The 57671-nt window shown below is 64.8% G+C and carries 57 protein-coding genes and 1 pseudogene (1 of these 58 only partly in view); 40 read left to right on the top strand and 18 right to left on the bottom strand.

The window, feature by feature from the left end; translation table 11 throughout:
- The 3 genes from J1M87_RS12310 to J1M87_RS12320 all read left to right on the top strand — a co-directional run.
- Positions 1-1552 (top strand): Mu transposase C-terminal domain-containing protein (locus tag J1M87_RS12310; RefSeq protein ID WP_206489806.1); only part of this gene is annotated, 1552 nt, incomplete at its 5' end.
- Positions 1553-1556: 4 nt separating this feature from the next.
- A complete protein-coding gene (locus tag J1M87_RS12315) occupies positions 1557-2495 on the top strand; it encodes a TniB family NTP-binding protein (RefSeq protein ID WP_206489807.1) in 939 nt (312 codons plus the stop codon).
- Positions 2492-3724 (top strand): TniQ family protein, encoded by a 1233-nt coding sequence (locus J1M87_RS12320; protein WP_206489808.1) that lies wholly within the window; start codon positions 2492-2494, stop codon positions 3722-3724. Before J1M87_RS12315 ends, J1M87_RS12320 begins: the two co-directional genes overlap by 4 nt.
- 120 nt (positions 3725-3844) lie before the next feature.
- Here the strand turns inward: J1M87_RS12320 and J1M87_RS12325 are convergent.
- Positions 3845-4123: pseudogene (locus J1M87_RS12325) on the bottom strand (carboxyl transferase domain-containing protein); the annotation flags it as partial.
- 95 nt (positions 4124-4218) lie between these two features.
- On the opposite strand from J1M87_RS12325, the gene J1M87_RS12330 reads away from it, so the two are divergent.
- From J1M87_RS12330 to J1M87_RS12345, 4 genes are read left to right on the top strand one after another with little or no spacing between them, the layout of a single operon-like run.
- Positions 4219-5055 (top strand): biotin--[acetyl-CoA-carboxylase] ligase, encoded by an 837-nt coding sequence (locus J1M87_RS12330; RefSeq protein WP_206489810.1) that lies wholly within the window; start codon positions 4219-4221, stop codon positions 5053-5055.
- 45 nt (positions 5056-5100) lie between these two features.
- Positions 5101-5700, top strand: a complete 600-nt coding sequence (locus J1M87_RS12335) for a PH domain-containing protein (RefSeq protein WP_206489811.1) — start codon at positions 5101-5103, stop codon at positions 5698-5700.
- A 39-nt stretch (positions 5701-5739) separates the two neighbouring features.
- Entirely contained in the window at positions 5740-6420 is a 681-nt protein-coding gene (locus tag J1M87_RS12340) for a response regulator transcription factor (protein ID WP_206489812.1), read from the top strand.
- A 6-nt stretch (positions 6421-6426) separates the two neighbouring features.
- Complete coding sequence (locus J1M87_RS12345) at positions 6427-7746, top strand: HAMP domain-containing sensor histidine kinase (RefSeq protein WP_206489813.1); 1320 nt, start codon at positions 6427-6429, stop codon at positions 7744-7746.
- 4 nt (positions 7747-7750) lie between these two features.
- Here the strand turns inward: J1M87_RS12345 and J1M87_RS12350 are convergent, their stop codons facing one another.
- On the bottom strand, positions 7751-8302 hold the full coding sequence (locus J1M87_RS12350) for a GtrA family protein (RefSeq protein WP_206489814.1): 552 nt from the start codon (positions 8300-8302) through the stop codon (positions 7751-7753).
- 146 nt (positions 8303-8448) lie between these two features.
- Between J1M87_RS12350 and J1M87_RS12355 the strand changes: the two genes are divergently transcribed.
- The 3 genes from J1M87_RS12355 (at position 8449) to J1M87_RS12365 (ending at position 10695) form a co-directional block, all read left to right on the top strand.
- Positions 8449-9702 carry a 5-(carboxyamino)imidazole ribonucleotide synthase gene (locus J1M87_RS12355; RefSeq protein WP_206489815.1) on the top strand — a complete coding sequence of 418 codons (1254 nt, stop codon included), beginning with the start codon at positions 8449-8451 and terminating at the stop codon, positions 9700-9702.
- A 133-nt stretch (positions 9703-9835) separates the two neighbouring features.
- Positions 9836-10309 (top strand): 5-(carboxyamino)imidazole ribonucleotide mutase, encoded by a 474-nt coding sequence (gene purE, locus J1M87_RS12360; protein ID WP_206489929.1) that lies wholly within the window; start codon positions 9836-9838, stop codon positions 10307-10309.
- Positions 10306-10695, top strand: coding sequence for a hypothetical protein (locus J1M87_RS12365; protein ID WP_206489816.1), 390 nt, complete (start codon positions 10306-10308; stop codon positions 10693-10695). Before purE ends, J1M87_RS12365 begins: the two co-directional genes overlap by 4 nt.
- A 10-nt stretch (positions 10696-10705) precedes the next feature.
- Here the strand turns inward: J1M87_RS12365 and J1M87_RS12370 are convergent, their stop codons facing one another.
- The 3 genes from J1M87_RS12370 to J1M87_RS12380 form a co-directional block, all read right to left on the bottom strand.
- Entirely contained in the window at positions 10706-11422 is a 717-nt protein-coding gene (locus J1M87_RS12370) for a TIGR03089 family protein (RefSeq protein ID WP_206489817.1), read from the bottom strand.
- Positions 11423-11493: 71 nt separating this feature from the next.
- Positions 11494-12894, bottom strand: coding sequence for an LCP family protein (locus J1M87_RS12375; protein ID WP_307830796.1), 1401 nt, complete (start codon positions 12892-12894; stop codon positions 11494-11496).
- Entirely contained in the window at positions 12891-13214 is a 324-nt protein-coding gene (locus J1M87_RS12380; protein WP_206489949.1) for a hypothetical protein, read from the bottom strand. The genes J1M87_RS12375 and J1M87_RS12380 overlap by 4 nt, the downstream gene beginning before the upstream one ends.
- Before the next feature lie 159 nt (positions 13215-13373).
- Here J1M87_RS12380 and rfbD point away from each other — a divergent pair, with 159 nt between their 5' ends.
- From rfbD to J1M87_RS12395, 3 genes are read left to right on the top strand one after another with little or no spacing between them, the layout of a single operon-like run.
- The gene (rfbD, locus tag J1M87_RS12385) at positions 13374-14228 is read left to right on the top strand and encodes a dTDP-4-dehydrorhamnose reductase (RefSeq protein ID WP_206489819.1); all 855 of its coding nucleotides are present in this window, start codon (positions 13374-13376) and stop codon (positions 14226-14228) included.
- Between the two features lie 34 nt (positions 14229-14262).
- On the top strand, positions 14263-15174 hold the full coding sequence (locus J1M87_RS12390) for a glycosyltransferase family 2 protein (RefSeq protein WP_206489820.1): 912 nt from the start codon (positions 14263-14265) through the stop codon (positions 15172-15174).
- The gene (locus tag J1M87_RS12395; RefSeq protein WP_206489821.1) at positions 15164-16258 is read left to right on the top strand and encodes a sugar phosphate nucleotidyltransferase; all 1095 of its coding nucleotides are present in this window, start codon (positions 15164-15166) and stop codon (positions 16256-16258) included. The genes J1M87_RS12390 and J1M87_RS12395 overlap by 11 nt, the downstream gene beginning before the upstream one ends.
- A 52-nt stretch (positions 16259-16310) precedes the next feature.
- On the opposite strand, the gene J1M87_RS12400 is transcribed toward J1M87_RS12395, so the two are convergent.
- The 3 genes from J1M87_RS12400 to cofD are packed head-to-tail and all read right to left on the bottom strand — an operon-like array spanning position 16311 to position 19247.
- Positions 16311-16862 carry an NUDIX hydrolase gene (locus tag J1M87_RS12400; protein ID WP_206489822.1) on the bottom strand — a complete coding sequence of 184 codons (552 nt, stop codon included), beginning with the start codon at positions 16860-16862 and terminating at the stop codon, positions 16311-16313.
- 4 nt (positions 16863-16866) lie between these two features.
- A complete protein-coding gene (locus J1M87_RS12405; protein ID WP_206489930.1) occupies positions 16867-18234 on the bottom strand; it encodes a coenzyme F420-0:L-glutamate ligase in 1368 nt (455 codons plus the stop codon).
- Positions 18235-18257: 23 nt separating this feature from the next.
- The gene (cofD, locus tag J1M87_RS12410; protein WP_206489823.1) at positions 18258-19247 is read right to left on the bottom strand and encodes a 2-phospho-L-lactate transferase; all 990 of its coding nucleotides are present in this window, start codon (positions 19245-19247) and stop codon (positions 18258-18260) included.
- Positions 19248-19961: 714 nt separating this feature from the next.
- Here cofD and J1M87_RS12415 point away from each other — a divergent pair.
- Complete coding sequence (locus tag J1M87_RS12415) at positions 19962-20195, top strand: WhiB family transcriptional regulator (RefSeq protein WP_027496498.1); 234 nt, start codon at positions 19962-19964, stop codon at positions 20193-20195.
- Positions 20196-20237: 42 nt separating this feature from the next.
- Here J1M87_RS12415 and J1M87_RS12420 read toward each other — a convergent pair whose 3' ends face one another.
- Positions 20238-20723, bottom strand: coding sequence for a metallopeptidase family protein (locus J1M87_RS12420; RefSeq protein WP_206489824.1), 486 nt, complete (start codon positions 20721-20723; stop codon positions 20238-20240).
- A gap of 72 nt (positions 20724-20795) precedes the next feature.
- Between J1M87_RS12420 and J1M87_RS12425 the strand changes: the two genes are divergently transcribed.
- The 14 genes from J1M87_RS12425 to secA all read left to right on the top strand — a co-directional run bounded on the left by J1M87_RS12425 (position 20796) and on the right by secA (position 39496).
- A complete protein-coding gene (locus tag J1M87_RS12425; protein WP_206489825.1) occupies positions 20796-21206 on the top strand; it encodes a DUF3499 domain-containing protein in 411 nt (136 codons plus the stop codon).
- 183 nt (positions 21207-21389) lie between these two features.
- A complete protein-coding gene (locus J1M87_RS12430) occupies positions 21390-22772 on the top strand; it encodes a phosphomannomutase/phosphoglucomutase (RefSeq protein WP_206489826.1) in 1383 nt (460 codons plus the stop codon).
- A 70-nt stretch (positions 22773-22842) separates the two neighbouring features.
- Positions 22843-23985 (top strand): tobH protein, encoded by a 1143-nt coding sequence (locus J1M87_RS12435; protein ID WP_206489827.1) that lies wholly within the window; start codon positions 22843-22845, stop codon positions 23983-23985.
- Positions 23985-25214 carry a mannose-6-phosphate isomerase, class I gene (manA, locus tag J1M87_RS12440; RefSeq protein ID WP_206489828.1) on the top strand — a complete coding sequence of 410 codons (1230 nt, stop codon included), beginning with the start codon at positions 23985-23987 and terminating at the stop codon, positions 25212-25214. Before J1M87_RS12435 ends, manA begins: the two co-directional genes overlap by 1 nt.
- Before the next feature lie 143 nt (positions 25215-25357).
- Entirely contained in the window at positions 25358-26875 is a 1518-nt protein-coding gene (locus J1M87_RS12445; protein ID WP_206489829.1) for an amino acid permease, read from the top strand.
- A gap of 250 nt (positions 26876-27125) precedes the next feature.
- Positions 27126-28229 carry an alkane 1-monooxygenase gene (locus tag J1M87_RS12450; protein ID WP_241256813.1) on the top strand — a complete coding sequence of 368 codons (1104 nt, stop codon included), beginning with the start codon at positions 27126-27128 and terminating at the stop codon, positions 28227-28229.
- Between the two features lie 88 nt (positions 28230-28317).
- A complete protein-coding gene (gene ahcY, locus J1M87_RS12455) occupies positions 28318-29802 on the top strand; it encodes an adenosylhomocysteinase (RefSeq protein ID WP_206489831.1) in 1485 nt (494 codons plus the stop codon).
- Between the two features lie 17 nt (positions 29803-29819).
- Complete coding sequence (locus J1M87_RS12460; protein WP_206489832.1) at positions 29820-30485, top strand: dTMP kinase; 666 nt, start codon at positions 29820-29822, stop codon at positions 30483-30485.
- 4 nt (positions 30486-30489) lie between these two features.
- Positions 30490-31167 carry an MtrAB system response regulator MtrA gene (mtrA, locus tag J1M87_RS12465; protein ID WP_008717777.1) on the top strand — a complete coding sequence of 226 codons (678 nt, stop codon included), beginning with the start codon at positions 30490-30492 and terminating at the stop codon, positions 31165-31167.
- Positions 31164-32879 (top strand): MtrAB system histidine kinase MtrB, encoded by a 1716-nt coding sequence (gene mtrB, locus J1M87_RS12470; protein ID WP_307830797.1) that lies wholly within the window; start codon positions 31164-31166, stop codon positions 32877-32879. Before mtrA ends, mtrB begins: the two co-directional genes overlap by 4 nt.
- Positions 32876-34657 carry an MtrAB system accessory lipoprotein LpqB gene (gene lpqB, locus J1M87_RS12475; RefSeq protein ID WP_307830798.1) on the top strand — a complete coding sequence of 594 codons (1782 nt, stop codon included), beginning with the start codon at positions 32876-32878 and terminating at the stop codon, positions 34655-34657. The genes mtrB and lpqB overlap by 4 nt, the downstream gene beginning before the upstream one ends.
- Before the next feature lie 45 nt (positions 34658-34702).
- Complete coding sequence (locus J1M87_RS12480; protein WP_206489833.1) at positions 34703-35386, top strand: ComF family protein; 684 nt, start codon at positions 34703-34705, stop codon at positions 35384-35386.
- A 202-nt stretch (positions 35387-35588) separates the two neighbouring features.
- The gene (hpf, locus tag J1M87_RS12485) at positions 35589-36257 is read left to right on the top strand and encodes a ribosome hibernation-promoting factor, HPF/YfiA family (protein ID WP_206489834.1); all 669 of its coding nucleotides are present in this window, start codon (positions 35589-35591) and stop codon (positions 36255-36257) included.
- A gap of 344 nt (positions 36258-36601) precedes the next feature.
- Positions 36602-39496 (top strand): preprotein translocase subunit SecA, encoded by a 2895-nt coding sequence (gene secA / locus J1M87_RS12490; RefSeq protein ID WP_206489835.1) that lies wholly within the window; start codon positions 36602-36604, stop codon positions 39494-39496.
- Between the two features lie 34 nt (positions 39497-39530).
- On the opposite strand, the gene J1M87_RS12495 is transcribed toward secA, so the two are convergent.
- Positions 39531-40109 (bottom strand): Rv3235 family protein, encoded by a 579-nt coding sequence (locus J1M87_RS12495; RefSeq protein WP_206489836.1) that lies wholly within the window; start codon positions 40107-40109, stop codon positions 39531-39533.
- A 187-nt stretch (positions 40110-40296) separates the two neighbouring features.
- Here J1M87_RS12495 and J1M87_RS12500 point away from each other — a divergent pair, with 187 nt between their 5' ends.
- The 5 genes from J1M87_RS12500 to J1M87_RS12520 all read left to right on the top strand — a co-directional run bounded on the left by J1M87_RS12500 (position 40297) and on the right by J1M87_RS12520 (position 46328).
- Positions 40297-41772, top strand: a complete 1476-nt coding sequence (locus tag J1M87_RS12500; RefSeq protein ID WP_206489837.1) for a wax ester/triacylglycerol synthase family O-acyltransferase — start codon at positions 40297-40299, stop codon at positions 41770-41772.
- 10 nt (positions 41773-41782) lie between these two features.
- The gene (locus J1M87_RS12505; RefSeq protein ID WP_206489838.1) at positions 41783-42307 is read left to right on the top strand and encodes a hypothetical protein; all 525 of its coding nucleotides are present in this window, start codon (positions 41783-41785) and stop codon (positions 42305-42307) included.
- A gap of 120 nt (positions 42308-42427) precedes the next feature.
- Entirely contained in the window at positions 42428-43543 is a 1116-nt protein-coding gene (locus J1M87_RS12510) for a ferredoxin reductase (RefSeq protein WP_206489839.1), read from the top strand.
- 109 nt (positions 43544-43652) lie between these two features.
- The gene (locus tag J1M87_RS12515; protein ID WP_206489840.1) at positions 43653-44954 is read left to right on the top strand and encodes a fatty acid desaturase; all 1302 of its coding nucleotides are present in this window, start codon (positions 43653-43655) and stop codon (positions 44952-44954) included.
- Positions 44955-45077: 123 nt separating this feature from the next.
- On the top strand, positions 45078-46328 hold the full coding sequence (locus J1M87_RS12520) for a fatty acid desaturase (protein WP_206489841.1): 1251 nt from the start codon (positions 45078-45080) through the stop codon (positions 46326-46328).
- A gap of 53 nt (positions 46329-46381) precedes the next feature.
- On the opposite strand, the gene rsgA is transcribed toward J1M87_RS12520, so the two are convergent.
- The 3 genes from rsgA to ybaK are packed head-to-tail and all read right to left on the bottom strand — an operon-like array spanning position 46382 to position 49185.
- Positions 46382-47416 (bottom strand): ribosome small subunit-dependent GTPase A, encoded by a 1035-nt coding sequence (gene rsgA / locus J1M87_RS12525; RefSeq protein WP_206489842.1) that lies wholly within the window; start codon positions 47414-47416, stop codon positions 46382-46384.
- Positions 47368-48684, bottom strand: coding sequence for a 3-phosphoshikimate 1-carboxyvinyltransferase (aroA, locus tag J1M87_RS12530; protein WP_206489843.1), 1317 nt, complete (start codon positions 48682-48684; stop codon positions 47368-47370). Before aroA ends, rsgA begins: the two co-directional genes overlap by 49 nt.
- A gap of 6 nt (positions 48685-48690) precedes the next feature.
- A complete protein-coding gene (gene ybaK, locus J1M87_RS12535; RefSeq protein WP_374222382.1) occupies positions 48691-49185 on the bottom strand; it encodes a Cys-tRNA(Pro) deacylase in 495 nt (164 codons plus the stop codon).
- An 87-nt stretch (positions 49186-49272) separates the two neighbouring features.
- Here ybaK and J1M87_RS12540 point away from each other — a divergent pair, with 87 nt between their 5' ends.
- Together J1M87_RS12540 and rsrA are read left to right on the top strand one after the other, a co-directional pair.
- Positions 49273-50064 (top strand): sigma-70 family RNA polymerase sigma factor, encoded by a 792-nt coding sequence (locus tag J1M87_RS12540; RefSeq protein WP_241256815.1) that lies wholly within the window; start codon positions 49273-49275, stop codon positions 50062-50064.
- Positions 50061-50357 (top strand): mycothiol system anti-sigma-R factor, encoded by a 297-nt coding sequence (gene rsrA / locus J1M87_RS12545; protein WP_206489845.1) that lies wholly within the window; start codon positions 50061-50063, stop codon positions 50355-50357. Before J1M87_RS12540 ends, rsrA begins: the two co-directional genes overlap by 4 nt.
- A 92-nt stretch (positions 50358-50449) precedes the next feature.
- Here rsrA and J1M87_RS29430 read toward each other — a convergent pair whose 3' ends face one another.
- The gene (locus tag J1M87_RS29430; RefSeq protein WP_370878772.1) at positions 50450-50524 is read right to left on the bottom strand and encodes a 50S ribosomal protein bL37; all 75 of its coding nucleotides are present in this window, start codon (positions 50522-50524) and stop codon (positions 50450-50452) included.
- Positions 50525-50642: 118 nt separating this feature from the next.
- Between J1M87_RS29430 and J1M87_RS12550 the strand changes: the two genes are divergently transcribed.
- Together J1M87_RS12550 and J1M87_RS12555 are read left to right on the top strand one after the other, a co-directional pair.
- Complete coding sequence (locus J1M87_RS12550) at positions 50643-50858, top strand: biotin/lipoyl-binding carrier protein (protein ID WP_206489846.1); 216 nt, start codon at positions 50643-50645, stop codon at positions 50856-50858.
- A gap of 21 nt (positions 50859-50879) precedes the next feature.
- The gene (locus J1M87_RS12555) at positions 50880-52358 is read left to right on the top strand and encodes a sensor histidine kinase (protein ID WP_206489847.1); all 1479 of its coding nucleotides are present in this window, start codon (positions 50880-50882) and stop codon (positions 52356-52358) included.
- 137 nt (positions 52359-52495) lie between these two features.
- Here the strand turns inward: J1M87_RS12555 and J1M87_RS12560 are convergent, their stop codons facing one another.
- The gene (locus J1M87_RS12560) at positions 52496-52750 is read right to left on the bottom strand and encodes a WhiB family transcriptional regulator (RefSeq protein WP_008717730.1); all 255 of its coding nucleotides are present in this window, start codon (positions 52748-52750) and stop codon (positions 52496-52498) included.
- 260 nt (positions 52751-53010) lie between these two features.
- Entirely contained in the window at positions 53011-53964 is a 954-nt protein-coding gene (locus J1M87_RS12565) for a diacylglycerol kinase family protein (RefSeq protein ID WP_206489933.1), read from the bottom strand.
- A gap of 60 nt (positions 53965-54024) precedes the next feature.
- Between J1M87_RS12565 and J1M87_RS12570 the strand changes: the two genes are divergently transcribed.
- Entirely contained in the window at positions 54025-54453 is a 429-nt protein-coding gene (locus tag J1M87_RS12570) for a hypothetical protein (protein ID WP_206489848.1), read from the top strand.
- A 10-nt stretch (positions 54454-54463) separates the two neighbouring features.
- On the opposite strand, the gene J1M87_RS12575 is transcribed toward J1M87_RS12570, so the two are convergent.
- Both J1M87_RS12575 and J1M87_RS12580 read right to left on the bottom strand, forming a co-directional pair.
- Positions 54464-54940, bottom strand: a complete 477-nt coding sequence (locus J1M87_RS12575) for a GNAT family N-acetyltransferase (protein ID WP_206489849.1) — start codon at positions 54938-54940, stop codon at positions 54464-54466.
- Positions 54937-55578 carry an acid phosphatase gene (locus tag J1M87_RS12580; protein ID WP_241256816.1) on the bottom strand — a complete coding sequence of 214 codons (642 nt, stop codon included), beginning with the start codon at positions 55576-55578 and terminating at the stop codon, positions 54937-54939. Before J1M87_RS12580 ends, J1M87_RS12575 begins: the two co-directional genes overlap by 4 nt.
- Positions 55579-55777: 199 nt before the next feature.
- On the opposite strand from J1M87_RS12580, the gene J1M87_RS12585 reads away from it, so the two are divergent.
- On the top strand, positions 55778-57244 hold the full coding sequence (locus J1M87_RS12585) for a DHA2 family efflux MFS transporter permease subunit (protein WP_206489851.1): 1467 nt from the start codon (positions 55778-55780) through the stop codon (positions 57242-57244).
- 59 nt (positions 57245-57303) lie between these two features.
- On the top strand, positions 57304-57671 hold the beginning of the coding sequence (locus J1M87_RS12590; RefSeq protein ID WP_206489852.1) for a ParA family protein. It continues 427 nt past the right edge of the window; the window shows 368 of its 795 coding nt (coding positions 1-368); its start codon is at positions 57304-57306; the stop codon falls past the right edge of the window.

Consider the following 57671-nt stretch of genomic DNA (forward strand, 5'->3'; position numbering starts at 1 on the left):
AGCGGTCGATGATGCGGCCGAACGACTGGGGTTGTCGCGCCGTCGGGTCTATGCGTTGCTTGGCAAACTCAGGGACGGGACAGGTACGGTCACCGATCTTCTGACGAAGGTCTCGCCGGGTGGGCGTGGCCGCAGCCGAGTAGCGGCTGAGGTCGAAGAGGTGATCGGCGATCATCTCACCCGATATTTTCTTCACCGCCAGAAGCTGAGTGTCGCTGCGCTGCATCGACGTATCGCGTTGACTTGTCACCGCGCGGGTCTGCCAGTGCCGGCCAGAAACACCGTCACCGCACGAATCGCCGCGCTCCATCCGGCATCGGTGGCCAGGTCACGCGGAGGACCCGATGCCGCCCGCCCACGTCAGTCCGCCGGCGACGATCCACCGACGGTTTCGGGGATTCTCGATCAGGTCCAGATCGACCACACCGTCGTCGATCTGATGGTCGTCGACGAGTACGAGCGGCAACCGATCGGCCGCCCCTACCTGACGATCGCCATCGATGTCCTCAGCCGTTCCGTACTCGGGTTCGTCGTCACTCTGGAGCCGCCGTCGTCGATATCGGTCGGGTTGTGCCTGGGCCGCGTGTGCTGCGAGAAGCAGACATGGCTGGAGGCATGCGAGCTCGCGGAACAGGTGCAGTGGCCAATGGCAGGGAAACCGAAACAGTTGTACCTCGACAACGCCTCCGAGTTCAAAAGCGAAGCGCTGCGCCGCGGATGCGCCCAGCACGCCATCACACTCGAATACCGTCCTCCGGGCCGACCGCACTACGGCGGGATCGTCGAACGCATCATCGGAACGGCGATGACGGCGGTGCACGAGCTGCCTGGGACCACCTTCTCGAACCCAGCGGACCGAGGAAGTTACGACTCGGACAAGCACGCGGCGTTGACATTGCGTGAGTTGGAACGCTGGCTGGTCCTGGCCATAGCCTCGTATCACGCGAGCGTTCACACAGGGATCGGGAACACTCCGGCCGCGGTGTGGGCCGGCGAGGTCGCCGCAGTTGGTCACGCCCCTCGTGTGGTGCTCGGCGAAACCGCTTTCCTGGTGGACTTTCTTCCCGTCATCCGGCGACGTCTGACGCGCACGGGCTTCGTCCTCGATCACGTGCACTACTTCTCGAACGCGCTCAAACCGTGGGTTGCGCGGCGAGAGGATCTGGGGCGGTTCGTGATACGACGTGACCCACGCGATTTGAGCAGAATCTGGGTCCTCGAACCAGACGGTGCCGGCTATGTCGAGGTGCCGTACCGGACGATGTCACATCCCGCGGTGACACTGTGGGAGCACAGAGCTGCTATCACCCGTCTCCGCGAACAAGGTCGGTCGAACGTCGATGAGGGCGCACTGTTTTCGATGATCGAGCAGATGCGCGAGGTCACCGACCGCTCACAGAAAGCCACCCGCAAAGCCCGGCGCAACCGTGCCCGCCGCATGCATCTCACCGGCGCCGCGTCTGCACCGATCCCGGCGATCCACCCGCCGGTGGAGCCTCGAGCGGACGGCGGCACCGCAACGCCGGTCTTCAGCGATATCGAGGAATGGTGAGCCGATGACCGCATCGACAGGAAGCAGCGACGAAGCCACCGAGTCGTCCGGTGAGGATTTGGGGCACCTGCGGGAGTCGGTTCGTCCGCTCGCCGCACTCGACGACGCGGACAAGATCCGGTTGATCCGGTCGGAGAGGTGGATCGGGTATCCGCAGGCCCGTACGGTCATCGACCATCTGGAGACGTTGCTGTCGTGGCCGGACCGACAGCGTATGCCGAACCTACTGTTGCTCGGTCCGACGAACAACGGCAAGTCGATGATCATCGAAAAGTTCCGGCGCACTCATCCGCCGATCAGCTTGTCCGACCGCGAGCAGATACCGGTGTTGTGCATGCAGATGCCCCCGGACCCGTCACCCGGCCGGTTCTACCTCGCACTGCTCACAGCGTTGGGAACACCGACCCGACCACGCAATCGGGTCCACGAACTCGAACAGCAAGCATTGATGCTGCTCCGCGCCACCGGCGTACGGATGTTGATCATCGACGAGCTCCACAATGTTCTCGCCGGCCGTGACAACGTGCGCCGCGAATTCTTGAACGTGCTGCGGTTTTTGGGCAACGAACTACGCATTCCTCTTGTCGCTGTCGGCACCCGTGATGCTTACCTCGTCATCCGGACCGATCCCCAGTTGGAGAACCGATTCCATCCCATGACTTTGCCGGTCTGGACCAACACTGCCGACACCAGATCACTGCTGGCCAGCTTCAGCACGAGCTTCCCCCTCCGCAAACCCTCGCACGTGACATCACTGGAGATGACCGACTACCTTCTCACTCGCTCCGAGGGCACCATCGGTGAACTGGCAACGTTGCTCACTGCCGCAGCAGTGACCGCCGTCGACAGCGGAGAGGAAGCGATCACCTCATCGGTGCTCTCGCGCACTCCGTACCTCGGCCCCACGGAGCGACGCCGCCAGTTCGAACGCCACCTCGCATGAACGCGCGGCTCGCACCGATGCCCGGTGATGCGTACGTTCGCCCGTGGCCGCTGCACCCGCCGCCACTGCCAGGTGAGGTCCTCTCGTCCTGGTTGGCCCGGATATGCGAGCTGTATCCGCACATCAGGCCCTCTGATCTGTTTGCAGACCTCGATATCGATTGTGCTGTCGAGGATCTCGACCGCTACACACCGGAGCCGATCCTTGCCGAGCTGGCCGGTCGCGGCGCAGTCCCGGTAGAGAGGGTGCGGATGATGACGTTGGCGGGGTGGACACCGTGGCTGCTCGACAGCACCGACCCCGCCGACTGCGACTTCGACACCTACGTCCACCAATTCTCGATCCTGCTACCGGCCGACCTCGCGAGGGAGGATCGACGACGCCGCACACCCACGAGCGAAGCATGGTTGCCGTGGGCGAGCACTCCGCGCAGTCGGGCATGCCCGGCATGTATCGACAGCCTCGAATCCACTGCTGATATCAACATGACTCTGCTGCATCAATATCCGGTGCTGAGCAGCTGCCTCGACCACCGTTGTCGACTCGAACCCTGCTCTGTTTTCCCTGGTCATGCAATCTTCTGGGATCAGGTCCGGTTCGGTTCGGACGAACGGGTCTCGCCCGTTCCGGTTCCCTCGGCGGTCACGGACCTCGATCGGCGCAGCACCGAGGCTCTGACGACGGGATGGGTGGAACTCGGCCCAGGCCGGGTACATGCCGCAGTGTGGTTTCGGCTTCTGCGCACCGTCGTCGACGAAGTGTCCTCGCCGCTGGTTCGCACCGGACGGTGGGCGACGAGGCTCGTTGCGATCTGGAAGGCCGCCGGTCGTTCTCGCCCGTTGCGGACCGCGTGGGTTCCGTTCGAGGACCTGCACTGGGACGAGCAGGCGACAGTCCTCGAGGCCGCGGCGATCGCCATTGCGTTGGTCGAGAGCGGTGAGATCGATGCCGGCGGTGCGCACGCATCTCTGCTGAGCCCACGTCCCTATGAGCCGGTCGATCCCGGGACAGCTCCGACGCGCTCGTCCTATCCCGCACCCGAGCGCGATTTATGGGCTGACGCGCACGCTGCGGCCGAGGCCGCCATCGCGGCAGCGCGCGTCGACCCCGCATCCGCCAGTTCGTTGTACAACTTCCTACGCTGGGGGTGCCGCACCGCAGCGGAGCTGGATGAGACGGTGCAACTGTTCCTCGACCACGGGATCCCGCTGCAACATCCGCCGACATAGCTATCGCCCGATGGAGCGGGGTTGTCCGCGACGATGCATACGCGGCGTCAGCCGAGAAGTCCGTTTTCGCGCCGGGGTCATAGTCACCGACGTTATGTGTGCGGTGACCGACGAGAATTTTCCTTCCCGCACCGTCCGGTTCTCACCCAACCCGAAATTCACCGAACGATGCCGAGCCAACGCATCGAGCTCGACGAACGACCCCTCGTCGAGCAACGCCGTGATCCGCTCCCGCGCCGTCAACTTGCCCTTCGCGTGGACCCGGTCCACCGCCGCCTGACCCGATGGAACCTCCGCCACCATCAGACGTTTACGAAGATCAGCCAACTTACCCGCAGTGGTATGAATATCGGGGGTTTCGGCCGACCCATGTGCAGTGGAATCCTGGACGCTGGTCATGGGGCAACACTTTAACTGCGAGCGTGATCTGCGACCCGACCGAGGGTGGTTCGCCGAGGACATCGGATCGTCGCCGAGCCCATATGCTGTCTCGCATGTGGACAAATCTCGATCGCCCGCCACTCGATGTCCGTGCCCTTCGCCGGGCACTGGTGGACGGACCGCAGGCATCGTGGTCTCGGGTGGATTTGATCGCCGAAACCGGTTCGACCAACGCCGACCTCGTCGAAGGGGTCGCGAACTACGCGGACCGGACAGCCCTGATCGCCGAATACCAGGACAGTGGTCGCGGGCGGCATTCGAGATCGTTCTCGGGGGCGCCTCGCTCGCAGATCCTCCTGTCGATGCTGCTGAAGTTCCCCGGCATCGATCCTGCGGTGCTCGGATGGCTACCGCTGATGACCGGAGTTGCCCTCGTCGACGCGTTGCGCACCGTCGCCGAGGTCGATGCGCGACTCAAATGGCCCAACGACGTCCTCATCGGAGGCAAGAAGGTCTCGGGCATCCTCGCCGAGGTCGCGGCCCACGGACCGTCCCCGACGGTCGTCATCGGGCTCGGGGTCAACGTCTCGATGACGGCCGAAGAATTGCCGGTTGCCACCGCCACGTCGCTCGCAGTAGAAAAGGCCGCTGTTCTCGATCGCGACACTCTGGTGCGCGCGATTCTGCGCGGAGTGGCCGCCGAAGTGGATTCCTGGCGTGACTCGAACTGGGGGACCGATGCGCTCGCCCGCAGGTATAGAGAGCGGTGCGGCACCATCGGACAACGCGTCCGTGTCGACCTCCCCGGTGGCGAGGAGAAGTTCGGTACTGCCATCGACGTCGACGAACACGGCAGAATCGTCATCGAGATGGAGCAGACCGGTTCGGCTCGACCGTCCGTACTTGCGGTCGCGGCAGGCGACGTCACGCATCTGCGACCCGTCTCGTAAGACCCTCACCTCGACCGATGCCGTAGCGAACAGTCAGGAGTGCACGTGGGTTACCCACAGGATGCGTTGGCAGACGAGGAAGAGCTGCTGCTTCATCATCACCCGCACTGGAAAATGCTGATCCTTCCGTCGATCACGTTCGTGCTCGTCACAGGAATCGCTGGTGTAGCACTCGGCGCTGCGAGCGCGCGCCTCGAATCCACCGCCGCGAACGTGGCCATGATCGCCGTAGCGGTGGTGTGGGCGGCGCTGGTGGGATGGCGGTGCCTGGTTCCACTGATCAGTTGGAAGTGCACCCACTTCATCGTCACCGACAGGCGAGTACTGATCCGTCAGGGCGTGATCACCCACTCCGGCATCGACATTCCGATGAGCAGAATCAGCAACGTCCAGTTTCGCCACGGCTTGCTCGATCGAATGCTGGGTACGGGAACGCTCATCATCGCCTCCGCGTCGGACGATCCACTCGAATTCGACGACATTCCGCGCGTTCAGCGCGTCCACTCTCTGCTCTACCAGCAAGTCTTCGACTCGATGGAGTACCGCCGCCAATCCATGCACGGCGGCGAGGCCCCCTTCGAGCCGTCGCCCGAGGATTCGGCCGCCGAGCCCAAGCCCGGTTGGCGAGCCGGAAAACGCAGGTAACACAGGCTGTTCTCACTTTCGAACCGTAGGGTGTCCGATGTGACCGATGTGCTGCTTGCAGAAGACGACGAAGCTATCGCTGCGCCCTTGTCCCGCGCTCTCGGGCGCGAGGGGTACACGGTGACCGTCGAACAGACCGGCCCTGCCGCCTTGCAACGCGCCCTCGACGGGAAGTTCGATCTGCTGATCCTCGATCTGGGACTTCCCGGAATGGACGGCCTCGAGGTGTGTCGGCAGGTACGGGCCAACCGATCCGAGGTGGCGGTCCTCATGCTCACCGCACGAACCGACGAGGTCGACTTCGTGGTGGGCCTCGATGCCGGAGCGGACGACTACGTCGGCAAACCCTTCCGGCTCGCCGAGCTCATGGCCCGCGTTCGTGCCCTGCTCCGACGTCGCGGTGCCGGAGAGGACTCCCCGATCGAGGTCGGTGCCATCCGCCTCGAACCGGCCGCGCGACGCGTACTCGTCGGCGGCACCGAGATCTCACTCGCGAACAAAGAGTACGAGCTGCTCAAGGTCCTACTCGACCACGCAGGTCAGGTCGTCTCCCGTGAAGTGATCCTGCGTGAGGTCTGGGGCGATGCAGAGCTGCGCGGATCGAAGACACTGGACATGCACATGTCCTGGTTGCGACGCAAGATCGGGGACGAAGGTCCTGTTGCCGAGCGTCGCATAGCAACGGTGCGCGGCGTCGGTTTCCGCATCAACAGCGACTAGCAGTCCATGCGACGTCGAATTCTGGTCTCGATACTGGCCGTCGTCGTCATGACGGCGTTGTTGCTCGGTATCCCTCTGATGTACACCGCGTGGTTGTGGGTCGAGGACTTCACCCGCAACGACTTGCAAGCACGCCTGGACCGCATGGCAGCGGAGATCATCTCCCAGGAGGGCTCGGCGGGTCTGATCGAGGGTCAGCTCGATATCGGCTCGCTCAGGCTGGCGATTCCGCAGGGCGGCCGGCTGGTGGTCATCTACCCGACTCCGGCCGACGCCGCGTCGCGCGCAGACATCGGCGAGGCATTCGTGGATCGGCCGCTCGTGGAATCGCTGTCGATGGGTACCTCCGGCTCACTGCGACTCGATGTCCCGTCCGACGAGATGCGGTCCCTCCAGCGCCAAGCACTCGGCGCGGTGACACTGGTCGTGCTCGCATCCGCGCTTGCAGGCACAGTCGTCGCCGTCCTGACGGCAAAACGACTGGCAGATCCGCTGCAGGATGTGGCCCGTCGCGCCGCGCGACTGGCGGAGGGTGACTTCCGGCCTGATGCTCGGCGGCACGGCATCGCCGAACTCGACCGCGTCTCGGAGGTGCTCGACTCGGCCACCGTCGAGATCGCAGGCCGACTCCAACGAGAACACACGCTGGTCGCCGACGTCTCGCACCAACTCCGAAGCCGACTGACTGCTGTGCGGCTGCGGCTCGACGAGATTTCCACCCACCCGGACCCGGCGGTGGTGGACGAGGCGAACGAGGCGATGGACCAAGTCGACCGGCTGACCCTCGCCATCGACGAACTCGTTCGTTCCTCCCGCAGCGACGGCGCCGCCGATGCGCACGAGGTATCGGTCATCGAGGAACTGACCGCAACAGTCGTCGAATGGCGGCGGAACTTCGAGGATGCAGGCCGCAACCTGGTACTCAAGGGAGACGCCGAACTCACCGCATCGGTGACGGGCTCCCGGCTGCGAGAAGCCGTGTCGGTCTTGGTCGACAATTCTCTGGTACACGGCGACGGCGGCTGCACCGTGTCGGTGCGAGCGGTGTCCGGTGGCGAAAGCCCCGACCCTCGGCGTGAGCGACTGGTCTGTGTCGAGGTCACCGACGAGGGCCCCGGAGTGAGCAACGAGCTGGCCCCGCACATCTTCGACCGAGGATTCTCCGGCGCAGGCTCCACCGGCGTCGGACTCGCACTCGCGCGGGCACTGATCGAAGCCGATGGCGGACGGCTGGAACTACAGCGCCGTCGGCCCGCCCTGTTCTCGGTCTTTCTACCCGCCTCGCGTGAGCACACACCTACCGTGCCCCGCCGAGAGCCGAGGTGACCGGTCAGGGCTGATCGACGGCCTCTGACGTGTCCCCGGTTCGCTCGGCGTCGACCTCGAGGATCGTGCGCGCGTTCTCCTCGGGGAACGCGAAGCGCCGCAGCGCCCAGAACCGGAACGCCATCTGCAGGAGATTGCCGATGATGTAGTTGAGAACGAAGTCGATGATCACCACCATCGTCAACGACTCACTGGTGTCGCGAATGTCGAAGATGTTGTTCGCGATCCAGAGCGGACCGGCCGCGATGAGCACTCCGACACCGCTGATGACGAAGAAAAGCAGCGCCTCGTGGTGCCGTTCTCGTCCGCCCCGATGCTTGAACGCCCACTCACGATTGAGGAAGTAGCTCAACAAAGTCGCGAGAACGCCCGAGATGATCTTGGCGATCACCGGCTTCTGCTCGAGCACCGTCAAGCTCAGTGAATAAAAGATCACCAGGTCGAAAACCATTGTCGTGCCGCCCACGATGGCGAACTTGATCAGCTCGCTGTGACGAACCGCAAGGTCCCGGACGGGCTTGGGTAAGCGTCGAAGCACGCTCTCGATCGTCGGCACAACGGAGAAGTCTACGAAACACAGCCCCGATCCGACGAACCGACGCACGGATCATCAGGGTTTCCACAGGTCCCCGGCAGGTCGACGTTCTCGCGGAGGGCTGCCGGTTCGGACGGACCGCACACGACGTGACACCATGGTGAGCCGTGACAGGTACCGAACCGCGCCCCAACGCCGCGCGCCCGTCGTCGACCGGAATGCCCGTGGTGACGATGATCGGCGGCGGTCAGCTCGCCCGAATGACCCATCAGTCCGCCATCGAGCTCGGTCAGACGCTCCGAGTGCTGGCGGCAGGTGCAGACGAGCCCGCGGCTCGAGTCAGTCCCGATGTCGTCTTCGGTTCCCACGACGATCTCGATGCCTTGCGCACCGCCGCGACCGGTTCCAATGCGGTCACCTTCGATCACGAGCACGTACCGACCGAGCACCTCGAGGCTCTCGTGGCCGAGGGCGTCAACGTGCAGCCGCCGCCGAGCGCCCTGATCTTCGCGCAGGACAAACTGCGCATGCGCCGCAAACTGGCAGAACTGGGTGCGCCAGGACCCGCCTACGCGGAGGTGTCGAGCGCGCAGGACGCCATCGCCTTCGGAGACGAGCACGGGTGGCCCGTCGTCCTCAAAGCAATCCGCGGCGGATACGACGGACGCGGAGTGTGGATGCCCGCCGACGCGGAGGAAGCCGAGCGCATCGTCACGGCCCAACTCGACCTGGGTGTACCCCTCATGGTGGAAGAGAAGGTCGCCATGCGCCGCGAGCTGTCGGCCATGGTCGCACGATCGCCGTTCGGCCAAGGTGCTGCCTGGCCCGTCGTACAGACGGTGCAGCGCAACGGTCAGTGCGCCGTCGTCCTGGCACCCGCCCCCGATCTCGACGAGGACGTCGCCACATCCGCCGGCCGACTGGCCCTCGACATCGCAGGCGCGCTGGGAGTAGTAGGAGATCTGGCGGTGGAACTGTTCGAGACCACCTCCGGCACGCTTCTGGTGAACGAGCTCGCCATGCGTCCCCACAACTCCGGGCATTGGACCATGGACGGGTGCCGCACCTCGCAGTTCGAGCAACACCTCCGCGCGGTATTGGACTACCCACTCGGTGACACCGATCCACTGGCCCCACTGACCGTGATGGCCAACATTCTGGGCGCACCCGAGGCACCCCGGATGACCATGGACGAGAGGCTTCATCACCTCTTCGCGCGCATGCCCGACGCGAAGGTGCACCTGTACGGCAAAGGCGAGCGCAAAGACCGCAAAATCGGGCACGTGAACATCCTCGGCTCACCGTCCGGTTCCCTCGCCGATCCGGAGTACGTGGCCTCGGTGCGTGAGCGAGCCGAACGCGCGGCGCACTGGATGTCGCACGCCGAATGGACCGACGGATGGGATCCGCACGATGACTGACCACCCCGCCACCGATTCCGCACCGCAGGGTCGTTCCGCAGGCTCCACTCCTGTATCCGAGGGTCGTTCCGCGGGCTCCACTCCTGCACCCGAGGGTCGTTCCGCAGGCTCCACTCCTGCAGTGGGCCTGATCATGGGCAGCGACTCCGACTGGCCGACCATGGAAGCCGCCGCAGAAGCATTGGCCGAGTTCGGAATTCGATTCGAGGTGGGCGTGGTGTCCGCCCATCGCACACCGCAGCGGATGCTCGACTACGCCCGCGACGCCGCGAGCCGTGGAATCCGCGTGATCATCGCCGGTGCCGGGGGAGCGGCACACCTGCCCGGCATGGTTGCCTCGGCGACGCCTTTGCCGGTGATCGGTGTACCAGTACCGCTGAAGTACCTCGACGGCATGGACTCGTTGCTCTCGATCGTCCAGATGCCGGCAGGCGTTCCGGTAGCGACGGTCTCCATCGGCGGTGCCCGCAACGCAGGACTGCTCGCAGTACGGATACTGGGTGCGTCCGATCCGGATCTGCAAGAACGGATGTCGGCATTTCAGGCCTCGCTGGAGGCCATGGTGCTGGAGAAAGACAGAGCTCTGCGCACGACGCTGCTGGGATGAGCAACGCGACGTCGCGGCGCGAGCAGATTCGATTAGCAGGTCGAGGTCGGTGGCAGTCCGTTGCGGTGACGACGCTGGCGTTGCGGTACGCCCGCTTGTGGGGCGGAACAGCGCACTTCGACCACGAGTTCTCGATCTTCGTGTGCACCGGACTGCGCGGCGGATTCGGACGGGGCGGAACCACGTTCGGAGGCGCGTATCTGACCAAGGACAACACCGGCCGCCGAGTGATACGGCACGAAGCCGTGCACGCAGACCAATGGGCCCGGTTCGGGCTGAGCTTCCCGTTCCGGTACCTCGCCGAGGAAGTTCGCCACCGAGGACCGGCAAACAAGTACGAAATCGAGGCCGGACTCGCGGACGGCGGCTACCGAACGGGCACGTGAAGGCGGCCGTTCAAGACAGGACCGTGGTGACCTTCTCGGTATCGGCGCGTCGATCGTTCTTTCCCTCGTCGGCATTGGCCACCTGAACCAACGAGGCGCCCGCGACGAGAACCGAGAGCAGGCCGTCGATCAGCTCCTCGGCAGTGCTCCACGACGCACTCGACATCACCCGGTCGGCAGCAGTCAACGAGCGGGCAGAGGCCCGCTCTCGCGCGGCCACGAGCACCTCGTCCACCGAACGACCGTCCAACGCCGCCGCTCCCGACCCGCTACCCGACACCCGAAACTGATCCCCGTGCACCCGCACCGAGGTTGCGTAGTCGGTCATTCCCACCGGCAGATCCGGCACGGCCTTGCCGAAAGCATCGAGCGAGAACGCCAGCACCTCGTCCACATCCGGTGCCTCGTCGAGTCGATCCGCAGGCACCATCGCGACGTCGGCCGAGTCCACGGCCCCCAGCACCACCTCGCCGCCTGCCCACCACACACCGAGCAGCGCCGCGGCGGTCTGCCAGTGCGCGGGCAACAACACACTGACCTTGCCGCCCGCCTCGAAGCCCAACTCGTCGCACAACAGATTCGCTGTCTTGGCTGCCCAGTTCGCGAGCGTCACCGCCGAGACCTCGACCCGCTCGCCGGAGGCGTCGTCGTAGAACGTGATACGCGGACCGGCCGGGTCAGCGGCAAGGACGGGGTCGAGCAAGGTCTGAGTCAGGTTCGAAGCCACACCACGAACCCTAGATCACGGACCCCGCGCAGGCTCCACGCCTGCACCATGAGGATGCGCCAGACCGTCCGTCAGTTGACGCACATAGGCCCGGTGGAACCTGCGTCGATCGGAGCTGCGGGAGTCTCGGGAACTGCCGTACCGGCTTCGGGAGCAACGGTTTCTGCCGTCGCGGCCTGCCCCGAACCCGGGCCGGCGTAGTCGTCGGCGAGCACCACCTGCACCGTGTCTGCAGGCAGCGAAGAATCGGTGACGATCTGCAGTCCGCCGAGCGCAGCCGAGACCGCGCGAGCAGCATCACTGTCGGCATCGGCCGCCTGGATTCGACTCGCCGAGATCGACGTGCCCTCGTAGTTTCCGATGGTGCCTCCGACGTATCCCAACTGCGTCAACGCACCGGCGACACCGTTGGCGAGCCCGTCGATTCCGCTGTCGTTCGCCACGTCGACGGTGACCGTCGACGGGTCGATCTCGGGCGCATCGGAACCCTCGGAATTGTTCTGCGCCGAGTTGCCGTCGTCGAGCAGACCTTCGACGTACTTCTTCACCGCGGCCGGGTCGACCTGGACGATCGATTCGCCGTAGTCGGTCGTGGCGTTGATGTCGACCGCCGGGATGGTCTCGAACTTGACCTTGCCGCCCGCGAGATCCTGTAGCCGAGTGGCGAATTGCAGAATGTCCCAATCGGAATCGAGTGTCACCGAACGCTGCACCGCAGTGCTGAGCTGGGCCAGTTTTCCCGGATTGCTCAACGTCTTGGCGCTCAACACGTTCCGCACCAGCGAGGCCATGAACACCTGCTGACGCACGATGCGGTCGAGGTCGCCGCGGGGCAGATCGTGCCGTTGTCGAACGAAACTCAAGGCCTGGGAACCGGAGAGCTTCTGCACCCCTGCCGGGAAATTTGCACCCGAGAGCGGCTCGTCCACAGGATTGTTCAGACATACCTCGACGCCGCCGACAGCGTCGGTCAACAGGACGAAGCCGAGCAGGCCCACCTCCGCGTAGTGGTCGACGGTGATCCCGGTCAGATTCGCGACCGAATCGATGAGTGCCTCGCGCCCGGCCTCGGTGGCCTGTACCTCCGCATCGGCGTCCGAGACGCCCTGCTCCACCAGCTCGAGCCGCTTGGTCTCCTTGGTCGCGCCGTAGGCGGCATTGATCTTGGACATGCCGATTCCGGGCACCTCCACGTACGAATCGCGAGGGATGGAAATGGCGGTGGCCGACGAACCGTCGTTCGGGACCCGAATCAGCACGATCGTGTCGGTGTTCGACGCCACCTCTTCACCGGCATTGAGCGAGGCGAGTTCCTCCGGGGACAGTGCATTGCCGTGGGCATCGGTCCGACTGTCGGTGCCGACCATCAGAATGTCGACCGCACCGTCTGCGGCACCGCCGAGGCCGAGACCGCCCGCAGTGGCGATGTTGGATCTGAGACTGTCTACGCTGCGCCATGCGAAGCCGGTCACCAGTAAAACCAGTACCGACAGCACTGCAACGGCCACATGGGTAGCCGGCCATCGGCGGCCGCCTGCGGCAAGGCCGGGTTCGCCGTGAGATCGGGGCGGTTCGACGCCGACGCGGCGATCGTGCTGTCGCGGCGCGCGCGGTCGGTCGGCGGGTTCGTCTCGGTTGCGGCGAGTACGTTCTCGCGCCCGGGGTTTCCCGTGCGAATCCTCGGCAGTTCTGTAGCGATGCGCCGCACGATCGTCTGGACGTCCCGTGGCGCGCGGCTCGGGACCGACTGGTTTCCGGTGGGTGCGCCGCCTGGGCGGGGGAGTGTGCTCACCGCCGGGCGTGCCTGGATCTCGTGGCACCGTGACGACCCTCTCTCGTTACCGGCCGGTCCGATCACCCGCCTGCTTCGTTCTCCCCCTGCTGTTCGAAGGTTACTGGTCACCGGTCACCGCCTCGCCCAACCGAACACGGCGTGCCACACTTGGCAACCGTGAACGCGATCGTGGTGACCGGAGCACATGGCCAGTTGGGCCGCCGAGTGGTGGCTCTTGCCGCCGGCCGAGGAGACGGCACCGAGGTACGCGCATATTCGTCCGCCGACCTGGACGTAACCGATCCCGACGCAGTCGCTGCCGTGGTGAGCGCAGGGGCGACGGTGATCAATTGCGCCGCGTACACCGCAGTGGACGCCGCTGAGACAGACGAGGCCAGAGCCCTGGCCGTCAATGCGGACGGCCCGCGAAATCTCGCTCGCGCCTGCGGGCGTGTCGGTGGCAGGTTGATCCACGTCTCCACCGATTATGTGTTCGACGGCACAGCGACCGAACCCTACGAGGTGGACGCCGACACCGCCCCGAAGTCGGCGTACGGTCGCACCAAGCTGGCCGGCGAACTCGCCGTACGCGATGAGCTGCCCGAGGCCGTCGTCGTACGCACTGCCTGGGTGTACGACAACACCGGCAAGAACTTCGTGACCACCATGCGCAGGCTCGAAGGCGAGCGAGAGACGATTTCGGTGGTCAATGATCAGATCGGCTCACCCACCTTTGCCCACGACCTGGCGTCGGGCCTGCTCGCGATCGAAACCCGGCCTTCGGTGGTCGGTCGCACCGTGCACTACACCAATGCCGGGCAAGCCAGCTGGTTCGAGCTCGCTCGCGCGGTGTTCGCACGCATCGGGGCCGATCCCGAGCGGGTACGTCCGTGTTCGAGCGCAGAGTACGTCGCGGCGGCTCCTCGTCCGGCGTATTCGGTGCTCTCGTCCAGGGCGTGGCTCGATGCCGGGTTGCCGCCTTCCCGGCCGTGGTCGGACGCGCTGACGGCGGCGTTGGCGCAGTCGAGATGAGGGTGTCGACCACGCTCGGGCTAGTCTTGCCCGCGTGAGTTCCGAGCTGGCCGTGGTGACGGTGACCTATTCGCCCGGCGAATACCTGGATCAATTCCTGACGTCTCTTCGTGAGGCGACAACACGTCCCTGCCGGGTGATCATGGCCGACAACGGCTCGGTCGACGGCACACCAGAGGCGGCCGAGGCCGCGTTCGACGAGGCAGAGTTGCTGCGGACCGGCGCGAACATCGGATACGGCGCAGCGGTCAATCGTGCGGTCGCGGCCATCGATCCCTCGGTCGAGTTCGTCGTCGTCGCCAATCCCGACGTACGGTGGCACCCCGGTTCTCTCGACGGTCTGCTCGACGCTGCGGCCCGGTGGCCGCGCGCGGGCTCGCTCGGACCACTCATCCGCGAACCCGACGGCTCCCGATACCCATCGGCTCGGTCGGTGCCCGATCTCACCTCAGGCGCGGGCCACGCGGTGCTCGGCAAGCTCTGGCCGAAGAATCCGTGGACTCAGCGCTACCGCCAGGAGAACGAGTCGGTGAGCGAGCGTCCGGTGGGGTGGCTGTCCGGATCATGCCTGTTGCTGCGGCGCTCGGCGTTCGATTCTATCGGCGGGTTCGACTCTCGATACTTCATGTACATGGAGGACGTGGACCTGGGCGACCGGCTCGGCCGTGCGGGCTGGCACAACGTCTATGTTCCCGGCGTCGAGGTGACGCACTCGAAAGGCCATGCCGCAGGACGGCATCCGGAAGTGATGTTGCCCGCACATCACACCAGTGCGTACCGCTTCCAGGCCGACCGGCACGCGAAAGCGTGGCAAGCTCCCCTACGATTGGCCTTGCGTATAGGTCTCGGCCTTCGATCGAAGATCGTTGTGAGATCTGCGCTTCGGGCCCGAAAAGTTGACGGACGAGTCACCGACGAGAGAACAGAGGCTGGACATGGTGGATAGTTCCTCATCGGTCGCCGCGCGCACCGATGCAGTAATCCTGGTCGGCGGCAAAGGAACTCGGCTCAGGCCGCTCACACTCTCGGCCCCCAAGCCGATGCTTCCCACTGCGGGACTGCCCTTCCTGACCCACTTGCTGGCACGCATCAGGGCTGCCGGAATTTCGCACGTCGTCCTCGGCACGTCCTTCAAGGCCGAAGTGTTCGAGCAGCATTTCGGAGACGGCTCCGCGCTCGGCATCGAGATCGAATACGTCACCGAGACCGAGCCGATGGGTACCGGCGGAGGGATCAGGAACGTTCTCCCGCGCCTGCGTGCGGACAATGTCATGGTCTTCAACGGCGATGTGCTGGGCGGTACGGATCTGACAGCGGTATTGGAAACACACCGAACCACTGAAGCCGACGTCACGTTGCATCTGGTTCGCGTGGGTGACCCACGAGCGTTCGGCTGTGTGCCGACCGACGAATCCGGCCGAGTGACAGCATTTCTGGAGAAGACCCAGGATCCGCCGACCGATCAGATCAACGCCGGATGCTACGTCTTCAAGCGTGAGATCATCGAGTCCATCGCCTCCGATCGACCGGTGTCGGTGGAGCGAGAGGTGTTTCCCGCCTTGCTCGCCGAAGGCAAGAAGCTCTACGGGCACGTGGACAGCGCGTACTGGCGCGACATGGGCACCCCGGAGGACTTCGTCAAGGGCTCGGCCGATCTGGTGCGCGGCATCGCGCCCTCGCCTGCGCTGGACGGAGATCGCGGCGAATCGTTGGTGCACCCCAGCGCCGGAGTGGCACCGGGGGCGCTGCTGATCGGCGGAACCGTCATCGGTCGCGGTGCCGAGATCGGCGCCGGAGCCCGTCTCGACGGTGCCGTCGTGTTCGACGGCGCGGTCGTCGAGGCAGGAGCGGTCGTCGAGCGGTCGATCCTCGGCTTCGGTGCCCGTATCGGGCCCCGCGCTCTGGTGCGCGATGCGGTGATCGGCGACGGCGCAGACATCGGAGCCCGATGTGAGCTGCTTCGCGGTGCGCGGGTGTGGCCAGGGGTGAAACTGCCTGACGGCGGAGTGCGCTTCTCCACCGACGTCTGAAATCCCGCCGAACCGGGCCACTGCATAACCCAGGCGGCGGATCCGGTTCGGGCTAGCGGCGTTGCGCGGCGAGCGAGACGAGGTGATCGATCGTCTCGTGTTCGGCGGTGTCCGGAAGTGCGTCGACCGGCCACCACCGCAGATCCGTCGATTCATCACTGCGCACAGCTCGGGCACCGTCTCGGGCGCGCACCAGAAACCGCAGATCGAGATGACGCGTCGGGGTGCCGAGCGAACACGTGATCGGGTGCGTGTGCGCCGAGAGCAGTACCGGGTCGATGGTCAGATCTGCGATCCCGGATTCTTCTGTCGCCTCACGCATCGCGGCGTCGACGATCGTGTCGTCGGTCGGTTCGCAGTGGCCGCCGAGTTGAATCCACCGACCGACCTTCGGATGCAACGTCAGCAGCACGTGGGTGCCGGATCGGTCGAGCACCAGTGAGGAGGCCGTGAAGTGGCCGGCCGCGTTGGCGCGCAGGCACGCGTCCGGGTTGCTGTCGAGGAAGGCCAGCATGGTGTGGCGAAGCGATTCGTCCGCTGAGCCCTGTGGTCGCCAGCCGTCGAGCGCAGCGGCTACCGAACGCCGCAGTGTGAACGCGGACATTGCCTCAGAGCTCCAGTAGCGAGGACCCGGGCACTACCGGATCCCGCACGGTCAGGCTCTCGTCCGGATGCCCGATTGCGATGGCACCCATGGCTTTCCAGTCTGCGCGCAGTCCGAGTTCGGCGCGAACCGTATCGGCGGCGAAGATGGTCGAGCCGATCCAGCAGCTGCCGAGATCTCGAACCGCGAGCGCGACGAGCAAACCCTGGACGGCAGCACCGACAGCAACGGTGAACATCGTGTCTTCGGCGGCCCGACGCCTCTCGTCGGGGTAGGTGTGCGCGCCGTCGGGCACACAGAACGGAATCACGACTTCCGGTGCGTCGAACAGGATGTCGCCGCGGCTCAGTCTCGCGGCGATCCGATCCTTACCGAGCCCGTCGTTCGTGAGATCGGCCCGCCACTGCTCGCGCATCGTGTTCAGCAATCGGCGACGCAGCGCTGGCGTCCTGACCCAGACGAACCGAACCGGACGAGTGTGGTGCGGGGCAGGGGCGGTGAGCGCATCGGCCACGGCAGCCCGGATCGACTCGGGATCGACGGCGTCCGAGGTGAACGAGCGCACCGACCGTCGTAGGAGCAGCGCCTCGCGTCGTCCTTGATCGAGAGCCTCGGCGGTGCCGAGCCAGAACAGGTCTTCCTCGCCGCCGCGCAACAGCGCCTTCGCAGTGGAGCCGTCGTCGACCGGAGACAATCCGCGGACGACGGCGATCGGGACGCCGCCCAGTTTGCCCTTGACCAGATCGCCTGCGGCAGCGAGCTCGTCGGCGATGGCGACCTCGGTGACGACGAGCTCGTTGCCCTGACCGTCTTCGGCGCCGGCATAGGCGTGGAGGACCGGCAGGCCTGCGGATCCGATGGCGGCGTCGATCTGCCCGATCCGCCATGCGCGCCCCATGGTGTCGGTGACGACGACGGCAACCGTCACCCCCAACAGTTCTCGGAGAGCCGAGCGGAGGTTCGCGGCGCTGGCGTCGGGACGTTCGGGTAGCAGCGCAAGTTCTCCGCCGTCGACATTCGAGCCGTCGATTCCGGACGCGGCCTGCACGATGCCGAGTCGGTTCTCGGTGATGAGGGTCCGGCCCTTGCGAGCAACGATGCGCACGGCCTCCTGGTCCACCAGCACTCTGCGGGCGGCGTCTCGCTCGTCCACATCGCGCGGTGCCTCGATCAGGCGACCCTCTACCTTCGAGAGGATCTTGCTGGTGACGATCAGGATGTCGCCATCGCGCAGCCACGACGCGCGCTCGGCGATCGCCGAAGCCAAGTCGTCGCCCGGTCTGAATTCGGGGAGCCCGGTCACCGGCAGGATTTCGATGGAACCGCCAGGAGCGTGATCGACCGGGACGCGATCGCTGGGAGCGGGCAGCATCGAATCGGGTTCGCGAGGATCGGTCACAGGTCGAGTCCTGCCGCCTGTAGCGCGGTGCGTGCCATCACCGCGGTGGTCTCCGGGTCGGTCATCAGCAGGGGAACGGACTGTACATCCACTCCCTCGACGAGGGCAGTGTCCGTCGTGTGCACCAGCCAGGCATCGAGAATGCCGGTGCCGCTTCGGCTTCCGTAGTGGCGGCCGACGGCCTGCGCCGTGGTCTCGACACCGATGACGGACAGGCACTCGTCTGCCATGCCGCGCAACGGCTTACCGTCGATCACGGGGGAGAGGCCGACGACCTTGGCCGCCGTCGTGCGCAGCGCCCCGCGGATTCCGGGTACTGCGAGGATTGCACCGACGCTCACCACCGGATTGGACGGCGCGAGGATCACGGCATCGGCTTCGGCGATCGCCTCCACGACTCCCGGTGCGGGAGTTGCCTGTTCGGCACCGATGTTGGCGAAGCTGTGCGTTGGAATCTGTGCGCGATATCGAACCCACCACTCCTGGAAATGGATTGCGCGCTGTGTCTCACCGCTCGGGTCCTCAGGATCGGTAACCACGACGTGGGTCTCCGAACGATCGTCGGTGACGGGCAGCAGGCGGACGCCGGGCTGCCATCGGTTGCACAAGGCTTCGGTAACAGCCGACAGAGGAAAACCGGTACGCAGCATCCGACTGCGGATCAGATGCGTGGCGATGTCACGGTCTCCGAGGCCGAACCAGTCCGGATCGGCACCGTAGGCCGCCAACTCCTCCCGCGCGTTCCATGTCTCCCCGACGTGGCCCCAGCCGCGCTCGGGGTCGATACCGCCCCCGAGGGTGTACATACACGTGTCGAGATCCGGGCAGATGCGCAGGCCGTGCATCCACACGTCGTCCCCGACGTTGACCACGGCGGTGATCTCGTGCGTGGGATCACCGTCGGACGAGGAAGTGCCGAGCAGGGTTTTCAGACCTTGCAAGAAGCGGGCTCCACCGACGCCGCCGACCAGAACAGTAACTTTCACAACTGACGAGCCTAATAGGGTTGCGACGATGGTCGGCCAGCGCCTACCGGGACCGTTCCGGCGGCCCGTGTACGAGGTCGAGAACCGTCGCGACACGCGCGGGACAGGCTCCGATCCGGGGAGACAGCCGATTTCGGGCATGTGATGGTATTGGATTTGTTCGATCGGCTTGACCGCGACACACCTGGCCGTGTCTAATCACAGGTATGTCATTCAGGGTTCGCAGTACGAGTTCGATTGCAGCGAACCTGGTTTCGAACACTCGTTCCCTCCGTCTTCGCCCCTGAGTGGACGTCGAGTAGAGGTCGAGGGTTGGACGGGCGTGCTGTGCTTGCCCGGACATGGTAGCTCGATCGAATACCGGCGCGGGGCAAGGTATTCGAGCACGGAATGACCGAAAGTATCTGCGCTAGCACAGGTGAGGAGGCGGAAGCGATGTATGACGAGCACGTGACACGTGATCAGCGGGGCGGTCCCACTGCACACCTCAGCGCTGTCGACGACGCGCCGCAAACCGAGTCCGACAACGGCGCAGATTCGAGCGTCACGTTCGACGCGGGGTCTGCGTACGTAGCCCGAAACAACAACGACGCCGAGGCCGATGCAGTCGAGTTCGAGGTCGAATCGGATTCGGATGCCGACTCGATGCCGTTCGTTGCCGAATCGGTTCCGCCGTCCAAGCCCTTCCTCAGTCTCGTCGCGGGATTCGACGAGATGTTCGAGGAAATCGAGGATCAGTGGCAGGAGCGTGCGTTGTGCGCGCAGACCGATCCCGAAGCCTTCTTCCCGGAAAAGGGCGGTTCCACCCGTGAGGCCAAGCGAATCTGCTTGGGCTGTGAGGTCAAGGACGAGTGCCTCGAGTATGCGCTCGCGAACGACGAGCGGTTCGGTATCTGGGGTGGACTGTCCGAGCGCGAGCGTCGTCGGCTCAAGCGCGGCATCGGCTGAGCGGCGGGGTTCGATTCACCGCTCGGTAGACGACCCCGGGTATCACTGTTCGGCGCTAGCGGGATCGATCTCGTCCGGATCCATCCCCAGATAAGTCGCCACCTGTTCGACGAGAACCTCGAACAGTAGATCCTCGAGATCTTCCGGGTGCTTGGCACGTCGTTCGAGGGGACGGCGAAAGAGCACCACCCTGGCGCGTGTCGTCTCCCCGCGCTTGTCTATTCCGGCCGGCACCAATCGCGACAGTGGAACCGGTCCCTCCGCCACCACCTCGGGTGGCCACGTCACCGACTCCGGGTCGAGCGCTCTGATCTTGGGCACTTCGTCGACGGCGATGTCGAGCTTCGAGAGCTTCTCGTGCCACTTGTGGTCGATACGCGCGAACGCCTCGAGGACCAGTCGATCGAATTTCTCCGCTCGTGAGCGCCTGGCCGGGATGTCCTCGGGCAGTACCGGTCCGCGGATGCCGCGGCCGTGGCGTGTCACCGACCGAGAGTTGATCCTGCGTGCGGAGGAGAATCGGGGCATGGTGGGAGGTTATCGCGCTCGCGCGGTGTGTCGGTCGTTCGGTCGGTTGCACCTACCGGATAGTCTGCACTCGTGAGATCACTGCGTGGCTGCTGCAGGCCTGGTTGCAACCGTTCTGCCGTTGCAACGCTCACATATGTCTACTCGGACTCCACTGCAGTCGTCGGCCCGCTCGCCACCGTGGACGAGCCGCATTCCTGGGATCTGTGCGAGATTCACGCGTCGACGACCACCGCGCCGAAGGGGTGGGAGCTGGTCCGGTACGAGGGTGGTTATTCGACATCGACGCCCGACGAGGACGATCTGACCGCACTCGCGGAGGCCGTGCGTGAGGCCGGTCGTGGCGATCGGATGCGCTCCGAGGACCGTGAGAGCACCGACCACTCGGGCTCGCGCGCGCCCGAGAGCGAACGTCGATCGGCTCCTGCTGTTCGGACGGGCAGGCGCGGCCATCTTCGAGTTCTCCCCGACCCCACGTCCTGACGCGCACGGACGCCGCGTGCGCCGGTCCGACTGGCCGGTACGACCGCGGTCTGGCAAAGTTTTCGCTCAGGACCTGAACGGACCGTGGCAGTTGCCGATATCGGTGTGGTTCGCACCGTTCCCCACCCCACTCGACGACGCTGCTGTGCGGCGTCGTAAGAACGATCACCAGGAGACTTTTTCGTGGCCCGAACCGTAGAGTCCGTGAACGCAGTCATCAAGGCCTATGACGTCCGTGGCGTGGTCGACGAGCAGATCGACGCGGAGTTCGTGCGAGACGTCGGTGCATCGTTCGCCCGCTTGGTTCGGGACGAGGCAGGGGCCGCGCAGTCGGTCGTGATCGGTCACGACATGCGTGATTCTTCGCCCGAGTTGGCCCGCGCATTCGCGGACGGGGTCACCGCCCAGGGACTCGACGTGATCCACATCGGTCTGGCATCGACCGACCAGTTGTACTTCGCCTCGGGCCTGCTCGAATGCCCGGGGGCAATGTTCACTGCCAGCCACAATCCAGCGAAATACAACGGCATCAAGCTCTGCCGTTCGGGGGCGAAGCCGGTGGGACAGGACACCGGACTGGCCACGGTGAAGGCAGAGTTGGTCGATGGAGTTCCGGAGTTCGACGGTCCGGCAGGGACAGCACGCACACGGGACGTGCTGGGCGAATACGCCCAGTTCCTCCGAGACCTGGTCGACCTGTCGGGAATTCGTTCCATGAAGATCGCGGTCGATGCAGGCAACGGAATGGGTGGACACACCGTTCCTGCGGTGTTCGGGCCGCTGCCGGTGACGATCGAGCCGTTGTTCTTCGAGCTCGACGGCAGCTTTCCCAATCACGAGGCCAACCCACTCGATCCGGCGAACCTGGTGGATCTGCAGCGCTTCGTCGTCGAGACCGGTGCCGAGATCGGCCTCGCCTTCGATGGCGACGCGGACCGATGCTTCGTCGTCGACGAGAAGGGCGACCCGGTATCGCCCTCTGCAGTGACCTGTCTGGTGGCCGAACGTGAACTGGCCAAGGAGCCGGGTGCGGTGATCATCCACAATCTGATCACCTCGCGCGCAGTGCCGGAGCTGGTCACCGAGCTCGGTGGCACGCCGATCCGCACCCGAGTGGGGCACTCGTTCATCAAGCAGCAAATGGCAGACACCGGTGCGGTATTCGGTGGCGAGCACTCTGCTCACTACTACTTCCGTGATTTCTGGGGAGCAGACTCGGGCATGCTTGCCGCCCTTCACGTCCTCGCTGCGTTCGGTGCGCAGGATCGTCCGCTCTCGGAGATGATGTCGGCGTACGAGACCTACAGCGCGTCGGGAGAGATCAACTCGACCGTCGACGACGCTGCGGCGCGCACCGAGGCCGTGCTCACGGCGTTCGCCGATCGCACTGTCGGCATCGACCGTCTCGACGGAGTCACCGTCGATCTCGGCGACGGTGCCTGGTTCAACCTGCGGGCCTCCAACACCGAGCCGTTGCTGCGGCTCAACGTGGAAGCGAGAACGAGCAAGGATGTGGACGCACTTTCGACCGAGATATTGAGCATCGTTCGCGCCGGACTGGAATAGTGGTCACCACGGGTTGGTGAGTGGGCAATCAAGAGGTTTCTCGTCGGGACCGAGAGGAGGTGTCGCAGCCATGACGGCAGTGTCGTCTCCGGTCGATCTCGACGATGCCGGTGCGCTCATCGAGGCCGACCGCGAGGGCGCGTTACGTAGCGCCGCGTTGGCGGGGGCCCAGGTTCGGGCAGTTGCCACAGCGGTCGAAGAAGGGGTACTCGACCGGTTGGTCGATCTGCGTCCCAGGAGCGTGGTCATCGTGACCGGCGACGGTCGCAGCAGTCGCGCAGCGTCACTTCTCGTCGCGGCGCTCGGCGATCGACTCGGGGTTCCGCTCGTGCGGAGCACTGGAAGTCCGCCGTGGATCGGGCCGTTGGACGTGGTGGTGGTCGCGGGCGACGACGCCGGCGATCCACGGTTGGCGCAGTCGGTGGACGCCGCGGCGCGCCGCGGCGCGGAGGTCGTCGTAGTGGCCCCGGAGGAGGGACCGCTGCGCGCCGTCCGGGGGCCGCGAGTGATGTGGTTGCCGCCGCGCATAGCAGTTCGCGACCACAACACCCTGCTGCGTTATCTGGCTGCGTTCGTGGCAGTGCTCGGTGCGGTCGCGGGCGGATCATGGAAAACGCTGCTGCCCAATCTGTCTCGTCTGGCGGATCTCCTCGACGCCGAGGCAGTTCGCAACAGCCCCTCCAACGAGGTGTTCCGCAACCCGGCAAAATCTCTCGCCAGCAGTGTCAACGGTCGTCGGGTGGTGTTGACCGGAAGCAGTCCGGCCGCCGTCGAGGTCGCTCGGCATGGCAGTGAGGTGTTGCTGCGCGTCGCGGGCGCGGTGGTCGGTGCCGGTGAACTCGGCGACGTCATCGCCGCATCGGTTCGCGCGTCGATTGCCGAATCTTCCAGTTCGGCATCGACATTCGACTCGTTCTTCCACGACGAGCAACTCGACGGCCCACCCCCTCCGCTGCCGATGCGTGTCATCGTCGTCGCCACGGACGTCGACCGAGCGATGACCGAACGTCGGATAGCCGGCGTGCCGGAATCGGAACTGATGCTCACCGACGCCGGCGAGGCGTTGTTCGGCGGCGACCCGGCGAGGTCCGATTTCGAGATCGCCGTCTCGACACCGGATCCGGCTACACTCTCGGTGCTCGACACGATGTCCGTGTTGGCGACGCGGTTGGACTCCACTGCCGCGTATCTGCAGTTGATGGGCGGTAGCTAGTGCAGCTCTTGCGAGGCGCTGTTCGGTCCTACGCATGGGGCTCTCGAACCGCGCTGGCCCGGATCCAGGGTCGGCCGGTGCCCTCCGATCACCCCGAGGCGGAGATCTGGCTCGGGGCGCATCCGGCCGATTCTGCGCACGTACTTCACGACAGTGGCAGCACGCCGCTGCTCACAGTGATCGACGGAGACCCCGGGGCGCAGCTCGGGCATTCCGCGCAGCACTACGAGTCCCGGTTGCCGTACCTGCTGAAATTGCTTGCCGCAGAAGAGCCGCTGTCCTTGCAGGCCCACCCGAGCAGCACACAGGCTCGTGAAGGTTTCGCGCGCGAGAACGCCGCGGGTGTTCCCATCGATTCCCCGGTACGCAACTACCGCGATCCCAATCACAAGCCCGAACTCATCGTGGCATTGAGCGAGTTCGAGGCTCTGGCCGGTTTTCGCAGACCCACGGAGACGGTCGAGTTGCTCGACGCGTTGGCTGTTCCCGCACTCGCCGGGTACCGCTCCCTGTTGGCCGCACAGCCGGACGCGTCCGGGTTGCGCACGGTGTTCACCTCGTGGATCACGCTGCCCGGGCAGTCGCTGGACGAGATTCTTCCGGCCGTGGCCCAGGGGTGTATCGATTACCTTTCGGGTCCGGCGCGGAAAGACGGTGGACGATTCGCCGCCGAGGCGAAGACCCTGCTCGAGCTCGGCGAGTCCTATCCCGGTGACGCCGGGGTGCTCGCAGCCCTGTTGCTCAACCGGGTCACCCTCGCTCCGGGTCAGGGCCTGTACCTCGATGCGGGAAACCTGCACGCGTATCTGCGCGGTACGGGCGTGGAGATCATGGCGAACTCCGACAACGTGCTGCGCGGGGGACTGACGCCCAAACACGTCGATGTCCCGGAACTGTTGCGTGTCCTGGATTTCGAGCCCGCCGACATCTCGGCCATCACTGCGGGCGATGACGACCGGCCGACGTACCGCTATCCCACCCCTGCCCCCGAATTCGCGCTGAGCCGGACCGAGCTCGCAGCGGGGGAGAGCGTCGCCATCTCCGGATCCGGTCCCAGGATCCTGCTGTGCACCAGCGGAACCGTGGTCGCGAGTACCGGAGGCGCCCAGTTGGGGCTGACGGTGCCGCAGGGCAGTTCGGCGTGGATACCGGCTGCAGACGAATGTGTCACGGTCACCGCCGATTCGGGTGGCGCAGAGGTGTTCGTGGCCTCGGTGGGCGGCAGTTGAATCGTCGTCGGTAGAGCGGCGCGGCGTGGCCGTGCTGGAAGTGATCCGACGGTAGGCCGATGGCAATAGTCTGATGGCACAGTGAATTCTGCGACGGGTGATCGGTGCTCCGTCGACGGAGGCGAGTGGGATACGGAGATCCGATGAGCAGAGCAGACCGGTCGGCGAAAACCCCGCGCACGACGGGGTGGTTCCGGACCAAATCGATCGAGCAATCGATCGAGGACACCGACGAACCAGAGACCAAACTTCGCCGAGAACTCGGCTCATGGGACCTGACCGTGTTCGGCGTCGCGGTGGCCGTCGGTGCCGGCATCTTCACTCTGACGGCTCGAACGGCGGGCAACGTTGCGGGCCCGGCGGTGTCGTTGGCGTTCGTACTGGCAGCGATCGCCTGCGGCCTCGCTGCGCTGTGTTATGCAGAGTTCGCGTCGACGGTTCCGGTAGCCGGAAGCGCGTACACGTTCTCGTACGCGGCGTTCGGTGAATTCGTCGCCTGGATCATCGGGTGGGATCTGATCCTCGAGTTCGGCCTCGCGGCTGCCGTCGTCGCGAAGGCGTGGTCGCTCTACCTCGGGGACCTGCTCGGTACGGCCGCCCCCGTGCTACAGATCGGCTCGGTGAACTTCGACTGGGGTGCACTGCTGATCGTGGTGGTACTGACGGTGCTCATCGCATCGGGGACCAAACTGTCGTCGCGGGTGTCGCTGGTCATCACCGCGGTGAAGGTGATCGTGGTTCTCTTCGTCGTCGTGGTCGGTGCCTTCTACATCAAAGTCGCCAACTACGACCCGTACATTCCGCCGTCGCAGCCCGGTTCCACGGGAGAAGGTCTGCATCAGTCCTTGCTGTCTTTCGTCACCGGTGCAGGCAGCAGTACGTTCGGCTGGTACGGCCTGTTGGCTGCGGCGTCGCTGGTGTTCTTCGCGTTCATCGGCTTCGATGTCGTCGCCACGACCGCCGAGGAAACTCGGGAGCCGCAGAAGGCGCTTCCGCGTGGAATTCTCGGTTCGCTCGCGATCGTGACGGTGCTCTACGTTGCTGTCACGTTGGTGTTGACGGGAATGGTCAACTACACCGATCTGTCAGGCGACAGTTCCACGCTGGCGACGGCGTTCGAGTTGAACGGGCTCACGTGGGCCAAGAACATCATCTCGTTCGGCGCGCTCGCGGGTCTGACGACCGTGGTGATGGTGTTGATGTTGGGGCAGACGCGGGTCCTTTTCGCGATGTCTCGCGACGGGCTGATGCCGCGGGCGCTGGCTCATACCGGAACGAAAGGTACGCCGGTTCGGACGACGATCGTGGTGGGCGTCGTCGTCGGCCTCCTCGCGGCCTTCGTGCCACTGGGCACACTCGAAGAGATGGTCAATATCGGAACGCTGTTCGCGTTCGTGCTGGTGTCGGCGGGTGTCCTCGTACTGCGTAAGACCAGGCCCGATCTCCAGCGTGGGTTCCGGGTGCCGTGGGTCCCGCTGGTACCGATCCTGGCGGTCCTGGCGTGCCTGTGGTTGATGCTGAATCTGTCGGTCGAGACGTGGTTGCGTTTCGCGGTGTGGATGGTGGTAGGCGTCCTCGTCTACGCCTTGTACGGCAGGCGTCACTCGGTGATGGGATTACGTGAGGCCGAGAGGACCCGCACCGGGCAGCCAGGCACGTGAGCGATCGGACATCGTCCGCGGCCGACCGGTGCCGCGGCGAATTCGGTCGTGTGTGAGACCCGACCGCTGGACTGTTATACCCTCGAAAACAGACTTCGCGGGCTTGATAAGTCGATGAGAGGGTGTTGCAACAGTGAGTGTGGACGGCCGAATCGCTTCTTCGAGGGATTCGGGTGTCGCTTTCGGGGAGCGGGATTCGAAGACAGGCGGACGCTCGGTTCGCTGGCAGGACAACAAACGCTATCTGTGGATGTTGGGGTTGGCAGTCCCGGCATCGGCACTGTTGCCGTCGCAGTTGGTGTACTGGACGGGAATTCCCCTGTTCTGGTGGAGCGGTGTGCTGGTGTTCTTCGTGATCATTCCGATCATCGATCTGATCGCGGGGGAAGACGGGCACAACCCGGACGAGTCGGCGAGCGAGAAGTTGCAGAACGATCGCTACTACCGCTGGTGCACCTACCTGTTCCTTCCGATTCAATTCATCGGGCTGATCGTTTCCTGCTGGATGTGGGCGTACGGGGAACTCGGCGTGGTGGACAAGATCGGGCTGGCCGTGACGGTGGGTCTCGTCGCGGGCACCGGTATCAACGCCGCTCACGAATTGGGCCATCGCATCGAGCAGCACGAGCGATGGTTGGCCAAGATAGCTCTCTCCCAGACGCTCTACGGGCACTTCTTCGTCGAACACAATCGTGGGCATCACGTTCGGGTCGCGACTCCCGAGGATCCCGCGAGTGCGCGGCTGGGCGAGGGCGTGTGGACATTCGTGCCGCGCAGCACTGTCCTCGGCCTGATCTCCGCGTGGAAGCTCGAGGCGCAACGGCTTCGGCGCAAGGGTCGCTCGGTCGCGAGCCCGACCAATGCCCTGCTCCATACCTGGCTGCTCAGCGCAGTGTTGTTCGGCTCGTTGCTGGTCGTGTTCGGGTGGACGATCGCTCCGTACCTGTTGCTGCAGGCCGTCGTCGGGTTCGTGTTGCTCGAGATGGTGAACTACGTGGAGCACTACGCATTGCTGCGCGAAACGAACGAACGCGGAAAGTACGTGCGGTGTGCACCGCGCCACAGCTGGAACAGCGACAGAATCTGCACCAACATCTTTCTGTATCACCTGCAGCGGCACAGCGACCACCACACGCATCCCGGAAAGCGGTATCAGGCGCTACTGACCTGTGACGACGCACCGCAGCTGCCTGCCGGTTACGCATCGATGGTGATGCTCGCGGCAATTCCGCCGCTGTGGCGTCGAGTGATGGATCCGCGGGTACGCGCCCACTATCAAGGCGATCTCACTCGTGCAAATATCCTGCCCCGCAAACGCGATCGCATTCTGGCCCGGATCGGGCGAAACGGATAGCGCAGCCCGATGCCTGCGGGCAGCCGGAACCGACGTGCGCGGACCCGATAGCCTGGGGAGCAGACACTCAGTCAACAGGAGAGGCAAGATGACGACCTCAGTTACGTCAGGATCGGAACTCACCGCAGATCGCCGCGGTGGAATCGACTTCAAGGTCGCAGACCTGTCGCTCGCGGAATTCGGCCGCAAGGAGATCAGGCTGGCCGAGCACGAGATGCCCGGCTTGATCGCTTTGCGTCGCGAATACGCAGATGTTCAGCCGCTCAAGGGCGCACGAGTCTCGGGATCACTGCACATGACCGTGCAGACCGCCGTGCTGATCGAGACCCTGGTGGCCCTCGGAGCCGAGGTCCGCTGGGCGTCGTGCAACATCTTCTCCACCCAGGACCACGCCGCCGCAGCCGTCGTGGTGGGCCCGTACGGCACCGTCGAAAAGCCCAAGGGCGTCCCGGTCTTCGCGTGGAAGGGCGAAAGCCTCGAGGAGTACTGGTGGGCGGCCGAGCAGATGCTCACCTGGCCCGAACAGCCTGCCAACATGATTCTCGACGACGGCGGTGACGCCACGATGTTGGTGCTACGCGGTGCGCAGTTCGAGAAGGCAGGCGTCGTGCCGCCGACCGATGACGATCACGACTCGGACGAGTACAAGGTGTTCCTCGGCCTGCTGCGCCGGTCGCTGGAGGCATCGAAGACCAAGTGGACCGAGGTCGCCGAGTCCGTGCAGGGTGTCACCGAGGAGACCACCACCGGTGTCCTGCGGCTGTACCAGTTCGCGGCCGCCGGTGAACTGTCGTTCCCGGCCATCAACGTCAACGACTCGGTCACCAAGAGCAAGTTCGACAACAAATACGGCACCCGCCACTCGCTGATCGACGGCATCAACCGCGGCACCGACGTCCTCATCGGCGGCAAGGCCGCGCTGGTCTGTGGTTACGGCGATGTGGGCAAGGGCTGCGCCGAGGCGCTCAAGGGCCAGGGTGCCCGCGTCACGGTCACCGAGGCCGACCCGATCAACGCACTGCAGGCGCTCATGGACGGCTTCGACGTTCGTACGGTCGACGAGTTCATCGAGCAGGCCGACATCGTGATCACGTCCACGGGCAACCTCAAGATCATCACCTTCGAGCACATGCGCAAGATGAAGCACCAGGCGATTCTGGGCAACATCGGTCACTTCGACAACGAGATCGACATGGCGGGCCTGGAGAAGTCGGCCGATGTCACGCGGATCAACATCAAGCCGCAGGTCGACGAGTTCCAGTTCGGGGACGGACACTCGATCATCGTGCTGTCCGAGGGCCGTCTGCTCAATCTCGGCAACGCCACGGGTCACCCGTCGTTCGTCATGAGCAACAGCTTCTCCAACCAGGTCATCGCGCAGATCGAGCTGTGGACCAAGCCGGACGAGTACGACAACGAGGTCTACCGCCTGCCCAAGCACCTCGACGAGAAGGTCGCGCGCATTCACGTCGAGGCGCTCGGTGGCTCGATCACCAAGCTCACCAAGGAACAGGCCGAGTACATCGGCGTCGACGTCGAGGGCCCGTACAAGCCCGAGCACTACCGCTACTGACCGAAAGATCTCGGTCGGTGGGAAAACTGTTCGTCATCGAAGGAGTCGACGGCGCGGGCAAGAACACGCTCGCCCGTCGGCTCGTTTCGGCGTGGGAACGCGATGGCCTCAAGGTCCGACGGATCGGATTTCCGAGATACGACCACTCGGTGCATGCCGATCTTGCGGCAGAGGCATTGCGTGGGCAGCACGGCGATGTTGCAGGCAGCGTCCACGCGATGGCGCTGCTGTTCGCGCTCGACCGAAGAGCTGCCGCCGACGACATGCGAGAGTTGCTCTCGCACAACGATATCGTTCTCCTCGATCGATACGTGGCCTCCAATGCGGCGTACACGGCTGCGCGCCTCGAACAGTCCTGCGACGGCGAGGCAGTGGAATGGATCAGGGCGCTGGAATTCGATCGCTTCGAAGTACCGATCCCGGACGCTCAGATCCTCCTCGACGTTCCGGTTGCACTGGCCGCAGAGCGCGCCGAAGCGCGTGAGAATGCAGATGTGACCCGAACCAGGGACGCATACGAACGGGACGGCTCGCTGCAGAGTCGGACCTCCGCGGTGTACGGCGGTCTGGCCGGCGCCGACTGGGTGTCGCCGTGGCGAGTGGTCACCGCCGACGTCGATCCCGATCGACTCGCCGCCGAGTTGGTCAATCAGCCATCAGACGTGCGGAAAGTGACACCATAGGACAATGAAGCCTCGGATTCTGGTTGTGGACGACGATTCGGCTCTGGCGGAGATGCTCACCATCGTGTTGCGCGGTGAGGGATTCGAACCTTTCGTGGTCGGCGACGGCACTCAAGCACTCTCTGCTGTCCGCGAGAACCGGCCGGATCTGGTGCTGCTCGATCTGATGCTTCCCGGGATGAACGGCATCGACGTGTGCCGGGTGTTGCGAGCCGATTCGGGTGTTCCGATCGTCATGCTGACGGCCAAGACCGACACCGTCGACGTCGTCCTCGGCCTGGAGTCCGGCGCGGACGACTACATCATGAAGCCGTTCAAACCGAAGGAGTTGGTTGCGCGCGTGCGCGCACGCCTGCGCAGGACCGAGGACGAACCGGCCGAATTGCTGTCCATCGCAGACATTGTCATCGACGTGCCGGCGCACAAGGTCAGCCGCGGCGACGAACTCGTCTCGCTCACTCCGCTCGAGTTCGATCTGCTGGTGGCACTCGCGCGCAAACCACGTCAGGTGTTCACCCGCGAGGTGCTGCTCGAACAGGTGTGGGGCTACCGGCACGCGGCCGACACCCGATTGGTCAATGTGCACGTGCAGCGCCTGCGCGCGAAAGTGGAGAAGGATCCCGAGAATCCCGAGGTGGTGTTGACCGTCAGGGGGGTCGGGTACAAGGCCGGACCACCGTGATCGGTCTGTCCCGTTCTCGGCGGCGCATCAACGGCACGTTCTCTCCCGTCCTGCGGTTGTTTCGTTCGCTGAGTACCTCTCTCGGCCATGCTTGGCGACGTTCGCTGCAACTCCGGGTCGTGGTATCGACGCTGACCCTGTCGCTGGTCGTCATCCTCATACTCGGTGTGGTGTTGACCAGTCAGATCACCGATCGACTACTCGAGGCCAAACTGTCGGCAGCGACCGAGGAACTCGACCGCTCACGCACCACCGTCGAGGGCAACCTCGCCGGAGCCGACGATTCCAGCGGCCTCGCGACGCGACTGGAACGCGCGCGAGCGGCCCTGACCAACCAGGACCTCGATGCCGCGTCGACCAGCGGTTCGGCGGGATCGTTCGATCCGGTTCTGATCGTGGAGGGTGACGCCACCCGTGCCGAGGCCTCGGTCGGTCCGGTCGATCAGATCCCGAACAGTCTGCGCGACTTCGTCAAGAAGGGCCTGATCAGTTCGCAGTACGCCACTGTGACCGAAAGCGACGGCGGCTATTCCGGATCGGCGCTGATCATGGGATCACCCACCGGATCCGATATCTCGGCCTTGCAGCTCTATCTGATCTTCCCGTTGGCCAGCGAGGACCGCACCCTCTCGCTGGTTCGTGGCACCTTGTTCATCGGCGCAGTGGTGCTCCTGGTGTTGCTGGCCGCCATCGCGATGCTCGTTGCCCGCCAGGTCGTTCTGCCCATTCGTTCCGCATCGAGGATCGCGGTGCGTTTCGCCGACGGCAGACTCAAGGAGCGGATGCCGGTTCGCGGTGAGGACGACATGGCAAGGCTCGCGATGTCGTTCAACGAAATGGCCGAGAGCCTGTCCAAGCAGATCACCCAGCTCGAGGAATTCGGCAACCTGCAGCGACGCTTCACCTCCGACGTCAGCCACGAACTGCGCACTCCGCTGACCACCGTGCGCATGGCCGCCGATCTCATTCACGACGCCAGCGACGACCTGGAGCCGGCGCTCAAGAGGTCCTCCGAACTTCTGGTGAACGAACTGGACCGCTTCGAGACCCTGCTCGGCGACCTGCTCGAGATCAGCCGACACGACGCAGGTGTCGCGGAACTCGCTGCCGAGCAACTCGATCTGCGCATGTGCGCCCGAGCTGCGGTATCCACGGTGCGCCACCTCGCCCGCGAAACCGGTACCGAGGTCATCGTCGACATGCCCGAGACGGCGGTGATCGCGGAGGTCGATCCCCGCCGAGTCGAACGAATCCTGCGCAACCTGCTCGCCAACGCGCTCGACCACGGCGAGGGCAAGCCGGTTCTGTTGCGACTGCGGGCCGATGCCGATGCGGCAGCGTTCGTGGTGCGCGATCAAGGGATCGGGCTGCGGCCCGGGGAAGAGAAGCTGGTGTTCAACAGGTTCTGGCGCTCGGATCCCTCGCGAGTTCGTCGATCCGGAGGCACCGGACTCGGACTGGCGATCAGCGTCGAGGATGCCCGTCTGCACGACGGTAAGCTCGAAGCGTGGGGTGCAGTAGGAGAAGGCGCGTGCTTCCGGCTCACGCTGCCTCTGGTACGCGGGCACAAGGTGATCGGATCGCCGCTACCACTCAAACCCGGCACCAGGAAATACGCTCAGGGACAACCGATTCCCGCGGTCGACCCGCCGAAGTTGCCGGCCCCGAACTCGTCGGCCGCGAATCCGTCCGCGTCGGAGTCGGTCACGTGAGGAGATCCGCTGCGCACGGCTCCCGGATCCTGGCGATCTGCGCACTCGTCGTCGCGTTGGTCGGCGGCTGTGCCAGCCTGCCCGAGTCCTCCAGCCCCCAGGCCATCGGAACTCTGGCCGACGGTGCCGCGCCGACCAGCGCCCCGGCCCCAGAGCCCGGTCGCGAACCGGACCGCCTGCTCGACGACTTCTTCGACGCCAGCGCGCTCTCTGCCAACCGGCACCAGGCCGCTCGGCAGTATCTCACCGAGGCCGCGTCGGGAACCTGGGACGACAGCGCACGAACGGTCGTCGCGGACCGGATCGATACCCTGTCCGGACCGAGAACTGCCGACTCGGCACAATTCACTATTCGCTCCAAGACCGCAGGCATTCTGGCCCCGGGCGGGGAGTATCAGGCCGGCTCGGACACCTTCGACATCTCGATCGACATGACGAGGGTCGACGGCCAGTGGCGCATCTCGAAACTGCCGCCCGGCGTCGTGATCGATCGATCGGCGTTCCTGAACACATATCAGCAGCGGTCGATCTATTTCGTCGATCCGCTCGGCGGTGTGTTGGTACCGGACGTCCGGTGGACCAGTGGATCCCAGGATCAGCTGGCCAACCAACTGGTGCAGTTGCTCATCGACGGACCCAAATCTGCGCTCTCGGCCGCGGTGAGCAACGAACTGTCGGAGGACGTGAATATTCGGGGGCCCATCACCAAGGCCGACGGTCAGACCTCACAGGTGGGGGTCGGGCTCGGCGGTATCAGGATCGACTTCGGCGGCCTGCAGAACAAGGGGGATCACGACCGGGAACTACTGGCTGCTCAGGTGATCTGGACGCTCGCCACGGCCGAGGTGGCAGGTCCGTACGTGTTGCTGGCCGACGGTCAACCGATCGACACGACCAAGCCCGACGGGTGGACCACTGCCGGCGTCGATTCGTTCGATCCGCAGGGCAGCAACGACGACACCGTGGGGCTGCACGCGTTGGCCGCAGGCGGCCTCTTGCGCGTCGACGGAGCCCAGACCATCCCCGCGCCCGGGTATTTCGGGCAGGCGCGCAATCTCCGCTCGGTCGCGTTGTCGAACGACGGCACCCTCGTGGCCGGCGTTGCCGACACCGGCCGTCCGGCACCCGCGCCGTCGAGCACGCTGATGGTCGGCAGCTACGACGGCGGCGCGTTCCCGGTTGCCGAGGGACAGTCGATCACACGGCCGACGTGGGGGTCCGACGACAACGCGGCCTGGGCCGTGATCGACGGCACCAACGTCATCCGAGCCGCTCGCGATCCGTCCAACGGCCAGGTCTCGGTGATCCCTGTCGATGCCCGTGCTGTCACCGCACTCGGTACCCGGATCACCGAACTGCGTCTGGCGCGCGACGGAGTGCGGGCTGCGCTCATCGTGGACGGTGTGGTGTACGTCGCTGCCGTGGTGCGCGATCCCTCGGGCGTGTACTCGTTGACCTCGCCCCGAGCGGTCGCCATCGGACTCGGTAGTGACGCCACCAGTTTGGACTGGAGCACCGGAGAGACCATCGTCATCGTGCGAGTGGCCACGGACTCGCCCGTCGTACAGGTGACCGTCGACGGGTCCAGGATGGACCCGCTACCGTCACGGAATCTGACCACCCCGGTGTTGGCTGTCGATGCGTCCCCGGAAACGGAGTACGTGGCCGATTCGCGGGCGGTGTTCGCCCTCAACAACGCCGATCCCGTCGGTGATCGTTACTGGCGAGAGGTCACCGGCCTGGCCGGGGTCAAGGCGGTACCGATCCTGCCCGGCTGACGTCGTGCGCGGGGCGTGTCGGTGGGTGCGGGCACAGTGGCGCTCATGCGAACGCTCCTCGATCTCGTTCTTCCGCTCGAGTGTGCCGGTTGTGGCGTGCCGGGGGAGCAGTGGTGCACAGGGTGTTCCCGGGCCCTGTACGTGCCCCCCGTCGTCGTTCGTCCTCGTGTCGATCCGGGAGTGCCCTGTTGGGCGCTCGGGACCTACAGCGGGCCGCGGCGCAGTGGCATCATCGCGCTCAAGGAGCGGGGTCGCCGTTCGGTCGCGCGGCCGTTCGGTCGGGCTCTGGCCGAGGCTGTCGGGCATCTGCGTGTCGCCGGTGAGATCGATCCGCCGGAACTCGGTTCGCTGGTGCTGGTCTGCGCTCCCACTCGGGCCAGGGCGGCGAGGACCCGCGGCGGAGATCCGGTTCTTCGTTGTGCTCGGATCGCGGCCGAGCAGTTGGCACCGGAGACCGTGCTCGTGCCCGAGCTGCTGCGAATGTCCACCGGAGTTCGAGACTCGGTCGGCCTGTCGGCCGGACAGCGCCAGAGCAACGTAGCCGGTCGGGTCGAGGTTGTCGGAGTGCGCCGTTCGCGATCGGACAACGGCGGAGCGCGGACGGGCTCCTGCACGGTGCTCCTGGTCGACGATGTCGTGACCACCGGGGCAACTCTGGCCGAATCCGCAAGAGTGCTAAAGGATTTCGGTGTCCCACTGGCCGGAGCGCTCGTGGTGGCGCACGCGTGAGAGCGCAGCGTTCGGACACGCCGACAACCAATTCGGGGTGAACGGTGGCACACGAGTCGATGACCGACTAACGTCGCGCACACGCCCCTAGTTGCACGAGATGCGAGGTGATGCCCCGGACTCGAGATGCCGGAAGGTTCCCCATTCGGCATGCACACTTGCCACGTCCAACAGTGGGCGTGGCCGATATCGGGAGGTACGCGTGACGACCCCTTCACAAGCCTCGGTTTTCTTCGACGAGAAGCCTTCGGAAGAACCCGCCAAGAGCAATGCGGATGTTGTGGTCAAGGGCCGCAACGTCGAGATACCGGATCACTTCCGGATATACGTCTCCGAGAAGCTCGCTCGACTCGAGCGCTTCGATCCTTCCATCTACCTGTTCGACGTCGAACTGCAACACGAACGAAATCGCCGTCAGGCCAAGGCATGCCAACGCGTGGAGATCACCGCGAAGGGCAGGGGGCCGGTCGTTCGTGCAGAGGCATGCGCCGACAGTTTCTATGCCGCGCTCGAAGCGGTGACATCGAAGCTCGAGAGCAGGCTCAGGCGTACCAAGGACCGTCGTAAGGTCCATTACGGCGAGAAGCGGCCCGTCTCCGTCGCCGAGGCCACCGCCGAACTGGCCGAGGACGATACCCTCGCGCTCGACCCCGAGACCAAGCTCGACTCGTTCGAGGACGATCAGAGCGGCCCCGGGCACATCGTGCGGACGAAGACCCACTCGGCGGCACCGATGAGCGTCGACGACGCGCTCTACGAAATGGAGCTCGTCGGTCACGACTTCTTCCTGTTCCACGACAGTGCCACCGACCGACCATCGGTCGTCTATCGACGGCACGCCTTCGATTACGGCTTGATCAGACTCACCTGACCCGCCCCGTCACGGAGGGCCCATTCGTTCGCCGTCCGTGAAATCTTTCACCGCTGCAGGCTCGACGCCGCAAGAGATGATCCGCACGTCGAGCCTGCAGTGCTGTGTCGGTGTGGACGCGGACTTCGAACCGGGGAACTCCGAAGACCGCCGGTGGGGCTCCCACGCTCACAGCGGCACCGCCTACCATGGACGCGTTCGGGTCAGCCGCCGCGCACAAGCCGTGGTGACGAACCCGTGAGCTCGCTGAAATTACGAAGCGTTGCTCGTAATGCAGTGTTGTTCGTAGTGCAGTGTTGTTCGTGTCAGTACCCGTGAACCGAGGATCGAGGACGAGAAAGCCCGTGCCGTCGCTGTCGTTTTCCAAGCTGCTCCGTGTTGGTGAAGGTCGCATGGTCAAGCGGCTCAAGAACATCGCTGACCACGTCTCGACCCTGTCTGCTGACGTCGAGAGTCTCTCCGACGACGAACTCCGCGCCAAGACCGCGGAGTTCCGGGAGAGGTACGCCGCAGGTGAGAGCTTGGACCAGCTCCTGCCGGAGGCATTCTCGGTGGCGCGGGAAGCGTCGTGGCGAGTGCTCTCGCAGCGACCCTTCGACGTCCAGGTCATGGGCGGAGCCGCGCTGCACTTCGGCAATATCGCCGAGATGAAGACCGGTGAGGGCAAAACCCTGACGTGTGTTCTCGCCGCGTACCTCAATGCGATTTCCGGCGAAGGCGTCCACGTGGTGACGGTCAACGACTACCTCGCCAAGCGTGACTCGGAGTGGATGGGTCGTGTGCACCGGTTCCTCGGCTTGACCGTCGATGTGATCCTCGCCGGCATGACCCCGGCCGAACGCCGCACCGCATACGCCGCCGACATCACCTACGGCACCAACAACGAGTTCGGGTTCGACTACCTGCGCGACAACATGACGCACTCGCTCGACGATCTGGTGCAGCGGGGCCACAACTTCGCCGTGGTCGACGAAGTCGACTCGATTCTCATCGACGAGGCCCGAACGCCGCTCATCATCTCCGGGCCTGCGGACGCCTCGAGCAAGTGGTACGGCGAATTCGCACGCATTGCACCGATGCTGAAGGTCGACACTCACTACGAGGTCGACATCCGCAAGCGCACCATCGGTGTGCACGAGGCAGGCGTCGAACTGGTCGAGGATCAGCTCGGTATCGACAATTTGTACGAGGCCGCCAACTCTCCGTTGGTGAACTACCTCAACAACGCGATCAAGGCCAAAGAGCTCTACACCAAGGACAAGGACTACATCGTCCGCGACGGTGAGGTCATCATCGTCGACGAGTTCACCGGCCGCATCCTGGTGGGGCGTCGCTACAACGAGGGCATGCACCAGGCGATCGAGGCCAAGGAGAAGGTGGAGATCAAGGCCGAGAACCAGACTTTGGCCACCATCACGCTGCAGAACTACTTCCGGCTCTACGACAAGCTGTCCGGAATGACCGGTACCGCCGAGACCGAGGCAGCCGAGCTTCATCAGATCTACGGACTCGGCGTCATCCCGATTCCGACGAACCGTCCCATGGTCCGAGTGGACAACGGTGACCTGATCTACAAGACCGAAGAGGCGAAGTTCGACGCCGTCGTCGACGACGTCGTCGAGCGGCACCAGAAGGGCCAGCCGGTGCTGATCGGTACCACCAGCGTCGAGCGCTCGGAGTACCTGTCGAAGCAGTTCACCAAGCGCGGCGTCGCGCACAACGTGCTCAACGCGAAGTTCCACGAGCAGGAGGCGACGATCATCGCCGAAGCCGGTCGCCAGGGCGCAGTGACCGTCGCGACGAACATGGCAGGCCGTGGAACCGACGTCGTTCTCGGCGGCAACCCGGACATCATCGCCGATCTGCAGCTCCGCAAGCAGGGCCTGGACCCGGTGGAGACCCCCGAGGACTACGAGGCGGCGTGGGAGCCGACTCTCGAGAAAGTCAAGGCGCAGGTCAAGGCCGATGCGGACACCGTGCGTGAAGCGGGTGGGCTGTACGTGCTGGGCACCGAACGCCACGACTCGCGGCGCATCGACAATCAGCTGCGAGGTCGCTCCGGTCGTCAGGGTGATCCGGGTGAATCGCGCTTCTACCTGTCCCTCGGTGACGAATTGATGCGCCGATTCAACGGCGGAGCACTCGAGTCGATCATGACCAGGCTCAACCTGCCCGACGATGTTCCGATCGAGGCCAAGATGGTGTCCAAGGCCATCAAGAGCGCTCAGACGCAGGTCGAGCAGCAGAACTTCGAGATCCGTAAGAATGTCCTCAAATACGACGAGGTGATGAACCAGCAGCGCACCGTCATCTACGAGGAGCGTCGTCGCATCCTCGAAGGGGCCGATATGGAGGGCCAGGTCGAGGGCATGATCACCGACGTGATCAGCGCCTACGTCGACGGTGCCACGGCCGAAGGCTACGTCGAGGACTGGGACCTCGAGCAGCTGTGGACCGCGCTGAAGACGCTCTACCCGGTCGGCCTCGATCACAAGGTCCTCGCAGCCGAGGACGAGGACGGCGTGAAGGGCGACCTCAGTCGCGACGAACTGCGTGAGGCGCTGCTCGAGGATGCGCGCGCTGCGTACGTCACGCGGGAAGCCGAGATCGACGGTATCGCAGGCGAGAACGGCATGCGCGAACTGGAGCGTCGAGTGTTGCTGTCGGTGCTCGACCGCAAATGGCGTGAGCATCTCTACGAGATGGATTACCTCAAGGAAGGCATCGGCTTGCGCGCCATGGCGCAGCGTGACCCGCTGGTGGAATACCAGCGCGAGGGCTACGACATGTTCCAGGGCATGCTCGAGGGCCTGAAAGAGGAATCTGTCGGCTTCCTGTTCAACCTGCAGGTGGAGGCGACACCGGCTCCTGCTGGGCCCGCCGCCTCGGCTGGGCTCGCGGTGGCTCCGGGACTGGCGTCTCCGGTGGCTGCAGGCGCGCCCACGGGAGCACCCGCCGCAACGACCGCGCGTCCGACACCCACCGCGCCGCCCGCTGCTCCGGCACCCCCGGCACCGGCCGTGCCCTCGGCTCTGCGTGCGAAAGGTCTGGAGGACCGGGACGAGCAGAGACTGACGTTCTCCGGTCCGGCCGAGGACGGCGGCACCGCGGTTCGCAGATCGGGATCGGCTACTGCCGGCCAGTCCGCGGCTGACGGTACCCGCCGAGAGCGTCGGCAAGCGGCGAGGGCGCAGAGCAAGGGACCGAAGAAGGCAGCTCGCTCCAAGCGCAAGAGGTAGCGGACAGCGGTCGCGTCGTTGCAGGGTGGCAGCACTACCCCACGCGCAACGACGTGACCGTCCATCCGGGGCGGCGCGGATCGATCGCCAACTCGATTCGGCCGGCGAAGGCGAACATTCGTGGCCCGCGGGTGTACGAGCCGAATATCTCTGCCGACACCTCCGACCGGTACACGACGTGGACTCGGCTGATCGTGGCCAACCCGAGCCGGCGCCCCGGTGGCGGGTTGCGCACGATCGTCCGCACCAGGTCGATCATCGAGGCGGTGAACAACCCCGACAGATGATCGGCGCTTCGCCGGCGATCGATCACTTCGATCAGCACGCGCATCGCGCGCTCGGCAGTCGAGCGCGCATCGGCAGGCACGGCCGGCCGTGCGGCGGGCGGCTCGATCCGTCGGCGGGATGGATTGCTGCGCACCGACGGTCGATGCCGGGCCGGTATCGGTTCGGCGGCAGTTGTCGGGCCGCGACGGTGCACGGTGCCCGGCGAGAGTGGCGGCTCGAACGGCGCTGCGCGGGAGAGGAAGCAGTGCTGTTCGGCCTGCAGCCGTGGGTCCGGTCCTAACGTGTCGCCGGGGCCGGGTGGCTCGTTCGATTCGATGACGCTCACACCGAGATTGACGGTCTCCGGCCCCGTTCGGTTCCCTGTCGATTCACACGAGATTGCGCGACACGAGTCATCGAAAGACCGCGCGACCGATGCCCGTCCGCCACGTACTCTAGGTTCGAGGACATCGCGCGCACGGGGACAGGATCGGGCGCGTACTTCATGCGAGGACGGGGACTGGTAACACGCGATGGCAACGAGGCTGACAACGCAAGATGCGTCGTTCTACTTTCTCGAGGCCAGTAGTAGTCCCATGCATCTCGGATCGCTCGCCATCTTCCGGACCCCTCGCAGCGGGTTCAGCTACGAGCGGTTGCTGTCGTTGGTGGAGCAGCGTCTGGCTTTGGTTCCCCGCTACCGGCAGAAGGTCCGCGAGGTCGCGTTCGGCCTGGCGCGGCCGGTATGGGTCGACGATGCAGACTTCGACATCACGTATCACATCCGGCGTTCGGCGCTTCCGAAACCGGGTTCGGACGACCAGTTGCACGATCTGATCGCGCGGCTCACCTCGCGCCCCCTCGATCGCACCCGCCCGCTGTGGGAGATGTACCTGGTCGAGGGGTTGTCGAAAAACCGCTTCGCCATCTTCACCAAGTCCCATTCGGCCCTGGTCGACGGTGAGCACGCCCTCGACATCGGTCAGGTCATCCTCGACGCGAGCAAGAATCCGGCCCCGATGGCCGAGGAGTTGTGGATGCCCGCGCGCGAACCCAAGGACTCCGCCTTGGTCATCGACGCGCTGACGGAGTTGGTGGTGCGGCCGGGGGAGGGCATCGAGGCGCTGCGCGGCGCGGTCAACGGCGTCGCCGAAGTCGCGGGCGATGCACTGCGCGCCGCGGGCAAAGTTGCCGCGGTGCTGCGTACTGCGACCCAGAGCGCTCCCTCGAGTCCACTCAATGCCCCGATCTCCCGAAATCGACGATTCGCGGTGGCCAAGACGGAGCTGTCGGACTATCGGAGAATCCACAACAGGTTCGGTTGCTCGATCAACGACGTGGTGCTCGCGGTGGTGACCGGGGCACTGCGAAACTGGCTGCTCTCGCGCGGGGAACCGGTGACGGCGTCCTCGACGGTACGAGCGATGGTGCCGATGTCGGTGTACGTCTCCGCCGATCGCGTGGGGTTCGGGGACGTGGGCGACCGACCGATCGAGTCGGCCGAGGACGATCGCGGCGAGGACGATCGAAGCGAGGACGATCGAAGCGAGGTCTCCTCGTTCCTCGTCGACCTGCCGGTTGGTGAATCGAATGCGGTGGTTCGGCTCTCACATATCGCGCACGCCACCGAGGCACATGCCCATCAGAGTCGCGGTGTGACTGCGCAGACACTGATGCGGATCTCCGGGTTTGCTCCGGCGAGCCTGCATGCCATGGGGGTGCGAGCGGGAAGCCGGCTGTCGCAGCGGGTGTTCAATCTGATCGTCACCAACGCGCCCGGGCCACAATTTCCGCTCTACGTCGGCGGTGCGCGGATGCTCGAGATGTACCCGGTCTCGCCGCTGTTCGAGAATCAGGCGCTGAGCATCGGGCTGACGTCGTACGACGGCTTCGTGTTCTTCGGCCTCAACGCCGACCGTGGTGCCATGCCGGATGTGGATGTGGTGACAGCGCTGCTGCACGAGGCGCTGGAAGAGTTGGTCGACGCGAGTAACGAATCGAGAGTGTGAGGTCTTCGCAATGCGAGTCTATGTTCCGGCGACGCTGGAGTTCTTGAAAGTGTTGTCGGCGGAAGGCGAATTCAGCCCGGTCTCGCGCACGGCCTTCGCGGTGACGCCGACCCTGCGTGAGGCCTACTCCTCCGGTGACGACGAGGAGTTGGCCGAGGTCGCGATGGGGGAGGCGGCCCGTGCCTCGCTGCGGCTGATCGCTGCTGCCGTCGACGGCGAGGCCGATACGGGGACGGTCGCCGAGGGCGTGGTGTATCGGCGGGCCGTGATCGCAGCCGATGTGGACGATCCCACACTGCGACCCGATCTCGACGATGCCGTCGTACGGCTGGCGGATCCTGTGCGGATGGATCAGGTCGCGTCGGTGCACGTCGATCTCGAAGGTGCCGAATCTGCGGTTGCCAAGGCCGTGGCAGTCGTCGACGCTGCCGACATGGGCGATGTCGACGCGGAGTTCGTGTTGGGGGACGCCGAGGATCACACGTTGGCGTGGTACGCCCCACAGGAGTTGTCGTTCCTGCTCGAGCTGCTCTGATTGCGCTGTGATCGTCCCCGCAGAGTTGTGGCGCAGGCAACCCTGGCCGAGAACCTACGGTAGCGTAACCTCGATGACCGCATACGGCTCAGTGTCTCGATCGAGGAGATGGAACACCCGATGGATCTGAAGAAGTGGCTGGAAGCTCCCGCGGCAGGCGTCTCGGCACCCAAGCGTCCCAGGCTGAACATGGTGCGCGGTGCCTTCACCCGCATCACCACGCCTTTGTTGCCGGACGACTATCTGCATTTGGCGAATCCACTGTGGTCGGCTCGCGAACTGCGAGGTCGGATCGTACGTGTGGAGAAGGAAACCGCCACTGCGGTGACCCTGGTGATTCGGCCCGGCTGGGGCTTCAATTTCGACTATCAGCCGGGCCAGTACATCGGTATCGGTCTGCACCTCGGCGGCCGGTGGCACTGGCGGTCGTATTCGTTGACCTCACCGCCGGACTGGGAAGACAAGCTGATCTCCATCACCGTGAAGGCGATGCCGGAGGGCTTCCTGTCCTCGCATCTCGTCGGCGGTGTGCCGCAGGGAACCATCGTTCGCCTTGCCGCTCCGAAGGGCAACTTCGCGTTGCCGGTGCCGCCGCCGAACAAGATCCTGTTCGTCACCGCGGGCAGTGGCATCACCCCGGTCATCTCGATGCTCAGGGCGCTCGATCGGCACGGGGACATGCCCGACACGGTCCATATTCACTCGGCCCCCACCGAGGACGAGGTCATGTTCGCCGCGGAACTCGCCGCGCTGGAGAAATCCCACCCCAATTTCACCTCTCATGTGCAGCTGACGCGATCCGGCGGCAAGTTCGCGCTCGCCTCTCTCGATGCGATGTACCCCGATTGGCGGACGCGAGACACATGGGCCTGTGGCCCTGCGGCTCTGCTCGAAGAGATCGAGAAGACCTGGAAGCGGGAGGGGATCGAGGACAAACTTCACCTCGAGCGATTCGAGATTTCCAGGGCCGACACCTCCGGTGCGGGCGGCACGGTGACGTTCTCCAAATCGGACAAGAAGGTCGCTGTCGACGGGGCGACGAGTCTGCTGGAAGCGGGCGAGGGAGTCGGTGTTCAGATGCCGTTCGGCTGCCGGATGGGAATCTGCCAGACGTGTGTGGTCCCGTTGACGGCAGGGCATGTCATCGACCTACGTTCGGGCAAGGAACACGCCGAGGGCGAACGCGTACAGACCTGTATTTCCGCTGCTGCGGGCGATTGCACATTGGAACTGTAGGTCTGTTTTTCGCACACGGCCTTCTCAGGCTGTTCGGTTACGCTTACGTAGGTTGCCCACGCCGAAAGCTGGCATTTCGGGCACTGCTTCTCAACTGTTGGAGGACCCGGTGGCCATCACCGACATCAAAGAGTTCGCGCACCTGAGCGAAGCGGACATGGAAGCGTTCGGGCGTGAGCTGGACGCGATTCGTCGAGACGTCGAAGACAGTCGCGGCGAACGCGATGCTGCGTACATCAGGCGAACCATCAGGCTGCAGCGGCTGTTGGAGCTCGGTGGGCGCGCGGTGTTGCTCGGCAGCAAGTATCGACCCGCCTGGCTCGTCGGGACGGCGATGCTCAGTGTCTCCAAGATCATCGAGAACATGGAACTCGGCCACAACGTGATGCACGGCCAGTGGGACTGGATGAACGATCCGGAGATCCATTCCGTGTCGTGGGAGTGGGATCAGACCGGGCCGTCCGAGCAGTGGAAGCGTGCGCACAACTACTCGCATCACACCTACACCAACATCGTCGGTATGGACGACGACATCGGGTTCGGCATCCTGCGCATGACCAGGGACGAGCCGTGGAAGCCGATCAACCTCGTTCAACCTCTCGCCAACATCGTGTTGGCGGCGACGTTCGAGTGGGGTATCGCGTTGCACGACTACGACGCTCAGAAGCAGTTGGACGGCGAGAACGAGAAGGGCCTGTTTAAGTCGCCTGCGACTCGGGCCTTCGCACGCAAGATAGCCCGGCAGGTGGGCAAGGACTTCGTCCTGTTTCCCGCCCTGACCGGACCGGCGTGGAAGTCCACGCTCACGGCCAATGCCACCGCCAACCTCGTCCGCAACCTGTGGGCTTACGCGGTGATCTTCTGTGGTCATTTTCCCGACGGTGCCGAGAAGTTCACGATCGGACAGTTCGAGACGGAGACGCGTCCCGAGTGGTACCTGCGCCAGATGCTCGGCAGCGCCAACTTCGAGGCGGGGCCGGTGATGGCCTTCATGAGCGGCAATCTGTGCTACCAGATCGAGCACCACATGTTCCCGGACCTGCCGAGCAACCGGTACTCCGAAATTGCCGAGCGGGTGCACGCACTGTGTGAGAAGTACGATTTGCCGTACACGACGGGTTCGCTCGGTAAGCAGTATCTGTTGGCGCTGCGAACCATTCACAAGCTGTCGCTGCCCGACAGGTGGTTGCGGGCGACGTCCGACGATGCTCCCGAGACCTCGTCCGAGCGGCGCTGGCGGGTGGGTGATTCGCCGACGGTCCATGCGCTCCGGATCGACCCGCTCACCGGACAGCGTCGTGGATTGCGATCGGCCATGCAAGAGGCCCGGATCGCCCTGCGCAATGCGAAGAAGGAAGCCAAGCGTCAGGCGAAGGCTCTCCGTCAATCGGGTGGCCGCGTCGAATTGTGAATCGTCACACAGATTGCTCGACGCAACCTACGCGACCGTAACCTACGGTACGGTAGGAGGCGGAATTGCACATGGCCCATCACCTGCATGCTGTGTGTTCACGACTGCCAGGAGGTTGTATCCATGGCGATAACGGACATCAAGGAATACGCGCATCTCACCGATGCCGACATCGAGGCGTTGGGTCACGAGCTCGATGCGATTCGGCGTGACATCGAGGCGTCCCGCGGTGAACGCGACGCCCGGTACGTCAAGAACACCATCCGTCTCCAGCGTTCTCTCGACATCGGCGGCCGAGCACTGTTGTTCGCCAGTCGACGCCGACCGGCGTGGCTCGCGGGTACGGCCATGCTCGGGGCCGCGAAGATCATCGAGAACATGGAACTGGGCCACAACGTCATGCACGGCCAGTGGGATTGGATGAACGATCCCGAAATTCACTCCACCTCGTGGGAGTGGGACAACACGGGACCGTCGGCGCACTGGAAGCAGACGCACAACTACATTCATCACAAGTACACCAACATTCTGGGCATGGACGACGACGTGGGCTACGGCCTGCTCCGCGTCACTCGCGACCAGCGGTGGAAGCCGTTCAACCTTGCGAACCCGGTCCTGAACCTGCTGCTGCAGTTGTTCTTCGAGTACGGCGTGGCCTTGCAGCATCTCGAACTGGGCAAGGTTGCCAAGGGCCGCGTGCCACGCGAGGAGTTCGAGCAGAAGCGTCGTGAAGTGCTCGAGAAGGTCGGCAAGCAGATCGGCAAGGATTACATCCTGCACCCGCTGCTGACCGGTCCTGCATGGAAGAGCACGTTGACGGCCAATATCGCCGCCAACATGATCCGGAACGTGTGGACCAACACCGTGATCTTCTGTGGACACTTCCCGGACGGTGCGGAGAAGTTCACCAAGTCCGACATGGAGGGCGAGACACAGGGGCAGTGGTACCTGCGTCAGATGCTCGGCAGCGCGAACTTCAACGCGGGCCCCGTCATGGAATTCATGAGCGGTAACCTCTGCTACCAGATCGAGCACCACCTCTTTCCCGATCTCCCCAGCAACCGCCTGCGGGAAATCAAGGTTCGAGTGGTCGAACTCGCCGAGAAGTACGACCTGCCCTACACGACAGGGTCGATCGTCCACCAGTACTTCCTGTCGTGGCGGACCATCGCGAAACTCTCGCTGCCCAACAAGTACCTGAAGGCGACCAGCGACGATGCTCCGGAAACCGCATCCGAGCGCAAGTTCGCCGATGGCCCGACCGGATTGTTCACCGTCGATCCCGCGACCGGCAAGCGCCGCGGTCTGCGTACCGCAATCGCAGAAACGAAGAAGCGCAAGAGGACTCGTAGGCCGGTGCGGACGGCCGCGTAAGTCACAGACTGCGTGCACGCCTGGTGGTGGCCGTCCCCGAAAGGGGGCGGCCGCTACCAGGCTTCGTTGGTTCGAACGGCCTCGAGAAGTAGGCGCACCGCGGCCACGCGCCGAGCCGGGTCGCCGGTGAGGGTGTCCAGCGCGCATTCGGGATCGGCTGGAGGGCCGAGGTGAGTGCACCCCCGCGGGCAGTCCTCGATCGTTCCGGCGAGGTCCGAGAAAGCGGCGACGACGTTTTCCGGAGAAATGTGGGCCAGGCCGAACGACCGGATACCCGGAGTGTCCACCACCCAGCCGCCGCCGGGTAGCGGCAGCGCCACCGACTGAGTGGAGGTGTGTCGTCCTTTGCCGACGCCCGAGACCACGCCGGTCGCGCGATAGGCGTCGGGCACCAATCTGTTGACGAGCGTGGACTTGCCGACGCCGGAATGGCCGACGAGGGCAGTCACCTTGTCGGTCAGCATCGCAGTGACCTCGGTGAGGTCCTCGGACTGCCCAGCAAGAACCACCGGCAGGTCGAGATCGGTGAACGCGGCGGTGAACTCGGCCGGGTCGGCCAGGTCGCTCTTGGTCAGGCACAGTACGGGTTCGAGGCCGCCGACGTATGCGGCGACCAGCGCTCGTTCGACGAAGCCGGTACGTGGTGGCGGATCTGCGAGTGCGGCAACGATGAGCAAGCGATCGGCGTTGGCCACCACGACGCGCTCGAACGGGTCGGTGTCGTCTGCCGTTCGGCGCAACACCGTGCGGCGTTCGGCCACGCGGACGATTCGAGCGAGCGTGTCGACCTTGCCCGACAGGTCGCCGACGATGTCGACTTCGTCGCCCACGACGATCGGGGTGCGGCCGAGCTCACGAGCCCGCATCGTCACGACCGGGCGGGACGGATCGCCGCCGAGCACACAGCCCCATCGACCGCGGTCGACCGAGACGACCATGCCGGCTTCGGCGTCGTTGTGTTCGGGCCGAGTCTTGGTGCGCGGGCGTGAACTCTTGCCCGGCCGGATTCGGACGTCGGACTCGTCGTATCGACGCGCGGTCAGGAGCCGACCCCGCTCGGTGTCGACGCGGACAGCATTGCGTCCCATAGCTTCTCGAATCCAGGGAGCGTCTTGGCCGTGGTGCCGATATCGTCGACCTCGACTCCGGGAACTCGCAGTCCGACGATTGCTCCCGCCGTGGCCATCCGGTGGTCGGCGTACGAGTGCCAGCAGCCACCGTGCAGCGCGGCCGGTTCGATGCGGATGCCGTCCTCGGTTTCGATTGCGCGGCCGCCCAGCCGCGTGATCTCGGTCGTGAGCGCGGCGAGTCGATCGGTCTCGTGACCACGAAGATGGGCGATACCGCGCAGGATCGATGGGCCCTGCGCCAGCGTCGCCAGCGCGGCGACCGTCGGGGTCAGCTCGCCGACATCGTGGAGATCGAAGTCGATGCCGTGCAACGTATCCGGTCCTTCGACGGTGAGGATGCCCGCACTCAGATCGACTCGCGCGCCCATCTGCGCGAGTATCTCGCGAATCGCGTCACCGGGCTGAGTGGTCGATTGTGGCCAGTTCGGAACGCGCACTACGCCTTTCGTTGCGACAGCCGCAGCCAGAAAAGGGGTGGCGTTGGACAGGTCCGGCTCGATGCTCCATTCGGTCGGGGCGACCGGCCCCGGGTGGACGCGCCAGGTGTTCGCGTCGCCTCCGCTCTCGGGGGTCTCTACCCGCACGCCTGCTCTCCGCAGCATCTCGACCGTCATGTCGATGTGCGGCATGGACGGAACGGGCTTGCCGACGTGGTGGATTTCTATGCCCTCGTCGAATGCGGTGGCCGAGAGCATCAGGCCCGAGACGAACTGCGAGGATCCCGAGGCGTCGATCTCGACCGGTCCGCCGCGCAGTGAGCCCGTGCTGTGCATCGTGAACGGCAGCGCACTTCCCTCGATCTCGGCTCCCACCGCGCGCAGCGCGTCGAGAATCGTGTCCAGAGGGCGACTGCGTGCCTGCTCGTCACCGTCGAACGAGACCTCGCCGACGGCAAGCGCGGCCAGGGGCGGTACGAAACGCATGACAGTGCCTGCGAGTCCGCACTCCACCGCTCCGCCACGAAGCGGAGCCGGGGTCACCGTCAGTGCCGTTCGGTCGTCCGGCGCGGCCGTGATCTCGATTCCCAGCGTCGACAAAGCGTCGATCATCAGGTCCGTGTCACGGCTGCGCAGGGCACCGGTGATTCTCGATGGACCAGATGCCAGGGAGGCGATGATCAGCGCGCGATTGGTGATCGACTTCGATCCGGGGAGAGTGACGGTCGCGTCGACGGGTGCGACGGCGGCGGGGGCTGTCCAAGTGCTCACGGGTCCATCTTCGCTCATTCGGGATCAGCGCGCGGCGATGGGCGCGGTTGTCGCGCGGGTGAGCCGGACCAGATCGTCCGGGGCCACTTCGATTTCGAGTCCTCTGCGTCCGCCGCTGCACAGAATCGTCTCGAAATCCAGAGCGGAGTCGTCGATCGCCGTGGGTAGGGATCTGCGTTGGCCGAGGGGCGATATTCCGCCGAACACGTATCCCGAGGACCGCTCCGCTGCAGCTCTGTCTGCCAGGGTGATCTTGCGGGTGGCCAGCGCCGCCGCCGCTGCTTTGAGCGCGAGCGTGGTCGTGACGGGCACGACTGCAACGGCCAGTGAGCGATCGGCACGTTCGACGACGAGAGTCTTGAACACTCGTTCGGGGCGAACTCCGAGCCGTTCGACGAGTATCTGTGCTGCCTCCTCGCCGTAGGACTGGGCCCGCGGGTCGTGGTCGTAGGAATGCACGGTGTGGGCCACCCCCTGTGCGGTGAGCAGTGCGAGAGCGGGTGTGGACGCGGCCATCAACGGGACTCTAGCGATCCGGCGGGAACACGTCGGCACGGAGCAGTGTTGTGCACTCACAGATACGTACGAGGGCGGAAGGAACGAACTATGGCATTGCTGACCGCGGAGCGTCCCCTGGCATTGGCGGAGGTGATCTCTGCGCCGAAGTCGGTGGCCGGCGCGGTAGCCTGGACGGTGGAAGCTACCGAAGGGATCAGCGTGACAGAAGCCAGGACTCCCGCAGCAGCAGCCACTGCAATCGAGGACGAGAAGGCGATCGCGGAGCAGCGCGCGGCCGAGACCGAGGCTCAGCTGACCGAGCGTTTCGAGCGCGATGCGTTGCCCATGCTCGATCAGCTCTACGGTGCAGCGCTGCGGATGACGCGGAACCCCGCCGACGCCGAGGACCTGGTGCAGGAGACGTTCGTGAAGGCGTATTCGGCCTTTCGTTCGTTCCGCGACGGGACCAATCTCAAGGCGTGGCTCTATCGGATTCTGACCAACACGTACATCAATTCCTATCGGAAGAAGCAGCGTCAGCCCGCTCAGTATCCGACGGACGAGATCAGTGACTGGCAGCTCGCCGCCACCGCCGAGCACACGTCGACCGGACTGCGCTCCGCCGAGGTCGAGGCGCTCGACGCGTTGCCCGACGACGACATCAAAGCGGCACTGCAGTCGCTGCCCGAAGAGTTCCGGATGGCCGTGTACTACGCCGACGTCGAGGGATTCCCGTACAAGGAGATCGCGGAGATCATGGGTACTCCGATCGGCACGGTGATGTCTCGGCTGCATCGCGGACGTAAGCAGCTGAGGGGATTGCTGGCCGGTGTGGCGCGCGAGCGAGGGTTCAACCGGGACGGCGCAGTCGATCGCCACGAGCAGGAGGTAGTGCGATGACGGGTACCGGAGATGCCGACGCAGGCGAGCAGTTCGAGAATCTCGACTGCTCGGCGGTCATCGCAGACGTGTGGATCATGCTCGACAACGAGTGTGACGAGGCAAGCCGCGCACGTCTGCAGAAGCACATCGACGAGTGCGGATCGTGCTTCGAGGCCTACGGAATCGAAGAAAAAGTCAAGAAGCTGATCTCGCGCAAGTGCGGCGGAGACCAGGCACCTGCGGGACTGCGCGAACGACTGAGCGTCGAGATACGCAGGACCGTGCTGATTCGCCAGACCGACGCCGACTAGTAGCGCCGGACACCCGACAACCGACTTCGGACAACAGACGAGGGGCCGAGAAGCAGATGCTTCTCGGCCCCTCGTCGGTTCGTGGCAAACCGTCAGCTGTTGGGACGTTTGCCGTGGTTGGCCTTGTTGCCCTTACGAGCACGCTTCTTACGTCCACGCTTTCCCATGATGGGCTCCTCTCGTTTGTTCACTACAGTGTCCCACGTGTGATTGGCTTACTGTGACGGGCCTGGCCCGAGTGGGTGTCCGGCACAGTTCGTGGTGACGTGAGAGAGGGGCTCGTCGATGTCCGAGGACGTTCGAGCAGAGATGGTGTCCACGGTGTTTCAGGTGGTCGTGGGCCGAGGTGACGCTGTCGAGGTCGGTGACACTCTGGTGATCCTGGAATCGATGAAGATGGAAATTCCGGTGCTGGCAGAGACGGCAGGGACGGTCACGTCCGTGGACGTCGCGGTGGGTGATGTCATTCAGCAGGGCGATCTCATCGCCGTCGTGTCCTGATCCACGGTTACCTGAGATCACGTGTCGACCCTCAGTGACCTGCTCGCCGAACACACCGACCTTCCCGGCAATGCCGTCGACCATCTGCAACGTGTCGTAGGGGAGTGGCAGCTGCTGGCGGACCTGTCCTTCGCGGACGTTCTCCTGTGGGTCGGAACGGACGACGTGTCCAGTGCGAACGCCGACGTGCTGTGCGTGGCCCAATGCCGTCCCACGACTGCACCGACGGTGTTCACGCACGACATCGTCGGCACGACGATCTCCGACTCGGAGCACCCGGATGTCATGGTCGCCCTACAGCAACGCAAGATCGTCCAGAGCGGGGTCCAGACACGAAGCGAGAGTATTCCGGTGCGCTGCGGCGAGCACGTGATCGCAGTGCTGACGCGCGATACCAACCCGGCCCAGCTTCGACCGCCCAGTGCACTCGAGGTGGCCTATCGAGAGTGCGCCGATGACCTCTGCCTGATGATCAGTGAAGGCACGTTTCCGACACCGGAGGAGCGCACCGACGTCAACTCCTCTCCTCGGGCCGGTGACGGCTTCATCCGCATCGACACCGAGGGTCGGGTGGAGTACGCCAGCCCGAACGCGCTGTCGGCGTATCACCGGATGGGACTGACGACGGAACTGTCCGGCCGGGACCTGGCGTCGGTCACCCGATCACTGGTGACCGACCCGTTCGACTCGCAGGACGTCGCCGACCATATTCGGTCCTCCATCAACGGGAACGTGGGTCATCGGATGGAGGTCGACGCCCGCGGTGCCACCGTTCTGGTTCGCACGCTGGCGCTGCAGCCCCACGGTCGGTCCGCCGGCGCGGCGGTACTGGTTCGCGATGTCACCGAGGTGAAACGACGCGACCGCGCCCTGCTCAGCAAGGATGCGACCATCCGGGAGATCCACCATCGCGTCAAGAACAATCTGCAGACCGTTGCGGCCCTGCTCCGATTGCAGTCTCGTCGACTCGAGAACGAAGAAGCGCGCACTGCACTGGCCGAATCGGTCCGCCGGGTCACGTCCATCGCCCTCGTACACGAAATGCTGTCGATGTCGGTCGACGAGGAAATCGATCTCGACGAGATAGTCGATCGACTGGTACCGATCATGCTCGACATCGCAACGGTCAACCCGCGGGTGCGAGTGATACGCGAGGGCAAACTCGGAGTCTTCTCGGCCGAGCGAGCCACCTCGTTGGTCATGGTGCTGACCGAACTGGTGCAGAACGCGATGGAGCACGGTTTCGACGCCGGATCGGCAGGTCTGGTGAGGATCGGTGCAGATCGATCCGCGAAATGGCTGGACGTGGTCATCCACGACGACGGGCGCGGTCTACCGAGTGGATTCTCGCTGGAGCGCTCGGACGGGCTGGGCCTGCAGATCGTCCGCACCCTGGTTTCGGTGGAGCTGAGCGGATCGCTCGGCCTGCATCCGGCACCAGGCGGGGGGACCGACGCGATGCTGAGGGTTCCGTTGGGACGCCGCGCGGCCCGGCCCTGATACACGCTCGGTGAATACTGCGTTACATCCACATGCTGTGTTACATCCACAGGCTGCGCTACATCCCTCACCCGAGCAGAAGGCCCGGCACCCGCTGCGAGCGGATACCGGGCCTCCCGGGGTAGTGCTAAAGCGTCTCAGACTGTGCTGCGTGCGCGCGTACGTGCGTTGCGTCGCTTGAGCGCACGGCGCTCGTCTTCACTCATTGCGCCCCACACTCCGGCATCCTGACCGGATTCGAGTGCCCAGGACAGGCATTCAGCGGTGACGGGGCACCGAGTGCAGACGACTTTGGCATCGGCGATCTGCGCGAGAGCCGGGCCACTGTTTCCCACCGGGAAAAATAGTTCCGGGTCTTCATCGCGACAAATTGCCTTGTGGCGCCAGTCCATCCTCTGCTCCTTACCGGGCGCCGCAGCGCCGTTCGTTTCTCTTCTGTTCACGAGTGGGTAACCAATGTTTCCGCACTGTTGCTTGTGAATGCTTTCACGAACTCAGGTGAAGTCAAGGGCTACGCGCGTGACCGTGGTCAAGCTCACTCTGTTAGGCTCACATATTCTGCGCTCCTTTGTACCTGGAGCAGACAGTTTTCGCTCGTTTTTTCGCACGAACGCGTGCATACGGGCTCTCGTGCGCCCGGCGCAACCAGCGCCTACGCCCCTGGAGCCACCACTTCCAACGCGTCGGGAGTGGAGAAAAATTCCGCCTCCGTGCGTTCACCCAAGTAATCGCCATCCATCTGCAGGCCGACCGGCTCCGCCGAGGAAATTCGCACATTCGGTACGTCATCGAGACGAATCAGCTTGCGAGACTTCGGCTCCGCTCCCTTGGACAGCAACTGCCGCGAGACCCGCAGCGTGGGAAACAGCGCAGTCGACTGCATCGCGAACAGACCGAGACCGGAATCGAAACCAGTCCCGGGATTCGTGTGCACCGGTCGCTCGTTCAGATACGTCCACGGACTCGAATTCGAGACGAATGCATAGTGCACCCCCTCGAACGGATCGAGCCCCGACACCTCGACCGTCAACCGCGCCGGCCTGCGCTTGTGCTTGAAGAACTCCTGCACCGCGGACCGCACATACCGCGTCGCCGACACCGGCCTACCGTCCTTACGGCTGGCATCGATAGCGCGACACACCTCGGCATCCAAGCCCATCCCCGCATTGAATGTGAACCATCGATTGTCGCAGTGGCCCAACCCGATCGTCCGCCGCGCCCGCGCATCGAGCAACCCGATCAACTGATTCGTCGCCGCCACCGGATCCGCCTCGATACCGAGCGAACGAGCGAACACATTCGCACTACCGCCGGGAACAACCGCAATAGGCGGAATCGCACCGATCGTCACCGCCTGCATCGAGGTCGGCAACGGCACCCCGAGCAGCCCGTTGATCACCTCGTTGACCGTGCCATCGCCCCCGTGGACGATCACCAGACCCATCCCGTCCTCACGGGCACCCCGAGCCAGCTCCGACGCATGATCTCGATGGGTCGTATGCGCAACTGTCACCCGCACTCGACTGGCCAACGCGTGAGCCAACAGATCACGCGCCGCTGCGGTCGTGGAAGTCGCATTGGGATTGACGATCAGCAGCGCATGCACGAGCACAGACACTAACGGGTCGTTCCGCGGGCTCCACTTCTGGTTGCCTAGGCTGGTCGCGTGTCCACCACACCCGAGAACCTCACGCCGCCGGTCACGTTTCGATCCGCAGGTGTCCTCGTCGCGGCTCAGGGCGCGGCCTCGCTGATCGCCGCGGTCGTCCTACTCGTCCGGGCCTTCTCCGGGGACGGGGACAACGCCGTCGCCAACGGCTACGGCACCGCCGGCTGGTTCGGCGTTCTCGGCGTCGGAGTCGGGGCCGCCGGCGTCGCACTGATACTCGGAAAACGTTGGGGCAGAGCCATCGCCACCGTCGTCCAGCTGCTGCTCCTGCCCGTCGCGTGGTCGCTGCTGACCGGATCGCATCAGACCGCCTACGGCATCGTTCTCGGTCTTGTCGTCATCGCTGTGCTCGCACTGCTGTTCAGTCCGCCGTCCTCGCAGTGGATGGCAGCGGAATACAGCGACGTCGACGACGAACTCGGCTGAATCAGACCTGTCACCGCGCGGACGCGGCGAGTTCGACGAGCGCATCATCGGTCAATCGGAACGTGGTCCACTCGTCCTGCGACTGCGCACCCAACGATCGGTAGAAGCCGATCGAAGGCGTGTTCCAATCCAGAACGGACCAGGTCAGCCGCGTGTAATTACGCTCGACGCATTCGGCGGCCAACGCAGCGAGCAGCGCGGTGCCGTGGCCACCGCCTCGCGCCGACGGCTGCACGTACAGGTCCTCCAGATAGATTCCGTTGACGCCGTCCCACGTCGAAAAGTTCAGAAACCAGAGCGCGCACCCCACCACCGTTTCTTCGTGCTCGGCGACGTGCGCGAACACCGACGGCTGCGCCCCGAACAGCGCAGAGTGGAGCTGCTCGGCTCGCACGGTGCACAGCGACGACGACTTCTCGTACGCGGCGAGTTCGTGCACGAGAGCGGTGATGGCAGGTACATCGGACTCTCTCGCCCGGCGGATCATCGTCCGCCCCCGGTAGCCGCTGCGGCCGCGCCGAGAATGGACGGATGCACATTGTGCGCAACGACCTGGCGGAACGAGTGCTCGAAGCCGAGCAACGAATATGCAGCAGGTGACATGGCGAACCGTTTGCCTTCGGTGACCGACGCCTCCGTCCACCCCGCGATGAGAGCGCGCGAGAAGTGGCCGTGGCCGACGAGTACGACGTCGCGCGAGTCCAGCAGTGGCAGGACCACCGACAGGACCAACTCGACCCGAACCGCGATATCGCTGATCGACTCACCACCAGGACACGGATGAGTCCACACGGTCCAGTGCGGAACCGTCTGGTGGATCTCGTCGGACGTGATGCCCTCGTAGTCCCCGTAGTCCCACTCCGACAACGCATCCCAGGTTCGATCGACCTCGAGGCCGGCGAGTTCGGCGGTTCTGCGTGCCCGTTCCCGTGGGCTCGAGATCACCAGCGGATCGCGCAGCTGCAGCAGCCTCAGCAACGACCCCGCATCGACGGCCTGCTGCTCGCCGACGCTCGTGAGTGGAACGTCGGTGTTTCCGGTGTGTTTTCCGGCGAGAGCCCATTCGGTCTCCCCGTGTCTGAGCAGAACAACTCTGCCGGCGTCGACGGCGGCGTGTGTAGTCATGACAGCGATCATGCCCGAACTGCAGATGTGGGCATTGTCATAGGCACCCGGCGCAGTGCATCGGCCGAATTCCGTTGAGCACGGACCTACTGGACGGTTACTGTCACACGAATCTTCACCGCCTCGTGCGCAGTGAACTCTGCCCGGCAACGCGCCCCGATGGCAGACCACACGGACACCGATATCGATCTGGAGAAAAATGACCGACCTGCACAAGCCTGCGCTCTCGGATGCGCCGCACAAGCTCGACGGCGCGTTGCTGAAGATCGCCGGGGTCGTGGTACTCGGTGCCATCATGTCGATTCTCGATGTCACCGTCGTCAGCGTGGCCCTGAGAACGTTCACCGACGTGTTCGGCACCACGTACGCCAACGCCGCGTGGACCATGACGGGCTACACCCTCGCCCTGGCGACAGTCATACCCCTGACCGGCTGGGCTGCCGATCGCTTCGGAACCAAGCGCCTCTACATCACCGCTCTCGTGTTGTTCGTCCTCGGTTCGGTGCTGTGCAGTTTCGCCTGGGACATCACCTCTCTGGTCGTGTTCCGAGTGCTGCAGGGCCTCGGCGGTGGCATGCTGATGCCCCTCGGCATGACCATCATGACGCGCGCTGCAGGCCCCGAGCGCATCGGCCGGGTGATGGCGGTACTGGGTGTTCCGATGCTGATCGGACCCATCGCGGGGCCCATCCTCGGCGGCTGGCTGATCGACGCGGCGAGCTGGCACTGGATCTTCCTGATCAACCTGCCGATCGGCATCATTGCCCTGATAGCGGCCATCGCGATCTTCCCCAAGGACGATCCGAGCCCCTCCGAATCCTTCGACTTCCGCGGCATGCTGATGCTCTCGCCCGGCCTTGCGTTGTTCCTCTACGGTGCATCCTCGGTCGTCGAAACCGAAACCGTCCTGGCGGTGAAGGTGCTCGCCCCGGTCATCGTGGGCCTGGTTCTGATCGTGCTGTTCGTATTTCACGCGCGTCGCGTCGAGCATCCCTTGATCGATCTGCGGTTGTTCCGGAACAGGTCGCTGTCGGTAGCGGTGATCACCACCACCCTGTTCATGATCGCCTTCATGGGCGCGGGGCTGCTGTTCCCCAGTTACTTTCTGCTTCGCGGCGAATCGACCCTGTCTGCCGGGCTGCTGCTCGCACCGCAGGGCATCGGAGCGATGATCGCCATGCCGATCGCGGGGATCATCGCCGACAAGACCGGCCCTGGCCGCATCGTGCTGGTGGGCATGGGCCTCATCACAGCCGGTATGGCCGTGTTCACTCAGGTGGGTACCGACACCTCGTACACCCTGCTGATCGGTGCACTGTTCGTCATGGGACTCGGCCTCGGTTCGACGATGATGCCCATCATGACCGCTGCCCTGCAGACGCTGACGAACGAAACCGTTGCTCGCGGTTCGACCTTGATGAACATCGTCCAGCAGGCCGCCGGTTCGATCGGTACCGCACTGATGGCCGTGGTGCTCACGGCTCAGCAGAAGCCTGCCGCGACCGCCACCAGCCCGGCCGAAGCGTTCGACATCTCGGCGCGGGCCTTCGGAACCACCTTCATGGTGGCGCTGGTCCTGATCGTCCTGACGTTCGTTCCCGCGTACTTCCTGCCTCGCACCAAGCATGTCGGTGAAGGAGCGGCGACACCGGTTTCGATGCACTGACGCGCCCGGGAGGTGCCGAACCCTCGCTCATCGGCTCGATGTACGCAAGGATCAGGGCCGTGACGACAATTCTTGCGGTAGCGAATCAGAAGGGCGGCGTGGCCAAGACCACCACGGTGGCCTCGCTTGCCGCTGCGCTGCATGCGCTGGACCGACGGGTGCTGGTGGTCGACCTCGACCCGCAGGGCTGCCTGACGTTCTCTCTCGGGCACAACCCGGACAAGCTCGACTCCTCTGTGCACGAAGTGCTGACGGGGGACGCCGAGGTCGAGGACGTGCTGATAGAGACTGCGGAAGGGATCGTGCTGTTGCCGGCGACGATCGACCTCGCAGGAGCGGAAGCGCTGTTGCTGATGCGTGCTGGTCGTGAGTTCGCGCTCAAGCGTGCGCTCGGTCCGATCCTCGAGGACTTCGACGTCGTCGTGAT

It is taken from the genome of Rhodococcus sp. KRD162 (assembly GCF_017168335.1).
Classification (GTDB): Bacteria; Actinomycetota; Actinomycetes; order Mycobacteriales; family Mycobacteriaceae; genus Rhodococcoides.

Bases quoted from the DNA above. Each gene is read 5' to 3' on its own strand.
- J1M87_RS12395 (WP_206489821.1), top strand. From the start codon at position 15,164: ATGGTGGATAGTTCCTCATCGGTCGCCGCGCGCACCGATGCAGTAATC.
- J1M87_RS12450 (WP_241256813.1), top strand. From the start codon at position 27,126: ATGTTGGGGTTGGCAGTCCCGGCATCGGCACTGTTGCCGTCGCAGTTG.
- J1M87_RS12405 (WP_206489930.1), bottom strand. From the start codon at position 18,234: ATGCTGCCCGCTCCCAGCGATCGCGTCCCGGTCGATCACGCTCCTGGC.
- J1M87_RS12505 (WP_206489838.1), top strand. From the start codon at position 41,783: ATGCGAGTCTATGTTCCGGCGACGCTGGAGTTCTTGAAAGTGTTGTCG.
- J1M87_RS12400 (WP_206489822.1), bottom strand. From the start codon at position 16,862: ATGTCCGCGTTCACACTGCGGCGTTCGGTAGCCGCTGCGCTCGACGGC.
- ahcY (WP_206489831.1), top strand. From the start codon at position 28,318: ATGACGACCTCAGTTACGTCAGGATCGGAACTCACCGCAGATCGCCGC.
- rsrA (WP_206489845.1), top strand. From the start codon at position 50,061: ATGACGGGTACCGGAGATGCCGACGCAGGCGAGCAGTTCGAGAATCTC.
- J1M87_RS12320 (WP_206489808.1), top strand. From the start codon at position 2,492: ATGAACGCGCGGCTCGCACCGATGCCCGGTGATGCGTACGTTCGCCCG.
- J1M87_RS12585 (WP_206489851.1), top strand. From the start codon at position 55,778: ATGACCGACCTGCACAAGCCTGCGCTCTCGGATGCGCCGCACAAGCTC.
- J1M87_RS12345 (WP_206489813.1), top strand. From the start codon at position 6,427: ATGCGACGTCGAATTCTGGTCTCGATACTGGCCGTCGTCGTCATGACG.
- J1M87_RS12365 (WP_206489816.1), top strand. From the start codon at position 10,306: ATGAGCAACGCGACGTCGCGGCGCGAGCAGATTCGATTAGCAGGTCGA.
- J1M87_RS12420 (WP_206489824.1), bottom strand. From the start codon at position 20,723: ATGCCCCGATTCTCCTCCGCACGCAGGATCAACTCTCGGTCGGTGACA.
- aroA (WP_206489843.1), bottom strand. From the start codon at position 48,684: ATGAGCGAAGATGGACCCGTGAGCACTTGGACAGCCCCCGCCGCCGTC.
- rsgA (WP_206489842.1), bottom strand. From the start codon at position 47,416: ATGGGACGCAATGCTGTCCGCGTCGACACCGAGCGGGGTCGGCTCCTG.
- J1M87_RS12480 (WP_206489833.1), top strand. From the start codon at position 34,703: ATGCGAACGCTCCTCGATCTCGTTCTTCCGCTCGAGTGTGCCGGTTGT.
- J1M87_RS12330 (WP_206489810.1), top strand. From the start codon at position 4,219: ATGTGGACAAATCTCGATCGCCCGCCACTCGATGTCCGTGCCCTTCGC.
- J1M87_RS12550 (WP_206489846.1), top strand. From the start codon at position 50,643: ATGTCCGAGGACGTTCGAGCAGAGATGGTGTCCACGGTGTTTCAGGTG.
- J1M87_RS12315 (WP_206489807.1), top strand. From the start codon at position 1,557: ATGACCGCATCGACAGGAAGCAGCGACGAAGCCACCGAGTCGTCCGGT.
- J1M87_RS12445 (WP_206489829.1), top strand. From the start codon at position 25,358: ATGAGCAGAGCAGACCGGTCGGCGAAAACCCCGCGCACGACGGGGTGG.
- J1M87_RS12415 (WP_027496498.1), top strand. From the start codon at position 19,962: ATGTTCGAGGAAATCGAGGATCAGTGGCAGGAGCGTGCGTTGTGCGCG.
- mtrA (WP_008717777.1), top strand. From the start codon at position 30,490: ATGAAGCCTCGGATTCTGGTTGTGGACGACGATTCGGCTCTGGCGGAG.
- J1M87_RS12435 (WP_206489827.1), top strand. From the start codon at position 22,843: ATGACGGCAGTGTCGTCTCCGGTCGATCTCGACGATGCCGGTGCGCTC.
- J1M87_RS12500 (WP_206489837.1), top strand. From the start codon at position 40,297: ATGGCAACGAGGCTGACAACGCAAGATGCGTCGTTCTACTTTCTCGAG.
- J1M87_RS12520 (WP_206489841.1), top strand. From the start codon at position 45,078: ATGGCGATAACGGACATCAAGGAATACGCGCATCTCACCGATGCCGAC.
- J1M87_RS12580 (WP_241256816.1), bottom strand. From the start codon at position 55,578: ATGACTACACACGCCGCCGTCGACGCCGGCAGAGTTGTTCTGCTCAGA.
- J1M87_RS12575 (WP_206489849.1), bottom strand. From the start codon at position 54,940: ATGATCCGCCGGGCGAGAGAGTCCGATGTACCTGCCATCACCGCTCTC.
- J1M87_RS12560 (WP_008717730.1), bottom strand. From the start codon at position 52,750: ATGGACTGGCGCCACAAGGCAATTTGTCGCGATGAAGACCCGGAACTA.
- purE (WP_206489929.1), top strand. From the start codon at position 9,836: ATGGGCAGCGACTCCGACTGGCCGACCATGGAAGCCGCCGCAGAAGCA.
- J1M87_RS12540 (WP_241256815.1), top strand. From the start codon at position 49,273: ATGGCATTGCTGACCGCGGAGCGTCCCCTGGCATTGGCGGAGGTGATC.
- J1M87_RS12510 (WP_206489839.1), top strand. From the start codon at position 42,428: ATGGATCTGAAGAAGTGGCTGGAAGCTCCCGCGGCAGGCGTCTCGGCA.